The organism is uncultured Bradyrhizobium sp. (assembly GCF_936943645.1).
Taxonomy (GTDB): Bacteria; Pseudomonadota; Alphaproteobacteria; order Rhizobiales; family Xanthobacteraceae; genus Bradyrhizobium.
On record NZ_CAKZJO010000107.1, the window covers coordinates 1 to 55,773 of the forward strand.

The 55,773-nt window shown below is 65.3% G+C and carries 53 protein-coding genes and 1 pseudogene (1 of these 54 only partly in view); 28 read left to right on the forward strand and 26 right to left on the reverse strand.

The window, feature by feature from the left end:
• Nucleotides 1–3: 3 nt before the first annotated feature.
• The gene (locus Q0743_RS31900) at nt 4–399 is read right to left on the reverse strand and encodes a nuclear transport factor 2 family protein (protein WP_298245391.1); all 396 of its coding nucleotides are present in this window, start codon (nt 397–399) and stop codon (nt 4–6) included.
• Nucleotides 400–573: 174 nt separating this feature from the next.
• Nucleotides 574–1,023: a nuclear transport factor 2 family protein gene (locus tag Q0743_RS31905; protein ID WP_298245392.1), complete on the reverse strand. Its 450-nt coding sequence runs from the start codon at nt 1,021–1,023 to the stop codon at nt 574–576.
• A 154-nt stretch (nt 1,024–1,177) separates the two neighbouring features.
• Between Q0743_RS31905 and Q0743_RS31910 the strand changes: the two genes are divergently transcribed.
• Together Q0743_RS31910 and Q0743_RS31915 are read left to right on the forward strand one after the other, a co-directional pair.
• Entirely contained in the window at nt 1,178–1,867 is a 690-nt protein-coding gene (locus Q0743_RS31910; protein ID WP_298245393.1) for an HAD-IA family hydrolase, read from the forward strand.
• A 74-nt stretch (nt 1,868–1,941) separates the two neighbouring features.
• The gene (locus Q0743_RS31915; RefSeq protein WP_298245394.1) at nt 1,942–2,787 is read left to right on the forward strand and encodes a DeoR/GlpR family DNA-binding transcription regulator; all 846 of its coding nucleotides are present in this window, start codon (nt 1,942–1,944) and stop codon (nt 2,785–2,787) included.
• A 3-nt stretch (nt 2,788–2,790) separates the two neighbouring features.
• On the opposite strand, the gene Q0743_RS31920 is transcribed toward Q0743_RS31915, so the two are convergent.
• On the reverse strand, nt 2,791–3,216 hold the full coding sequence (locus Q0743_RS31920; protein WP_298245395.1) for a type II toxin-antitoxin system VapC family toxin: 426 nt from the start codon (nt 3,214–3,216) through the stop codon (nt 2,791–2,793).
• A complete protein-coding gene (locus tag Q0743_RS31925) occupies nt 3,213–3,497 on the reverse strand; it encodes a type II toxin-antitoxin system Phd/YefM family antitoxin (protein WP_298245396.1) in 285 nt (94 codons plus the stop codon). The genes Q0743_RS31920 and Q0743_RS31925 overlap by 4 nt, the downstream gene beginning before the upstream one ends.
• Before the next feature lie 228 nt (nt 3,498–3,725).
• On the opposite strand from Q0743_RS31925, the gene glpD reads away from it, so the two are divergent.
• The 7 genes from glpD (at nt 3,726) to Q0743_RS31960 (ending at nt 11,368) form a co-directional block, all read left to right on the forward strand.
• Nucleotides 3,726–5,276, forward strand: a complete 1,551-nt coding sequence (glpD, locus tag Q0743_RS31930) for a glycerol-3-phosphate dehydrogenase (protein WP_298245397.1) — start codon at nt 3,726–3,728, stop codon at nt 5,274–5,276.
• Nucleotides 5,273–6,349, forward strand: coding sequence for an ABC transporter ATP-binding protein (locus tag Q0743_RS31935; RefSeq protein WP_298245398.1), 1,077 nt, complete (start codon nt 5,273–5,275; stop codon nt 6,347–6,349). Before glpD ends, Q0743_RS31935 begins: the two co-directional genes overlap by 4 nt.
• Nucleotides 6,350–6,361: 12 nt before the next feature.
• Entirely contained in the window at nt 6,362–7,447 is a 1,086-nt protein-coding gene (locus tag Q0743_RS31940; RefSeq protein ID WP_298245399.1) for an ABC transporter ATP-binding protein, read from the forward strand.
• A complete protein-coding gene (locus tag Q0743_RS31945; protein WP_298245400.1) occupies nt 7,447–8,349 on the forward strand; it encodes a carbohydrate ABC transporter permease in 903 nt (300 codons plus the stop codon). The genes Q0743_RS31940 and Q0743_RS31945 overlap by 1 nt, the downstream gene beginning before the upstream one ends.
• Nucleotides 8,349–9,155 (forward strand): carbohydrate ABC transporter permease, encoded by an 807-nt coding sequence (locus Q0743_RS31950; protein WP_018323268.1) that lies wholly within the window; start codon nt 8,349–8,351, stop codon nt 9,153–9,155. Before Q0743_RS31945 ends, Q0743_RS31950 begins: the two co-directional genes overlap by 1 nt.
• A gap of 10 nt (nt 9,156–9,165) precedes the next feature.
• Complete coding sequence (locus tag Q0743_RS31955) at nt 9,166–9,495, forward strand: DUF2160 domain-containing protein (RefSeq protein WP_298245401.1); 330 nt, start codon at nt 9,166–9,168, stop codon at nt 9,493–9,495.
• Nucleotides 9,496–9,625: 130 nt separating this feature from the next.
• On the forward strand, nt 9,626–11,368 hold the full coding sequence (locus Q0743_RS31960) for an ABC transporter substrate-binding protein (protein WP_298245466.1): 1,743 nt from the start codon (nt 9,626–9,628) through the stop codon (nt 11,366–11,368).
• A 210-nt stretch (nt 11,369–11,578) separates the two neighbouring features.
• Here the strand turns inward: Q0743_RS31960 and Q0743_RS31965 are convergent, their stop codons facing one another.
• The 3 genes from Q0743_RS31965 to Q0743_RS31975 all read right to left on the reverse strand — a co-directional run bounded on the left by Q0743_RS31965 (nt 11,579) and on the right by Q0743_RS31975 (nt 14,951).
• Nucleotides 11,579–12,679 carry an alkene reductase gene (locus Q0743_RS31965; protein WP_298245402.1) on the reverse strand — a complete coding sequence of 367 codons (1,101 nt, stop codon included), beginning with the start codon at nt 12,677–12,679 and terminating at the stop codon, nt 11,579–11,581.
• A 178-nt stretch (nt 12,680–12,857) separates the two neighbouring features.
• Nucleotides 12,858–13,361, reverse strand: a complete 504-nt coding sequence (locus Q0743_RS31970; RefSeq protein WP_298245403.1) for a DUF1993 family protein — start codon at nt 13,359–13,361, stop codon at nt 12,858–12,860.
• Nucleotides 13,362–13,649: 288 nt separating this feature from the next.
• The gene (locus Q0743_RS31975) at nt 13,650–14,951 is read right to left on the reverse strand and encodes a lytic murein transglycosylase (protein ID WP_298245404.1); all 1,302 of its coding nucleotides are present in this window, start codon (nt 14,949–14,951) and stop codon (nt 13,650–13,652) included.
• A gap of 186 nt (nt 14,952–15,137) precedes the next feature.
• On the opposite strand from Q0743_RS31975, the gene htpX reads away from it, so the two are divergent.
• Nucleotides 15,138–16,085, forward strand: coding sequence for a zinc metalloprotease HtpX (htpX, locus tag Q0743_RS31980; RefSeq protein WP_298245405.1), 948 nt, complete (start codon nt 15,138–15,140; stop codon nt 16,083–16,085).
• Between the two features lie 137 nt (nt 16,086–16,222).
• Nucleotides 16,223–16,864, forward strand: coding sequence for a tetratricopeptide repeat protein (locus Q0743_RS31985; RefSeq protein ID WP_298245406.1), 642 nt, complete (start codon nt 16,223–16,225; stop codon nt 16,862–16,864).
• A 64-nt stretch (nt 16,865–16,928) separates the two neighbouring features.
• Here the strand turns inward: Q0743_RS31985 and Q0743_RS31990 are convergent, their stop codons facing one another.
• Together Q0743_RS31990 and Q0743_RS31995 are read right to left on the reverse strand one after the other, a co-directional pair.
• Nucleotides 16,929–17,285 carry a hypothetical protein gene (locus Q0743_RS31990; protein ID WP_298245407.1) on the reverse strand — a complete coding sequence of 119 codons (357 nt, stop codon included), beginning with the start codon at nt 17,283–17,285 and terminating at the stop codon, nt 16,929–16,931.
• Nucleotides 17,286–17,448: 163 nt separating this feature from the next.
• On the reverse strand, nt 17,449–18,249 hold the full coding sequence (locus Q0743_RS31995) for a hypothetical protein (protein ID WP_298245408.1): 801 nt from the start codon (nt 18,247–18,249) through the stop codon (nt 17,449–17,451).
• A 360-nt stretch (nt 18,250–18,609) separates the two neighbouring features.
• Here Q0743_RS31995 and Q0743_RS32000 point away from each other — a divergent pair, with 360 nt between their 5' ends.
• A complete protein-coding gene (locus Q0743_RS32000) occupies nt 18,610–18,903 on the forward strand; it encodes an antibiotic biosynthesis monooxygenase (RefSeq protein ID WP_027575542.1) in 294 nt (97 codons plus the stop codon).
• A 180-nt stretch (nt 18,904–19,083) separates the two neighbouring features.
• Here Q0743_RS32000 and Q0743_RS32005 read toward each other — a convergent pair whose 3' ends face one another.
• Complete coding sequence (locus tag Q0743_RS32005; protein WP_298245409.1) at nt 19,084–20,529, reverse strand: short-chain fatty acyl-CoA regulator family protein; 1,446 nt, start codon at nt 20,527–20,529, stop codon at nt 19,084–19,086.
• 229 nt (nt 20,530–20,758) lie between these two features.
• Between Q0743_RS32005 and Q0743_RS32010 the strand changes: the two genes are divergently transcribed.
• The 3 genes from Q0743_RS32010 (at nt 20,759) to Q0743_RS32020 (ending at nt 23,374) form a co-directional block, all read left to right on the forward strand.
• Entirely contained in the window at nt 20,759–22,393 is a 1,635-nt protein-coding gene (locus tag Q0743_RS32010) for an isocitrate lyase (RefSeq protein ID WP_298245410.1), read from the forward strand.
• A 29-nt stretch (nt 22,394–22,422) separates the two neighbouring features.
• Nucleotides 22,423–22,632 carry a hypothetical protein gene (locus tag Q0743_RS32015; RefSeq protein ID WP_028134831.1) on the forward strand — a complete coding sequence of 70 codons (210 nt, stop codon included), beginning with the start codon at nt 22,423–22,425 and terminating at the stop codon, nt 22,630–22,632.
• 184 nt (nt 22,633–22,816) lie between these two features.
• Nucleotides 22,817–23,374: a hypothetical protein gene (locus tag Q0743_RS32020; RefSeq protein ID WP_298245411.1), complete on the forward strand. Its 558-nt coding sequence runs from the start codon at nt 22,817–22,819 to the stop codon at nt 23,372–23,374.
• Between the two features lie 105 nt (nt 23,375–23,479).
• Here Q0743_RS32020 and Q0743_RS32025 read toward each other — a convergent pair whose 3' ends face one another.
• Complete coding sequence (locus Q0743_RS32025) at nt 23,480–24,361, reverse strand: metallophosphoesterase (protein WP_298245467.1); 882 nt, start codon at nt 24,359–24,361, stop codon at nt 23,480–23,482.
• Nucleotides 24,362–24,468: 107 nt separating this feature from the next.
• Here Q0743_RS32025 and Q0743_RS32030 point away from each other — a divergent pair.
• From Q0743_RS32030 to Q0743_RS32040, 3 genes and pseudogenes are all read left to right on the forward strand, one after another.
• A pseudogene (locus tag Q0743_RS32030) lies at nt 24,469–24,939 on the forward strand (NUDIX domain-containing protein); the annotation flags it as partial.
• Nucleotides 24,894–25,847: a glycosyltransferase family 2 protein gene (locus Q0743_RS32035; RefSeq protein ID WP_298245468.1), complete on the forward strand. Its 954-nt coding sequence runs from the start codon at nt 24,894–24,896 to the stop codon at nt 25,845–25,847. The pseudogene Q0743_RS32030 and the gene Q0743_RS32035, both read left to right, overlap by 46 nt.
• Nucleotide 25,848: 1 nt before the next feature.
• On the forward strand, nt 25,849–26,367 hold the full coding sequence (locus tag Q0743_RS32040) for a GNAT family N-acetyltransferase (RefSeq protein ID WP_298245412.1): 519 nt from the start codon (nt 25,849–25,851) through the stop codon (nt 26,365–26,367).
• Nucleotides 26,368–26,540: 173 nt separating this feature from the next.
• Here the strand turns inward: Q0743_RS32040 and Q0743_RS32045 are convergent, their stop codons facing one another.
• The 6 genes from Q0743_RS32045 to Q0743_RS32070 all read right to left on the reverse strand — a co-directional run bounded on the left by Q0743_RS32045 (nt 26,541) and on the right by Q0743_RS32070 (nt 36,446).
• The gene (locus Q0743_RS32045) at nt 26,541–28,910 is read right to left on the reverse strand and encodes a TonB-dependent receptor (protein WP_298245413.1); all 2,370 of its coding nucleotides are present in this window, start codon (nt 28,908–28,910) and stop codon (nt 26,541–26,543) included.
• Nucleotides 28,911–29,054: 144 nt separating this feature from the next.
• The gene (locus Q0743_RS32050; RefSeq protein ID WP_298245414.1) at nt 29,055–29,471 is read right to left on the reverse strand and encodes a DUF2946 domain-containing protein; all 417 of its coding nucleotides are present in this window, start codon (nt 29,469–29,471) and stop codon (nt 29,055–29,057) included.
• A gap of 148 nt (nt 29,472–29,619) precedes the next feature.
• Entirely contained in the window at nt 29,620–31,683 is a 2,064-nt protein-coding gene (locus tag Q0743_RS32055; protein WP_298245415.1) for a hypothetical protein, read from the reverse strand.
• 7 nt (nt 31,684–31,690) lie between these two features.
• Nucleotides 31,691–34,507, reverse strand: a complete 2,817-nt coding sequence (locus Q0743_RS32060) for a DUF4159 domain-containing protein (protein WP_298245416.1) — start codon at nt 34,505–34,507, stop codon at nt 31,691–31,693.
• Nucleotides 34,504–35,448 carry a DUF58 domain-containing protein gene (locus tag Q0743_RS32065; protein WP_298245417.1) on the reverse strand — a complete coding sequence of 315 codons (945 nt, stop codon included), beginning with the start codon at nt 35,446–35,448 and terminating at the stop codon, nt 34,504–34,506. The genes Q0743_RS32060 and Q0743_RS32065 overlap by 4 nt, the downstream gene beginning before the upstream one ends.
• Complete coding sequence (locus tag Q0743_RS32070) at nt 35,448–36,446, reverse strand: MoxR family ATPase (protein WP_298245418.1); 999 nt, start codon at nt 36,444–36,446, stop codon at nt 35,448–35,450. Before Q0743_RS32070 ends, Q0743_RS32065 begins: the two co-directional genes overlap by 1 nt.
• 267 nt (nt 36,447–36,713) lie before the next feature.
• Between Q0743_RS32070 and Q0743_RS32075 the strand changes: the two genes are divergently transcribed.
• The 5 genes from Q0743_RS32075 to Q0743_RS32095 are packed head-to-tail and all read left to right on the forward strand — an operon-like array spanning nt 36,714 to nt 40,287.
• Nucleotides 36,714–37,325, forward strand: coding sequence for a DUF1285 domain-containing protein (locus Q0743_RS32075; protein ID WP_298245419.1), 612 nt, complete (start codon nt 36,714–36,716; stop codon nt 37,323–37,325).
• Nucleotides 37,322–37,993, forward strand: coding sequence for a CoA pyrophosphatase (locus Q0743_RS32080; RefSeq protein WP_298245420.1), 672 nt, complete (start codon nt 37,322–37,324; stop codon nt 37,991–37,993). The genes Q0743_RS32075 and Q0743_RS32080 overlap by 4 nt, the downstream gene beginning before the upstream one ends.
• Complete coding sequence (locus tag Q0743_RS32085) at nt 37,990–38,253, forward strand: DUF6111 family protein (RefSeq protein WP_014497409.1); 264 nt, start codon at nt 37,990–37,992, stop codon at nt 38,251–38,253. Before Q0743_RS32080 ends, Q0743_RS32085 begins: the two co-directional genes overlap by 4 nt.
• Before the next feature lie 10 nt (nt 38,254–38,263).
• Entirely contained in the window at nt 38,264–39,520 is a 1,257-nt protein-coding gene (locus Q0743_RS32090) for a CCA tRNA nucleotidyltransferase (protein WP_298245421.1), read from the forward strand.
• Nucleotides 39,517–40,287: a sulfite exporter TauE/SafE family protein gene (locus Q0743_RS32095; RefSeq protein WP_298245422.1), complete on the forward strand. Its 771-nt coding sequence runs from the start codon at nt 39,517–39,519 to the stop codon at nt 40,285–40,287. Before Q0743_RS32090 ends, Q0743_RS32095 begins: the two co-directional genes overlap by 4 nt.
• On the opposite strand, the gene Q0743_RS32100 is transcribed toward Q0743_RS32095, so the two are convergent.
• The 3 genes from Q0743_RS32100 to Q0743_RS32110 are packed head-to-tail and all read right to left on the reverse strand — an operon-like array spanning nt 40,235 to nt 44,107.
• Nucleotides 40,235–41,395 (reverse strand): hypothetical protein, encoded by a 1,161-nt coding sequence (locus Q0743_RS32100; RefSeq protein ID WP_298245423.1) that lies wholly within the window; start codon nt 41,393–41,395, stop codon nt 40,235–40,237. The genes Q0743_RS32095 and Q0743_RS32100 overlap by 53 nt on opposite strands.
• Nucleotides 41,392–42,468: a glycosyltransferase family 2 protein gene (locus Q0743_RS32105; protein ID WP_298245424.1), complete on the reverse strand. Its 1,077-nt coding sequence runs from the start codon at nt 42,466–42,468 to the stop codon at nt 41,392–41,394. Before Q0743_RS32105 ends, Q0743_RS32100 begins: the two co-directional genes overlap by 4 nt.
• Before the next feature lie 13 nt (nt 42,469–42,481).
• Nucleotides 42,482–44,107 carry a hypothetical protein gene (locus Q0743_RS32110; protein WP_298245425.1) on the reverse strand — a complete coding sequence of 542 codons (1,626 nt, stop codon included), beginning with the start codon at nt 44,105–44,107 and terminating at the stop codon, nt 42,482–42,484.
• A 261-nt stretch (nt 44,108–44,368) separates the two neighbouring features.
• Here Q0743_RS32110 and Q0743_RS32115 point away from each other — a divergent pair, with 261 nt between their 5' ends.
• Nucleotides 44,369–45,223 (forward strand): SDR family NAD(P)-dependent oxidoreductase, encoded by an 855-nt coding sequence (locus tag Q0743_RS32115; RefSeq protein ID WP_298245426.1) that lies wholly within the window; start codon nt 44,369–44,371, stop codon nt 45,221–45,223.
• 108 nt (nt 45,224–45,331) lie between these two features.
• On the opposite strand, the gene Q0743_RS32120 is transcribed toward Q0743_RS32115, so the two are convergent.
• The 6 genes from Q0743_RS32120 to Q0743_RS32145 form a co-directional block, all read right to left on the reverse strand.
• Nucleotides 45,332–45,535 (reverse strand): DUF2158 domain-containing protein, encoded by a 204-nt coding sequence (locus Q0743_RS32120; RefSeq protein ID WP_298245427.1) that lies wholly within the window; start codon nt 45,533–45,535, stop codon nt 45,332–45,334.
• Nucleotides 45,536–45,714: 179 nt separating this feature from the next.
• On the reverse strand, nt 45,715–46,167 hold the full coding sequence (locus Q0743_RS32125) for a GNAT family N-acetyltransferase (protein WP_298245428.1): 453 nt from the start codon (nt 46,165–46,167) through the stop codon (nt 45,715–45,717).
• 484 nt (nt 46,168–46,651) lie between these two features.
• Nucleotides 46,652–47,410 carry an HAD family hydrolase gene (locus Q0743_RS32130; protein ID WP_298245429.1) on the reverse strand — a complete coding sequence of 253 codons (759 nt, stop codon included), beginning with the start codon at nt 47,408–47,410 and terminating at the stop codon, nt 46,652–46,654.
• The gene (gene hemF, locus Q0743_RS32135; RefSeq protein WP_298245469.1) at nt 47,401–48,288 is read right to left on the reverse strand and encodes an oxygen-dependent coproporphyrinogen oxidase; all 888 of its coding nucleotides are present in this window, start codon (nt 48,286–48,288) and stop codon (nt 47,401–47,403) included. Before hemF ends, Q0743_RS32130 begins: the two co-directional genes overlap by 10 nt.
• Nucleotides 48,289–48,308: 20 nt before the next feature.
• Nucleotides 48,309–48,941, reverse strand: coding sequence for a 7-carboxy-7-deazaguanine synthase (gene queE / locus Q0743_RS32140; protein ID WP_298245430.1), 633 nt, complete (start codon nt 48,939–48,941; stop codon nt 48,309–48,311).
• A gap of 18 nt (nt 48,942–48,959) precedes the next feature.
• Nucleotides 48,960–49,418 (reverse strand): tRNA (cytidine(34)-2'-O)-methyltransferase, encoded by a 459-nt coding sequence (locus Q0743_RS32145; RefSeq protein WP_298245431.1) that lies wholly within the window; start codon nt 49,416–49,418, stop codon nt 48,960–48,962.
• Nucleotides 49,419–49,696: 278 nt separating this feature from the next.
• On the opposite strand from Q0743_RS32145, the gene petA reads away from it, so the two are divergent.
• From petA to Q0743_RS32165, 4 genes are all read left to right on the forward strand, one after another.
• On the forward strand, nt 49,697–50,227 hold the full coding sequence (petA, locus tag Q0743_RS32150; RefSeq protein ID WP_298245432.1) for a ubiquinol-cytochrome c reductase iron-sulfur subunit: 531 nt from the start codon (nt 49,697–49,699) through the stop codon (nt 50,225–50,227).
• A 62-nt stretch (nt 50,228–50,289) separates the two neighbouring features.
• A complete protein-coding gene (gene fbcH, locus Q0743_RS32155; RefSeq protein ID WP_298245433.1) occupies nt 50,290–52,353 on the forward strand; it encodes a cytochrome b/c1 in 2,064 nt (687 codons plus the stop codon).
• A 279-nt stretch (nt 52,354–52,632) separates the two neighbouring features.
• Nucleotides 52,633–53,322 (forward strand): dienelactone hydrolase family protein, encoded by a 690-nt coding sequence (locus tag Q0743_RS32160; protein WP_298245434.1) that lies wholly within the window; start codon nt 52,633–52,635, stop codon nt 53,320–53,322.
• A gap of 308 nt (nt 53,323–53,630) precedes the next feature.
• Nucleotides 53,631–55,773, forward strand: the 5' portion of a protein-coding gene (locus Q0743_RS32165; RefSeq protein WP_298245435.1) for an anthranilate synthase component I. It continues 23 nt past the right edge of the window; the window shows 2,143 of its 2,166 coding nt (coding positions 1–2,143); the start codon lies at nt 53,631–53,633; the stop codon falls past the right edge of the window.

Consider the following 55,773-nt stretch of genomic DNA (forward strand, 5'->3'; position numbering starts at 1 on the left):
GCATCACAGCTTCGTCGCGGAACGCGACAGCAGCTTCCACTCGTCGCCCTGCTTCAGCCAGTTCATCAGGATGTGAAGGCTGTTTGCCACTTTCTGTCCGCCGGTCGTCATCTCGGCCTGCCAGTGGAAGCGCACGACCGCGGCGGGACCGACGATCTTGATGGTTGGGTCCTTGTACGCAATCGACAAGAATTCGGTCTTGCCGTCGGTGGCGTTGGCGATGAAGGCCGCCTTGTCCTCGAGGAAGCCGTTGGAATGGCTGTAGCTCAGTTCGTCCGCGCACAAAGCACCGAGTGCCTTCGGATCTGCCGCGATCTGGGCGAGGCGAAATGCTTCGACGTTCTTTGCCACCGCCTCGTAGTCCGTCGTGGCGGCATGATCGCGATTCAATGTCATCATATGCTCCATACCTGATCTTGCGCCCACTTTCCTTCTCCCCTTGCGGGAGAAGGTGGCGCGAAGCGCCGGATGAGGGTATCTATCCCTTCGCACGATCGTTCGTGAGGAGAGATACCCCTCACCCGTCTCGCCGCGAGCCAACCTCTCTCACAGGGGAGAGGGTGAGTAGGTGCATCACAGCTTCGTCGCGGAACGCGACAGCAGCTTCCACTCGTCGCCCTGCTTCTGCCAGTTCATCAGGATGTGAAGATTGGTCGGCACTTTCTTCCCATCGGCCGCCATCTCCTGTTCCGCGACCCAGTGGAAGCGCACGATTGCTGCTGGACCGACGACCTTGATGGTCGGGTCCTTGTAGTCGATCGACAGGAATTTCGACTTGCCGTCGGTGGCGTTGGTGATGAAGGTCGCCTTGTCCTCGACCTTGCCGCTGGAATGACTGTAGCTCAGATCGTCCCAGCACAGCGCGCCGAGCGCCTTGGGATCGGCCGCGATCTGGGCGAGGCGGAAGGCCTCGACCTTTTTCGCCACCGCCTCTTCGTCTGCCGAGGCGGCGAGCGCCGGTGCAGAGAGCGCAAGCGCGGATACCGCGAGAGTCGAAAGAGCCAGGTCGCGTCGGTTGATCATCGTTTCCTCCTTTTTGATCTTGCAAGGAGTGTTGCAGCCGCGCGCGGCTTTGTCGAGTGGCGCATTGTCGTCATGTCGAGGCGTCATTGCGCGCGAGAGGCCGTATTGATACGTCTTTCGCATCGATGCGTCGCGGATTTGGGAAAGTAGGGAAATGATCGAGGCAATCGGCAGGGCATTGTTGTTCGACATCGATGGCACACTCGCCAACACCGACCCGCTGCATCTCAAGGCGTTCAACCAGGTGCTGGGACCTCGAGGCCACGTGTTCGATCACGCGCGCTTCTCCAGGGAGCTGCAGGGCTTCGCCAATGTGTCGATCGGCGAGCGCTTCTTGCCCGACGAAACGCCGGCGCGGCGCGCCGAGATCCTCGCCGAGAAGGAGGAGGTTTTCCGCACGCTCGTGGCCGGGCAGATCGAGCCGTTGCCGGGGCTGATGGCGCTGCTCGACCGCGCGGATGCGGCCGGCGTGCCCATGGTTGCCGTGACCAACGCGCCGCGTCTTAACGCCGAGCTGCTGCTGGCGGGCCTCGGCATCACCGAGCGGTTCAAGGCAATCGTGATCGGCGACGAGCTGCCGTACGGCAAGCCGCATCCGCTGCCCTACCAGGAAGGGCTGCGCTTCGTCGGCGGCAGCGCTGCGGCCTCGGTCGCGTTCGAGGATTCGCGCTCCGGCGTGCAGTCGGCCGCCGCCGCCGGCATTCCGACGATCGGAATCCGGACCAGCCTCAGCCATGCCGATCTGGTTGGCGCCGGCGCCGTCGGCTCCGCAAGCGCGTTCGACGATCCGGACCTGCTCGCGCGCCTAGCCACCGCGATGGCATGGCGAACCCTCATCCGTTAACCGTGATCGGCGTCCGCATTGACCGAGGGCGCGAACCGCCGCACCATGCCGCTTTCTGATTTGAGGCCCTTGCCGTGACCGGACTGACCCATCGCCAAGCCGAAATCCTCAACATCGCGCGGGCCTCGGGCCGGGTCATGGTCGAGGAGCTCGCGCGCCGCTTCGAAGTCTCGGCGCAGACCATTCGCAAGGATCTCAACGACCTCTGCGAGCGGAGGTCGCTGACCCGCATCCATGGCGGCGCCATCATCGCCTCCGGCGTCGAAAACCTCGCCTATGAGGCGCGGCGCTTCGTCGCCGCCGACGAAAAGAAGGCGATCGGAGCCGCCGCCGCGTCCCTGATCCCGAACGGCTGCTCGCTCTTCATCAACATCGGCACCACGACCGAGGAGGTCGCGAGCGCGCTGACCTCGCACGAGGATCTCCTCGTCATCACTAACAATCTCAACGTCGCGATGCTGCTCTACCGCCATCCGCGCATCGAGGTGGTGGTCGCCGGCGGCACGGTCCGGCGCGCCGACGGCGCCGTGGTCGGCTCGACCGCGACGCAACTGATCGGCCAGTTCAAGGTCGATTACGCCATCATCGGCGCCTCCGCGATCGACGAGGAGGGCGCGCTGCTCGACTTCGACTATCGCGAGGTGCAGGTCGCGCAGGCCATCATCGCCAATGCCCGCACCGTCATGCTGGTCGCCGATTCCACAAAGCTGCGCCGCAGCGCGCCGGTGCGCATCGCCCACATCACCCAGATCCAGACCTTCGTCACCGACCAGGAATTGCCCGAACGCCTCGCCACGATCTGCCACAGCAAGGGCATCGAGGTGGTGGAAGCGCTGCCGAAGGGCGCGGACATCGACGATGCGCCGGCCGAGGTGCAGGACGCTGCACCGGAAGCCGCGCCGGTGGTGCGGCTGCGATAGGGCTCAAGCGCCGTCCCATGGATTGAATAGCGTGACACCACACGCCGCAAAATCCTTCACATTGCGTGTGACGAGCGTGAGGCCATGCGCGAGGGCCGTCGCCGCGAAGAAGCCGTCCATCACGGACAATGCAATGCCGCTCCTGCGGCTTTGGGCCATCAGGTCGCCCCAGTGCTCCGCCACCGCGGGGTCTATCGGCAAGACACGTTCGGCAAACCGCGCCGGGAGATCATGCGCAAGCCATGCGGCCAGCGCCGTGCGACGGCGGCCATCTTCCAGCAATGCGATGCCGCGCCGAAGCTCCGCGATGGAGGCAACACTGATGAACGCACGATCTTCGTCGATCGTATGAAGCCAAGCCAAGACTTGCGGCGAGGGTGTCGGCCGCTGGACCTCGGACAGCACATTGGTGTCGAGCAGCAAGTTCACGGCATCTCATTGCGCGCTGCGTCGTGCACCCGTTCGAGCTCGAGCTCAGCGCCGCGCAACGGCGAGGCCAGCAGGAATTCAGCCAACGTGCCTCGGCGTGCGGTCTTGCGCGCCCATTCCTCGGCGGAGACGACAACCGCGTTGGGTTTGCCATGGCGGGTGATCACCTGTGGACCGGCTTGAGCGCGATCAATTACCTCGGATAGCCGCGCCTTCGCGTTGGCCAGCGTCCACGTGTCATCAGCGGAAAGCGCATCAGGTGCAGTATAGCGATCGGCCATGCGAAAAACCAATATGACTACTATGACCATAACCCTGTTAAGCAGGCTAATCAACCGACGTATTGCCTCTCAGATTGTCGGGTGAACTGCTCGTTTCCGCATCGAACTGCTCCCCAAAAAGTTCTGCTTTCGCTTCCTTTCGCCTCTCTTTCATCTTGCTTTCGTTTTTTGGTGTGATCTAATCAAAAACGAAAGTAGCCGCTCGACGGAACGAGCGGTCTTCGGGGGATGCGTCTGTTGGAGCGTATTTTCGACCTCGCCATCATCGGAGGCGGTGTTAACGGTTGCGGTATCGCGCGCGACGCGGTGGGCCGCGGCAATACCGTTTTCCTGTGCGAAATGAACGATCTGGCGAGCGGGACATCGTCCTGGTCGACCAAGCTGGTGCATGGCGGCCTGCGCTATCTCGAATATTACGAGTTTCGGCTGGTCCGCGAGGCGCTGATCGAGCGCGAGATTCTCTGGGGCATCGCACCCCACATCATCCGTCCCCTTCGTTTCGTTCTGCCGCACCATGCTGGCCTGCGGCCCGCCTGGCTGCTGCGGCTCGGCCTCTTCCTCTACGACCATATCGGCGGCCGGCATCTGCTGCCGGCGACCCGCTCGGTCGACCTCAGGCGCGACGAGGTCGGCAAGCCGCTGATCCCGAATCGCTACAGCCGCGCCTTCGAATACTCCGACTGTTTCGTCGACGACGCGCGTCTCGTCGTCCTCAATGCGCGCGATGCCGCCGACAAGGGTGCCGAGATTCGCACCCGCACCCGTGCAACGGATATCAGGCAGTCCGACGGCCTCTGGACCGTGAGCATGGTCAACACGCTGACCGGTGAGCGCTCGCAGATCCAGGCAAAGGCTCTGGTCAATGCGGGCGGACCCTGGGTCGAGGACGTGCTCGGCCGCGGCGCCGGCGTCAATGCGAAAGCCAAGGTGCGCCTGGTGCAGGGCTCGCACATCGTGGTCAGGAAGCTCTACGACCACGACCGCGCCTATATGTTCCAGAACGCGGACGGCCGCATCATTTTCGTGATCCCGTATCAGGACGATTTCACCCTGATCGGCACCACCGATCGCGACTATGACGGCGATCCGGCCAAGGTGAAGGCGACGGCTGAGGAGATCGAATATCTCTGCACGGCAGCGAGCGAATACCTGGCCAAGCCCGTGAAGCCGGACGACGTGGTCTGGACCTATTCCGGCGTACGTCCGCTCTATGACGACGGCGCCAGCGAAGCCAAGGCCGCCACCCGCGATTACGTGTTCGAGCTCGACACGCCCGGCGGCGTGCCGCTGCTGTCGATCTATGGCGGCAAGATCACCACCTATCGCCGTCTCGCCGAAGAGGCGCTGGAACGGCTCGCGCCCTATCTTCGCAGCGCAAAGGCGCGCGAGGGGTGGACCGGCAAGGCCTCGCTGCCGGGCGGCGACATGAGCGTCTCCGACGTCGATGCCCTGATCGCCGAGCTTCAGCGCGGCTATCCCTTCCTCAGCCACGAGCACGCCCGCAGGCTCGCACGGGCCTATGGAACCCGGGCCGCGAAGCTGCTCGGCGATGCGAAATCGGCGGCCGACATGGGCCAGGCCTTCGGTGCCACGTTGACCGAGCGCGAGGTTCGCTACCTCGTGGCCAATGAATGGGCCGTCACTGCGGAAGACGTGGTCTGGCGCCGGTCCAAGCTCGGCCTGCGACTATCTGCCGACGAGATCGCCGTGCTGGACGACTGGATCAGGACCCACGTCGTGCCGCAAAGTCCCCTGCTGGAAGCGGGAGGACGCCCATGACCGTGACACTCGACCACGTGACCCGGACCGTCGAGGGCGTTCCGCACATCCGCGATGTCTCGCTGACGCTTGAGAGCGGCACGTTGAACGTGCTGCTCGGGCCGACGCTGTCCGGCAAGACCTCGATCATGCGGCTGCTCGCCGGCCTCGACAAGCCGACCAGCGGCAAGGTGGTGGTGAACGGCAAGGACGTCACCGGCGCCGACGTGCGCCAGCGTTCGGTGGCGATGGTCTACCAGCAGTTCATCAACTACCCCTCGCTGACGGTCTACGAGAACATCGCTTCGCCCCTGCGCGTGCAGGGCAAGCCGCGTGACGAGATCGAGGCGCGCGTCGCCGAGGCCGCAAAGTTGCTGCGGCTCGAACCGTTCCTGAAGCGAACCCCGCTCCAGCTCTCCGGCGGCCAGCAGCAGCGCACCGCGATCGCGCGCGCGCTGGTCAAGGGCGCCGATCTCGTGCTGCTCGACGAGCCGCTCGCCAATCTCGATTACAAGCTGCGCGAGGAGCTGCGCGCCGAGCTGCCGCGTATCTTCGAGGCCTCAGGCGCGATCTTCGTCTATGCCACCACCGAGCCGACCGAGGCGCTGCTGCTCGGCGGCAACACGGTCTGCATGTGGGAAGGCCAGGCCCTGCAGATGGGCGAGACCGCCAACGTCTACCGCCGGCCGCAGACCTTGCGTGTGGCGCAGGTGTTCTCCGATCCGCCGCTCAACCTCGTCGGCATCGAGAAGAAGAACGGCTCCGTGCAATATGCCGGCGGCACGGCATCGCCAGCCTCCGGCCTTTATTCGGGCCTTGCCGACGGCACCTATCGCGTCGGCTTCCGCGCGCATCAGCTCGCGCTCGCCAATGGCGAGGCCGACCGCCATGCGTTCCACGCCACTGTCACGGTGACCGAGATCACCGGTTCGGAGAGTTTCGTGCATCTGACCCGCGAGGGATCGAACTGGGTGGCGGTGCTGCACGGCGTGCACGAGTTCGAGCCCGGCCAGACGCTCGACGCCGTGCTCGATCCCAATGATGTTTTCGTGTTCGATGCGGCCGACCGTCTGGTCGCCGCTCCCGGATCTTGAGGGGAGCGCGCGATGGCTCGCATTGACCTCGTCGATCTCGCCCATTCCTACGGCGGCAACGATGCGCCGCAGGAAAGCTTTGCGCTGAAGCCTGTCACCATGACCTGGCGGCAGGGCGGCGCGTACGCGCTGCTCGGGCCGAGCGGTTGCGGCAAGACCACGCTGCTCAACGTCATCTCCGGCATCATCACGCCGTCGCGAGGGAAAATCCTGTTCGACGGCGTGGACATCACACCGCTGTCAACCCAGAAGCGCAACATTGCCCAGGTATTCCAGTTTCCGGTGATCTACGACACCATGACGGTCGGACAGAACCTGGCGTTTCCGCTGAAGAATCGCGGCGTGCCGAAGGCCGAGATCGACAAGCGCGTCGCCGAGATCGGCCGCCTGCTCGATCTCGAGCCTTATCTGAACCGCAAGGCGACGCGGCTGACGGCTGACGCCAAGCAGAAAATCTCGCTCGGCCGCGGCCTCGTTCGCTCCGACGTCGCCGCCGTGCTGTTCGACGAGCCGCTGACCGTGATCGACCCCGAGCTGAAATGGCAGCTGCGCTCCAAGCTGAAAGCGCTGCATCGCGAGCTCGACCTCACGATGATCTACGTCACCCACGACCAGACCGAGGCGCTGACCTTCGCCGACACCGTCGTCGTCATGCATGACGGCCGCGTGGTGCAGAGCGGCACGCCGGCCGAGCTGTTCGACAAGCCGGCGCATACCTTTGTCGGCTATTTCATCGGCTCGCCCGGCATGAACATCCTGCCGGCGGAGGTGAGGGGACGTGAGGCGCACATCGGCGGCCACGTCATCGCGCTCAACCGCGCCTACGACAATCTGCCTGCGGGAGCCAAGATCGAGATCGGCGTCCGCCCCGAATTCGTCGAGGTCGTCGCGCCTGCGCCCGGCTTGCTCACAGCCAAAATCGAACGCCTCGACGATCTCGGCCGCATCCGTTTCGCGCGCGCCCGCTTCGGTGAGGCAAAGCTCGCAGCGCGCGCGCCCGCCGGCTTCGTCAGCTCGGACGGTATGGCCGGACTGAAGTTCGACCCGTCCCACGTTCACGTCTATGCCGACAGCCTTCTGGTGGAGGGAGCCGCCTGATGGACAAGACCGTCAACCAAAAAGCCTGGTTCCTGGTGCTGCCGGTGTTCCTGGTCGTCGCCTTCTCGGCGGTGCTGCCGCTGATGACGGTGGTGAACTATTCGATGCAGGACACCTTCGGCAACAACCAGTTCTTCTGGAACGGCGTGGGCTGGTTCAAAGAATTGCTCGATCCCTCGACCGATCTCGGCGGTCGTTTCCTCGCTTCGCTCGGCCGCAACCTGTTCTTCTCGATGGTGATCCTCGCCATCGAAGTGCCGCTCGGCATCGTCGTTGCGCTGTCGATGCCGCGCGAGGGCTGGACGGTGGCGGCCTGCCTCGTCATCCTCGCGCTGCCGCTGCTCATTCCGTGGAACGTGGTCGGCACGATCTGGCAGATTTTCGGCCGGCCCGACATCGGGTTGCTCGGATATGTGCTGAACGCCGCGGGCATCGACTACAATTACGTCTCCAACGACATCGATGCCTGGGTCACCGTCATCGTGATGGACGTCTGGCACTGGACCAGCCTCGTCGCGCTGCTGTGCTATGCCGGCCTGAAGTCGATTCCCGAGGCGTATTACCAGGCCGCGCAGATCGACGGCGCCTCGCGCTGGGCCGTGTTCAAGGCGATCCAGCTGCCGAAGATGAACCGCGTGCTCCTGATCGCGGTGCTGCTGCGCTTCATGGACAGCTTCATGATCTACACCGAGCCGTTCGTCGTCACCGGCGGCGGCCCCGGCAACTCCACCACCTTCGTGTCGATCGAGCTCGTCAAGATCGCGCTCGGCCAGTTCGACCTCGGCAAGGCCGCGGCGCTGTCGCTGGTCTACAACCTCATCATCCTGATCGTCTGCTGGATCTTCTACACCGTCATGACCAATGCGGGCGCCGAGCGGAAGCCCCAGGAAGGAGCCGTGTGATGCACTCGATTCCCGGCCGCCGCCTCATCATGGGGCTGTTCCTGATCTTCCTGCTGCTGCCGATCTACTGGCTCGTCAACATGAGCTTCAAGACCAACAGCGAGATCGTCTCGACGATGACGCTGTGGCCGCACACGCCGACGCTGCAGCATTACAAGCGCATCTTCACCGACGAGAGCTGGTATTCCGGCTACATCAACTCGCTGGAATACGTCGTTCTCAACACCATCATCTCGATCTCGGTGGCGCTGCCGGCGGCCTACGCGTTCTCGCGCTACCGCTTCCTCGGCGACAAGCACCTGTTCTTCTGGCTGCTGTCGAACCGCATGGCGCCGGCCGCGGTCTACGCGCTGCCGTTCTTCAACCTCTATTCGGCGATCGGCCTGTTCGATACGCCCTGGGCCGTCGCGCTCGCGCACTGCATCTTCAACGTGCCACTGGCGGTGTGGATCCTCGAAGGCTTCGTCTCGGGCGTACCGCGCGAGATCGACGAGACCGCCTTCCTGGACGGCTATTCCTTCCCCCGCTTCTTCATCAAGATCCTGGTGCCGCTGATCGCGAGCGGCATCGGCGTCGCCGCCTTCTTCTGCTTCATGTTCTCCTGGGTCGAGCTGCTGCTCGCGCGTACGCTGACCTCGGTGTCGGCCAAACCCATCGCCGCGATCATGACGCGCACGGTGTCGGCGTCGGGCATGGATTGGGGCCTGCTGGCCGCCGCCGGCGTGCTCACTATCATCCCGGGCGCGCTCGTGATCTGGTTCGTCCGTAACTACATCGCGAGCGGTTTCGCGCTCGGTCGCGTCTAGGGAGGCATCAATGGAATCCATCGCATGGATGGCCTGGACGCTGCCGACGGCGATCTTCTTCGCCGCGCTCGCCTGCACGCTCGCCGTGATGACATGGCTTGCGGCTGTCTATCCTGAGGCCGAGCGCGTCGGCGTGCTGCGCATCCCGACCACGCGCGGCGATCGCCTGTTCATCTCGCTGATCACGGCGGCGGTCATCCACCTTCTCTGGATCGGCTTCTTCGGCACCGATGCGATCGCAACGCTGCCGATCGGCGAGGAGGGCGTCGAGATCTCGCGCCTGTGGCTCGCAAGTGGAATTTCGCTGGTGACGGCCGTGCTCATTTTCCGCACGGTCTGAAGCTGGCGAAGGGACGGCCAGATCCGGGGGCAATCCGGGTCTGTATAAAAGTTTGTCGCTGCAACGGAGGAACAACATGCGACAGTTTAGGAGAAGGAAAGGTCCATTGACCAAGAGCAGTTTTCTGACCATGTCCAGCGCCGCCGCCATCATGGCGGTGTCGTTCGCCGTCTCGGCGCCGGTCCGCGCCGCCGACGAGGCCGTGATCCAGAAGTGGATCGCGGAATTCCAGCCCTCGACGCTGTCGAAGGAAGACCAGAAGAAGGAGCTGGAGTGGTTCGCCAAGGCCGCCGAACCCTTCAAGGGCATGGAGATCAACGTCGTCTCCGAGACCATCACCACCCACGAATATGAATCGCAGACGCTGGCCAAGGCGTTCTCCGAGCTCACCGGCATCAAGCTCAAGCACGACCTCATCCAGGAAGGTGACGTCGTCGAGAAGCTGCAGACCCAGATGCAGTCCGGCAAGAACGTCTATGATGGCTGGATCAACGATTCCGACCTGATCGGCACCCACTTCCGCTACGGCCAGACGATCGTGCTGTCGGACTACATGACCGGCGAGGGCAAGGACGTCACCGACCCCATGCTCGACGTCAACGACTTCATCGGCAAGTCGTTCACGACCGGCCCCGACGGCAAGCTCTACCAGCTGCCCGACCAGCAGTTCGCGAACCTCTACTGGTTCCGCTACGACTGGTTCACCAACCCCGACTACAAGGCCAAGTTCAAGGCCAAGTATGGCTATGAGCTCGGCGTGCCCGTGAACTGGTCCGCCTATGAGGACATCGCCGAGTTCTTCACCAACGACATCAAGGAGATCAACGGCGTCAAGGTCTACGGCCATATGGACTATGGCAAGAAGGACCCTTCGCTCGGATGGCGCTTCACCGACGCCTGGCTGTCGATGGCCGGCAACGGCGACAAGGGCATTCCGAACGGTCTGCCGGTCGACGAGTGGGGCATCCGCATGGAAGGCTGCCGCCCGGTCGGCTCCTCGGTCGAGCGTGGTGGCGACACCAACGGTCCGGCCGCGGTCTACTCGATCACCAAGTACCTCGAGTGGCTGAAGAAGTATGCGCCGCCGCAGGCGCAGGGCATGACGTTCTCTGAAGCTGGTCCGGTGCCGGCCCAGGGCAACATCGCCCAGCAGATGTTCTGGTACACCGCCTTCACCGCCGACATGGTGAAGCCGGGCATCGCCGTGATGAACGCGGACGGTACGCCGAAATGGCGTATGGCTCCGTCGCCGCACGGTGCGTACTGGAAGGAAGGCATGAAGCTCGGCTACCAGGACGCCGGCTCCGTGACGCTGCTGAAGTCGACCCCGGCGGATCGCCGCAAGGCGGCTTGGCTCTATCTCCAGTTCATCATCTCCAAGTCGGTGAGCTTGAAGAAGAGCCATGTCGGTCTCACCTTCATCCGTGAATCCGACATCTGGGACAAGTCGTTCACCGAGCGTGCGCCGAAGCTCGGCGGCCTGATCGAGTTCTACCGCTCGCCCGCGCGCGTGCAGTGGACCCCGACCGGCAACAACGTGCCCGACTATCCGAAGCTCGCGCAGCTGTGGTGGCAGAACATCGGCGATGCGTCGTCCGGTGCGAAGACGCCGCAAGCGGCGATGGATGCACTGGCCGCTGCTCAGGACTCCGTCATGGAGCGCCTCGAGAAGTCCGGCGTGCAGGGGGCCTGTGGTCCGAAGCTCCACAAGAAGGAGAAGCCGGAGTACTGGTTCGCGAAGGCCGAGAAGGACGGCACCATCGCGCCCCAGCGCAAGCTCGCCAACGAGAAGCCGAAGGGTGAGACGGTCGACTACGACACGCTGATCAAGTCGTGGCCGGCAACCCCCCCGAAGCGCGCGGAAGCGAAGTGACGTCGTAGACGTCATGGCCGGGCTTGACCCGGCCATCCATCCAAACACGAAAGGCCGGGAGCGATCCCGGCCTTTTTTTGCTTTTTACTGAGCCCGACTGCTTCTGCGTCGTCATTGCGAGCGAAGCGAAGCAATCCAGAATCTTTCCGCGGCGGCAGTCTGGATTGCTTCGTCGCAAGAGCTCCTCGCAATGACGGAGGAGGGAGTGGATTACTCCGCCGGCTCGGCCGCCAGCGTCGGATAGTCCGTGTAGCCCTTGGCACCGCCGCCGTAGAACGTGTTCTTGTCCCAATCGTTCAGCGCCGCGCCCTGCTTCAGCCGCTCGACGAGGTCGGGGTTGGAGATGAACGGCTTGCCGAAGGCGATGAGATCGGCCGCGTTGGCGTCCAGCACCTTGGTGGCGAGATCGAAATCATAGCCGTTGTTGGCGACGTAGGCGCCGGAGAAGCGCTTGCGCAAGGATGCATAGTCGAACGGCGCGATGTCGCGCGGCCCACCCGTGGCGCCTTCGACCACGTGCAGATAGACCAGCTTGAGCGCGCTGAGCCCGTCGACGATGTGATCGTACAGCGCCTGCGGGTTGGAATCCGAGATGTCGTTGGCCGGCGTCACCGGCGAGATGCGGATGCCGGTGCGCTCGGCGCCGGCCTCGGCGACGACGGCCCTGGACACCTCCAGCATCAGCCGCGCGCGGTTCTCGATCGAGCCGCCATAGGCATCCGTGCGCTTGTTGGTGCCGTCCTTGGCGAACTGCTCGAGCAGGTAGCCGTTGGCGCCGTGGATCTCGACGCCGTCGAAGCCGGCCTCCAGCGCGTTCTTGGTGGCGCGCTTGAAATCGTCGATAATCCCCGGAATTTCGGCGAGCTCGAGCGCACGCGGCTCGGAGACGTCGGCAAAGGTGCCGTTCACGAAGGTCTTGCCCTTGGCGCGGATCGCGCTCGGCGCCACCGGCGCTGCGCCACCCGCCTGCAGATCGACATGCGAAATGCGGCCGACATGCCAGAGCTGGATGAAGATCTTGCCGCCGCGCGCATGAACCTTGTCGGTGACCTTGCGCCAGCCGGCGACCTGGTCCTTCGAATAGATGCCGGGGGTGTCCTGGTAGCCCTGGCCTTGTTGCGAGACCTGGCTCGCTTCGGTGATCAGGAGGCCTGCGGAGGCGCGCTGGCCGTAATAGTCGGCCGCGAGCGCACCGGGCACGAACGTGCCGGGCACCGCGCGGTTGCGCGTCAGCGGCGCCATGACGAGGCGGTTGGCCAGCGTGATCGGGCCGAGCTTGTAGGTCTCAAACAATTTGGTCGAACGGCTCATGAGGATGTTCCAGACGGTGAAAGGTCAGGAACACTTGTGCATCGCGACATCGAGCGCAAGAGACGAGCCATACGGAAAGTGCAGGCGAGCTACGCGGCAAGTACCGCGTAGCATAATTCATGTGCAATTTCGGCCGCGGCAGCGAAGTTCGACTACCGCGACCGTGCGATTTCGAAAATCAGTTCGCCCCCAGGAAATCGCGCTTGCCGATCTCGACGCCGTTGTTGCGCAAAATGCCGTGGGCGGTCGTGGCGTGGAAATAGAAGTTCGGCAGCGAGAACGCGCTGAGGAATTCCTGGCCCTTCATCGTGGTGGTCTTGTTGGGGCCGGACGGGAAGGTCACGTCGCGGGTCTCTGCGCCTTCGAACTGCTCGGGCTTGAACGATTTCACGTAGTCGATCGTCTTCGCCAGCCGCTGCTTCAACTCCGCGAAGCTGGTCTCGGTGTCGGGCGTCGAGGGCACCTCGCTGTGGGTCAGCCGCGCGCAGCCCTTGGTGGCGAAATCGCTGACGAGCTGGATCTGGCGCGACAGCGGCAGCATGTCCGGAAACAGGCGGGAGCCGAGCAGGACGCTCGGATCGATCTTCTTCGCCGCGCAATGCGCCTCGGCTTTGGTGAGCAGCCCGGTCACGCTGTTCAACATCTGCAAATAGGCGGGGACGACGGCGTCGTAGAAGGACATGTGATGCTCGCTTGTGAATGGGAAATCTCAGGAGAAAACCTGAGCCACTCACATGGGAGGCTCATGGAAAAATGCAATCGTGCAAAGCGACGTTTGCAGTGCGAAAATTCTACCCGTGCCAAAGCTCCCGTCGTCGTCACCACGCACTCCGCCGTCATCGCCCGGCTTGACCGGGCGATCCGGTATTCCGAGACGGCTGTGACAAAATCGAAAGGCTGCGGCGTACTGGATGCCCCGCCCCCTTGCGCAATTGCGCACTAGGCGGGGCATGACTACGGAGAAACTGTCTTAGCGGACAGCTCCCGCCGGCTGCGCCTGTGCCGTGCCGCCGCGCATGCGGGCGAGCAGCTCGGCGGTCGGCCAGGAATCGGCGGGCAGGCCGAACTTGACCTGCATCGCCTTCACGGCGGCCCGGCTCTGCTGGCCCAGCACACCGTCGACCTTGCCGACATTGAAGCCGGCGCGCACCAGCAGCTGCTGCAATTCCTTGAGCTCGTGGAACGGCAGCTGCGGCACCGGTTGGGCCGGCTTGCGCATCGGAGCTGCGCCCGCGATGCGCGAGGCGAGATAGCCCGCGGTGGTCGAATAGATCAGCGAGTTGTTCCACTCGGTGTAGGCCGCGAAATTCGCATAGGCCATGAAGGCCGGACCAAAGCGTCCCATCGGCAGCAGGACGGAGGCGGCAAGATTGTCGTTCGGCAGCGGCCGTCCGTCGGGATAGGTGACGCCGAGCTGCGCCCAGGTCGAGCGCGGCTCCTTCACCGTGAGGTCGGTCTTCTCCCACGGCAGGTTTGGCGGCACCTTGATCTCTTCCAGCCACGGCTCGCCGCGCCGCCATTTCAAGCCGTTGGCGATGTAGTTCGCGGTCGAGCCGATCACGTCGGCGGGCGAGCGCAGCAGATCGCGCCGTCCATCGCCGTCATAGTCGACGGCGTAGTTGACGTAATGCACCGGCAGGAACTGGGTCTGCCCGAGCTCGCCGGCCCAGGAGCCGATCATCTCGTCGGGATGCAGATCGCCGCGGTCGATGATCTTCAGCGCGGCGATGGTTTCGTTCACGAACATCTCTGAGCGGCGGCAGTCATAGGCCAGCGACACCAGCGATTTCAGCGTCGGCAGATTGCCCATGTTGGCGCCGAAGTCGCTCTCCAGGCCCCAGAATGCCGCGATCACCGCCGGCGGCACGCCATATTCCTTTTCCGCGCGCGCGAACGCCGCGGCGTGCTGCCTGATGTGCTGCTGGCCGTTCTGCATGCGATAGGGCGCCGCCATGCGTCCGGCGAATTCGGTGAAGAGCTGGCCGAACACCCGCTGGCCGCGGTCGCGGTTCACGATGCCCTGGTCGTAGACGAGATAGGGCGAGGTCTCCGCGACCGTCCGCTGCGACACGCCGGCGGCGACCGCCTGTTGCTTCACCTCGGCCAGGAAACGATCGAAGCTTGCGCCATTGTGGCATGAGGCGGCGCGCGGCGAGGGGGCGTTTGCCTTGGGCGCAGCGGTCCTTCCGGGCGGCGGCTGGAGCTGGGCGGAGGCGGGAAAGGACAGCGCAGCGAGAGCAACGGCCGCGATCGCAAGTCGGGTCTGGAGCATGGAGTTTCCGGCGGGGAGGGAACGCTTGGATTCTGGATGAAGTTTAATGGAAGTATGGTGCGCGAACCACTGCCGCGGCTCCGCGACGCACCTCGAAACCTTGCACTCCGGCCGGGGTCATCCCTACCTCATGTTTGCCGGCCTGCGGACGCCTCCAGCGGCCGCGGCGGGCTCCAGGAGACGGCCATGAACTATCTTCGTACCGCAATGCTGCTCGCCGGCCTGACCGCCCTGTTCATGGGCGTCGGCTATCTGATCGGCGGCGCCTCGGGCGCCATGATCGCGCTTGTCATTGCCGCCGCGACGAATGTCTTCACCTACTGGAACTCCGACCGCATGGTGCTGTCGATGTACGGCGCCCACGAGGTCGATCGTTCGACCGCGCCGGAGCTGGTCGGGCTCGTCGCCGAGCTTGCGAGCCGTGCCGGCCTGCCGATGCCGCGCGTGTTCCTGATGGACGAGGTGCAGCCGAACGCGTTCGCGACCGGCCGCAATCCCGAAAATGCCGCGGTCGCCGTCACCACCGGCCTGATGCGCCAGCTCAGCCGCGAGGAGCTCGCCGGCGTGGTCGCGCACGAGCTCGCCCATATCAAGAATCACGACACCCTGCTGATGACGATCACTGCGACCATCGCCGGCGCGATCTCGATGCTGGCGCAGTTCGGCATGTTCTTCGGCGGGAATCGCGAGAACAACAATGGTCTCGGCATCGTCGGCTCGATCCTGATGATGATCCTCGCTCCGATCGGCGCCATGCTGGTGCAGATGGCGATCAGCCGCACCCGCGAATATGCAGCGGACAATCTCGGTGCGCGCATCGCGGGACAGCCGATGTGGTTGGCCTCTGCGCTGGTGAAGATCGAGGGCGCCGCGCATCAAGTGCCAAACTACGAGGCCGAGCGAAACCCCGCGACCGCGCACATGTTCATCATCAATCCGCTGTCGGGCCATGGCGTGGACAATCTGTTCGCCACCCATCCCTCGACGCAGAACCGCATTGCCGCGCTCCAGCAGCTTGCGGCCGAGCTCGGTGCGCGGGCCGCTCCGTCGGTCGGCGCCAACGAGAATTATCCCCCGCGCGGCCCGTGGGGACGCTCGTCCTCACGCGGTCCGTCTCGGGGTCCTTGGGGCTGACGGAACCGGTTAGGACTTGAAAACCGGCTTTTGTGACCTGGCGCACACAGGATGGCCAGAGGCGGTGATAACACGCACGGGAGATGCTTTCTTCGAAAGGGGATGGGTGGCCGGCACAATGTCGGCCGCCGTCGAAGATGACCAGAGCTGCCGTGCCATTGCTGATCGTCCTGTGCGTGCTCGTCGGTTTGTCGACGCACATGGTCGTCAATTGCGGCGACGAGGACGAGCCCGACATCTGCTCGGCCGTCATCGGCTTCTCGCCGCTGCGGGGATCGCTGATCGCCTTTGCCTATGAGGGGCGCGGACGGATCGCGCTGCGCCATGGCGACGTCAAGCGGGCGATCGCCGATTTCGACGAGGCCATCCATCTCAATCCCAACCGTGCTGCGCTCTATCGCGATCGCGCGCTTGCGCGCCGTCTCAACGGCGACTTCGAGCTCGCCATCGCCGACTATGACGAGGCGATCGCGCATAATCCCAGGCTCGCCGCACCCTATCATCAGCGCGGCCTCGCGCTCGCCGCCACCGGCGATCTCGACCGCGCTATCCTGAGCTACAATACGGCGGTTCGCCTCGATCCCCGGGACGCCGAGGCCCGCCTCGACCGCGGCCTGGCGTTCCTCGCCCGTGGCCAGGCCGATGATGCGCGCGCCGATTTCGAGGCGGCGCTGGCGCTGCCATCAGGCAAGGACGACCACGCCCGCGAAGCCGCCCGCGCCAAGCTCGCCGAACTTGCAAGCGCCGAGCCGGCCCCGGTAGCGTTGCCGAGGCGGTGAGGGAAATTCTGAAGCTGCATTCGCGCCACCTTCTCCCGCAAGGGGAGAAGGAAGAGAACAGCGGCTACTTCGCCTTCTTGGCTTTCGCCTTCTTGGCCTTTGCGGCCTTCTTCGGCGCCTTCTCTTCCTTGGCCTTCTTCTCGACCTTCACGGCAATCGGCATGCTGGCCGCGATCCGCATCGACCGCGCGTAGCTGTCGGCGACGTTGTCGGCGGACATCTGCAGGCGCTTGGCGGCGGCGGCGGCCTGCTCCAGCGTGGCCTTGGCCATCATCTTGAAGCGGTCGGCGGTCTCCTTGCTCTTGGCCTTGGCCGCAAGGCCGTTGAAGCGATCCCGCCGCTCCTTGGCGCGGGTCATCAGGCCCGTATGCAGCTGTCTGGCCAGTTGCCGGATCACGACATCCAGGTCGGCGTCCGCCATGTTCTCTTATCCCCTTCGAAAATCGGTATCGATGCGGGCGGGACTATGCAGATCGGGCCCCACCTTGGCAATTCCCGGCTGTGCGTCATCCGCAGCTTCCAACGGCCAAAACTGGAAAAGCCGCGCAGATCGCGCGGCTTTTTGGATGTCTCGGCGGGGCGCCTCACTTCAGCGAGGCAACCGGGCCGTTTGCCGCCGCCGGCTCGGGGTCGAAGCCGAACACGCCGACCAGATATTTGTAATAGTCCGGCATCTTCTCCTTGAGCGCCGCGCGCGACTTCGGATCGTGGAATTCGCTCTTTCCGGACAGGAAGATGCTGGAGGTCACGGCAAAGAACTCCATCGGGTTCTTCATCGCATAGGACTCCTTGGGCAGCATGTCCTTCGACTTGGCCAGGGCGTAATAGCCGATCACGCCCTTGTTCGCATAGCCGTCCGGCAGCAGTCGCGCGTGATAGGCGTGGAGCAGCTCGTGCAGCAGCACGGCCTCCTTCTCGTAGCGCATCATGTCCGGCCGCAGCATGATCACGCCGAGCCCGGAATCGACCGCGAGGTCGACGGCGTTCGGATTGGTCCAGCGCTGCTTGTTCGGATCCCACACCGTCAGCGTCCGCGGAACGGTGCGGCGGATGTCGGGCGTGACCCGGCCGTAGCACGCGGTCGCGGCGCCTTCGTCGAGGCAAGCCAGCTCGCTCGCGACGATCGGCACGGTATGGAAGAAACGCAGCACGCGCGGCGACAGGCCCGCGCCTTCGACGAGATCGATCTGCTGCTTCAGATTGTCGGTGAGCTTGTCGACGTCCTTGCGGTCGGAATTCTCCGACAGGTCGAACATGAAGCCGCGGTAGCTCTGGAAGCCCGGCGGCAGCGGCTGCGCCGCGTCGGCATCGAGCGAGCCGGCACGAGTTGGACCGGCAAAGAGCGCGCCGACGATGGTCGCGGTCAGCAGCAACGCAATGCGCATGATGAACCCCCTGATGTCACTTCGCCCGGCAGAATAGGCCGCCGTTGTTTGCGAAAAGTGAGTGGGGCGAGACTAAGGCGCCGATGTTGAGGCGTGCTTAACCGTTGGTTGCAGATCACGCCGTTGGATTAGGGCGGGGTTAACCAAGGAGGCCGCCATTGCCGGCCTGTCACCGTCACCCTGAGGTGGCCGCTTTTTCAGCGGCCCTCGAAGGGCCACGGCCCGGCTGCATCCAGGCCTTCCATCCTTCGAGGCTCCTCATGGGACGCGATGCGTCCCATGCCTCGCACCTCAGGATGACGGGATTTGCTGTCGGGTGTAAGTTTGCAGCACAAATCTTCAGCCGGAAGGGAGGATGCCATGTATGCCGCCATCCGTCAGGCCAAGGCGAAAAGCGGGAGCGCGGAGGAGCTGGCGCGCCGCATCAAGGACGGCGCCGTGCCGATCATCAGCGACGTCGACGGTTTCCGTGCCTATTACGTCGTCTATGCCGGCGACGACACGGTCACCGCGATCTCCATCTTCGACAAGTTCGAGCAGGCCGAGGAAGCCAACAAGCGCGCCATCGCCTGGATCGAGAAAGATCTCGGCCCGCTGCTGGCGGGGCATGCGAGCGCGGCCGCCGGGCCGGTGATCGTGCATACGCTGGCGTGAGATTCGGGATTGGCGACGGTCTGGTGCCCCGGACGCAGCGCAGCGCCCTTTTGGCGGTGCGCTGCAGAGCCGGGGCCCATGTCGTGCGGGTGCGCGTGGCGTGCTGGGTCCCGGCTCTGCGCAGCAGCGCAAGAGCGCAAGAGCGCTGCAGCGCGTCCGGGACACGAGAGCTGGATCGCCTCACAACTCCCGCGCATTCGAGAACGCAAAACTCGACACGCGCCGCGTCGTCTCGTCCAAAATCAGCGTGCGCGTGATCGGCGGCTCGGCGCGCTGGGAGCAGTTCTCGCGCTCGCAAAGGCGGCAGTTGACGCCGATCGGCGTGCCCTCGGTCTTCTCCAGGTCCATGCCGGCGGCGTAGGTCAGGCGCGCGGCGTGGCGGATTTCGCAGCCGAGGCCGATGGCGAAGCGCGGTTGCGGCAACGGGTGCGGCGCGACCGGGCGGCGCACCATCTGCGCGATCGAGAAATAGCGCGTGCCGTCGGAGAGCTCGATCACCTGCTTGAGCAGGCGATCCGGCGTGTCGAAGGTCGAGTGCACGTTCCAGAGCGGACAAGTGCCGCCGAACTTCGAGAACGGGAAGGTGCCCGATGAGAAGCGCTTGGAGACGTTGCCGGCATTGTCGACGCGCAAGAGGAAGAACGGAATGCCGCGCGCGTTCGGCCGCTGCAGCGTGGTGAGGCGGTGGCAGACCTGCTCGAAGCCGGAATTGAAGCGCTGCGCCAGCACGTGGATGTCGTAGTTCAACGCTTCGGCGGCGGCGAGAAACGTCGGGTAGGGCATCATCACGGCCGCCGCAAAATAGTTGCCGAGCGTGATGCGGAACAGCCGGCGCGGCGCATCGTCGAGCGGGCCGGCGCGGCCGATGATGGTCTCCAGGGCTTGCGCGCATTCCCCCAGGCCCAGCTGGAAGGCGAGCTGGAACGCGCGGCCGGGCGGATCGACCAGCTCGGAAATCAGGAGCTGGCGGCGGTGGCGATCGAAGCGGCGCAGCGTCTCGCGCATCACGTCGACGGGCATGATGCGGGTCTGGATCGAATGCTTTTCCCGCAGCCGCGCTGCGAGTGCCGCGTAAAGCTCCTCGGCCGGCACGTTCAGCTCGTCGCGAAGATTCTCCGCGGCCTGCTCCAGTTCCGGGAAATAATTGCGGTTGGCCTCGATCAGCTCGCGCACGCGCTCGACCGGATTGGCCTCATAGCGCGTGCCGACGTCGCGGTCGGCCATCTGGGCAGCCGCCAGCGTCTCGCCCTGCCGGGCCTCGGTATAGGCCGCATAGAGCCGTTGCAGCGCATGGGTGACGCCCGGGCAGAGCTCGGCGAGGTCGCGCAGCTCCTGCTTGGGCACGTCGATCTGGCGGAACAGCGGATCGGAGAAGATTTCGTTCAGCTCGGCGAAGAAGCGATCCTCGTCGGCGGTGGCGAGATCGCGCAGATCGAGGTCGTAGGTTTCCGCCAGCCGCAGCAGAATCTGCGCCGTCACCGGGCGCTGGTTCCGCTCGATCAGGTTGACATAGCTCGGTGAGATCCCAAGCCCCTCGGCGATCTGGGTCTGCGACAGACCCAATTGCTGCCGGATCCTGCGGAAGCGGGGCCCGACGAAGAGTTTCTTGCCGGATTCGGCCGCCATGTCTCAGATCTCCGCGTGCATGAAGGACAGCTTCACTGACCTATATTTTACAAGCTTTACAAAATAACATCTATTACATGTTCTTATGTTACATGACATCACCAATAAAAAACAAGCCATCTATACGAAGTTTCTGTTTTCGCGTTTAGCTCCTGACACGCATCTCGCAATGCAGTGTCAAGAATGTCGATGGCCAGCCATCGCCATCGTCAGCGAAAGGATCAGGCACATGAACTACCAGCCGCGCGGCATCAGCACCCTCCAGGGCCCGTCGTCCTATCAGGACGAGGTCAAGGCAGCCCAGGCGCTCCTCGAGACCCAGCCGACCTGGAACGGCGTGTCGGCCGAGGCCGTCGCGCGCATGCGCCTGCAGAACCGTTTCAAGACCGGCCTCGACGTCGCCCGTTACACCGCGGCGCTGATGCGGGCCGACATGGCGGCCTATGACAAGGACCCGACCAAGTACACGCAGTCGCTGGGTTGCTGGCATGGCTTCATCGCCCAGCAGAAGCTGATCTCGGTCAAGAAGCATTTCGGCGGCAAGACCGATCGCACCTATCTGTACCTCTCGGGCTGGATGATCGCGGCGCTGCGCTCCGAGTTCGGCCCGCTGCCCGACCAGTCGATGCACGAGAAGACCTCGGTGCCGGCGCTGATCGAAGAACTCTACACCTTCCTGCGTCAGGCGGATTCCCGTGAGCTCAACGACATCTTCCGTCTGCTCGACAAGGCGCGCAAGGAAGGCGACAAGACCCGCGAGCAGGAGCTGATCGCGAAGATCGACAACTTCCAGACCCATGTCGTCCCCGTCATCGCCGACATCGACGCCGGCTTCGGCAACGCGGAAGCGACCTATCTGCTCGCCAAGAAGATGATCGAGGCGGGCGCCTGCGCGCTGCAGATCGAGAACCAGGTCTCGGACGAGAAGCAGTGCGGTCACCAGGACGGCAAGGTCACCGTGCCGCACGAGGTGTTCATCGCGAAGATCCGTGCGTGCCGCCACGCCTTCCTCGAGCTCGGCGTCGAAGACGGCGTCATCGTGACCCGCACCGACTCGCTCGGCGCTGGTCTCACGCAGCAGATCGCCGTCAGCCACAAGCCCGGTGATATCGGCGACCAGTACAACAGCTTCCTCGATTGCGAGGAAATCACCGCTGAGAACGCCCGCAATGGCGACGTCATCATCAACCGCAACGGCAAGATGATGCGTCCGAAGCGGCTGCCCTCGAACCTCTACCAGTTCCGTCCCGGCACTGGCGAAGACCGCTGCGTGCTCGACAGCATCACCTCGCTGCAGAACGGCGCCGACCTGCTGTGGATCGAGACCGAGAAGCCGCATATCGAGCAGATCGCCAAGATGGTCGACCGCATCCGCAAGGTCATCCCGAACGCGAAGCTCGCCTACAACAACTCGCCGTCGTTCAACTGGACCATCAACTTCCGCCAGCAGGTCTACGACGCGATGAAGGAAGCCGGCAAGGATGTCAGCAAGTACAACCGCGCCGAGCTGATGAAGCCGGAATACGATGATACGCCGCTGGCCATCGAGGCCGACGAGCGCATCCGCACCTTCCAGGCGGATTCGGCCAAGCGCGCCGGCATCTTCCACCACCTGATCACGCTGCCGACCTATCATACGGCCGCGCTGTCCACCGACAACCTCGCCAAGGAATATTTCGGCGACCAGGGCATGCTCGGCTACGTCAAGAACGTGCAGCGTCAGGAGATCCGTCAGGGCATCGCCTGCGCCAAGCACCAGAACATGGCCGGCTCCGACATCGGCGACGACCACAAGGAGTACTTCGCCGGCGAGGCTGCCCTGAAGGCGGGCGGCGCTCACAACACGATGAACCAGTTCGGCTAACGAATCTCGACTTCGACAGGAGACTGACAATGACCAAAGGCAGCAATTTCTGGGTGATCGGCGGCGAGTTCGGTTCGATGAACTTCCACAAGCTCGTGGAAGGCTCGGCCCAGGTCAAAGGTCCGTTCAAGACCCGCAAGGAAGCCGAGGACTGCTGGAAGGAGGTCTCGGAAGAGAGCCGCCACAAGGCCGGCGTCCGCTTCTCGATCGTGGAAGAGCCCTCGCGCGTGTCGGCCTGATCGCCTCAATTAAGAAGACGTCCAAGGACGGATGCTCCCATCCAGGCGCTGCCTGGGTGGGATCGTCTGTTTTTGGCACAGGTGAAACGCCTGTGGGTGCCTCTAAGCCTCTGGAATTGTGGGTCTTTGCGGAGAGTGTGGTTGCTGATAGGTTAACGGGGATCAGTCGAGGACGAGGCCGACAATGTCAGAGCCCGAGACCAGCGGGACCCATCCCGGCCAGCCGCGCCCGGTGCGGCTGCGCGATGCGCTGCTGCGCGCGCGGATCGAGGCCGCCGACCGGACCGGCGTTGTCGTCGATCTCAGGGACGCCGAGGTGGCGCGGCTCGAGATACTCAACGACGCTCTCGATCCCCTGTTCGCGCAGGTGCCTGACCGGATCGATCTGTTCGACCGCGGCATCAGCCAGGGCGATACGCCGCGCCTCTGGATCGACGTCGTCGCCCACATCGTGATGGGGCGCGACAAGCGGATGTACCGCTTCGTCCAGGACACCCGGTTCGGCCGCATCGTGCTCGCCGAATCGCACGACACCGCTGTTATCGTCGAAGCCGTGACCGACTATGTCGCGCGCCGCATGATCGAGCGCGAGCGCGCGATGGTGATCCCGCCCGAACCGCAAGCTCCGGCCGTCGAGCCGCCGCCGCGCCGTTCACGCTTCTGGCCGTTCCTCTTCGGCTTCCTGCTCGGTGCCGCCGCGCTGTTCGGGCTTGCCGTGGTGGCAGCCTTGCGGAGCTGGTGAGGCGGCCTCGGTCGTCATTGCGAGGAGCCCTTGCGACGAAGCAATCCATGATCCCCCAGCGGACAGATTTCTGGATTGCTTCGCTTCGCTCGCAATGACGGACAATTAAACCAACCTCACATGCTTGATCTGCCCGATCTGAAATCCCGCGCCGAGCCCCCGCACCGTCTGCTCGCAGCGCCAGCCGGCATTGTCCTTCTCGATCGTGAGCAGATTGTACGCCGCCGCCGGGTAGTGCCCGTGCGCGAGCGCGGAAGCCGAGGGCACGCCGAGCACGGGAATGTTGCCGTTCGGACCTTCGACCCATATCGTCGAATGAATGTGGTCGTGTCCGTGCAGGACCAGCTCCACGCCGTGGCGCTTGAGCAGTGCCAGCAGGGCGGGCGCGTCCGTCATCCGCTTCTGCCGCGCGCCGGATTTCAGCGGATGATGCACCAGCAGCACGCGGAAGATATCCTCGGCCGCGAGGCTTTCGAGAAGCGCTTCGAGGGCTGCGAGCTGGTCATGCCCGAGCGTGCCCGTCGCCATCAGCGGCAGGGTCGGCACCGCTGTCGACAGGCTGATCAGCGCCAGCGGCCCGCGCCGGCGCACCGAGGGAAAGCCGATGCGGCCGTCGTCGCCGGCGAGATAGGGCGCAAACGTCTCGCCGAAGCGATGCGCGGTGGCGCGGACATAGGCGTCGTGATTGCCTGGAATCGTGGTGACGCGGTCGGGCGGGCCGACCTCGTCGAGCCAGGCGCGGGCCGGTGCGAACTCGGCTTCCAGCGCGAGGTTGACGAGATCGCCGGTCACTGCGATGTGGTCCGGCGCCTGCGCCTTTATGTCGGCGACCAGCGCGTCGAGCACCTCGCGGCGCTGGTATTTATGGCGGTTGCGCGTCCAGTTGACGTAGCCGAGCGCGCGCTTGCCCGCGAGCTCGATCAACCGCGGCTTCGGCAAGGGCGCCAGATGCGGATCGGACAGGTGGGCGAGCGTGAAGGGAGCCAACGTGTTGGGAGTCATGGCGCGCGATTGCCTCGCTATTGCTCCGCTGTAATGGCAAGGTCGAAAGGAACGCGCAAGCGGAGCCTGAACCGGGGCGTTGAGGAAGCCTGATGGGAGAACGTCTGAACCGGATCCGACGGAAATGCGAGCCGCTGCTGCGGCGATTCTTCCACGCCTATTTCCTCGTGGTCCGCGGCATGACCCTCGGCGTGCGTGCCGTGGTGCTGGACGACGAGAATCGGGTGTTCCTGGTCAGGCACAGCTATGTCAGCGGCTGGTACCTGCCCGGAGGCGGCGTCGACCACGGTGAGACCATGGAGCAGGCGATGCGGCGCGAGCTCAAGGAGGAGGGCGACATCGACCTCACCGCAGATGCGGCGCTGCACGGCATCTTCCTCAACAGCCACGTCTCCCGCCGCGACCATGTCGCGGTCTACGTGGTCCGGCAGTTCAGGCAGGACCGCCTCCCTGAGCCCAACCGCGAGATCGTCGAATGCGGTTTCTTCGCGATCAATGCGCTGCCGGAGGGGACCACATCCGGTACAAGGCTGCGGATCGCGGAGGTGCTGGACGGCCAGCCCTCCGCAAGGCGCTGCCTGCGGCCGAGATCTACGTCTACGACAACAATTCGCGCGACCGCACCGCAATGCTCGCGCGCGAAGCGGGTGCGATCGTGCGCAGCGAGCGCCGGCAGGGCAAGGGCCATGTGGTGCGTCGCATGTTCGCCGACGTCGAGGCCGACGTCTATGTGCTGGTCGACGGCGACGCCACCTACGACGCACCGAGCGCGCCGCGCATGATCGACAGGCTGCTCGATGATCACCTCGACATGGTCGTCGGCCTTCGCGTCGATCAGGTCCAGGCCGCCTACCGGCTCGGCCACCGCACCGGCAACCGCATGCTGACCGGCTTTCTGGCGTCGACCTTCGGTCACGCCTTCAAGGACATCCTGTCCGGCTACCGGGTGTTCTCGCGCCGCTTCGTCAAGTCCTTTCCGGTTCTCTCCGACGGCTTCGAGATCGAGACCGAGCTGGCCGTCTATGCGCTGGAACTGTCTCTGCCCGTTGCCGAGGTCGAGACGCCCTACTACGCGCGTCCCGAAGGCTCGTTTTCGAAGCTCAACACCTGGCGCGACGGGTTTCGCATCCTCGGCACCATGCTCAAGCTCTATCGCTCGGAGCGACCGCTGCGCTTCTTCGCGGCGATCGGAATCCTGCTGGCGGCGGCCTCGGTGATCCTTGCGATCCCGGTTCTGATCACCTTCATCGAGACGGGCCTCGTGCCGCGCCTGCCGACCGCGGTGCTGGCGATGGGTCTGATGATCATGGCCCTGCTCTCGGTGTCGTCGGGACTCGTTCTCGACACGGTGACGCGTGGGCGGCGGGAGATGAAGATGCTGGCCTATCTGTCCCAACCGGCGTTGAAAAGGAGCGGAGCGGCTTTGCTGCCCGATGGACCGCGCAGCGTTCAGGTGCTATCCCGCGATTGACATGACTGACCTTTCACTCACCATCCTTCCCGAAGCCGCCGGCGACGCTCAGGCGATCGAGCGGCTGCACGAACGTACCTTCGGTCCCGGCCGCTTCGTGCTCAGTGCCTACCGGATCCGCGAGCATGTCGACCATCTGCTCGAACTGTCCTTCACCGCCCGCATCGGTACGCTGCTGGTCGGCTCGGTCAGGCAATTGCCGGTGCTGGTCGGCGAGACGCCGGCGCTGCTGCTCGGGCCGCTCACGGTCGAGCCGCCGTTCCGCGGCCGCGGTGTCGGCCGTCTGTTGATGGAGCGCGCGCTCAAGGACGCGAGGGCGAAAGGCCATCGCCTCGTGCTGCTGGTCGGCGACGAGCCTTATTACAGCCGTGCCGGCTTCAAGCCGGTCCCGAAGGGCCGCGTCACCATGCCGGGCCCGGTGGACGCCGCGCGCATCCTGGTGTTCGAGCTCGTCGACGGCGCCTTCGAGGGTGTGTCGGGGCAGGTCGCGCCGGACTGGAGCAAGGCGCGGGCGGGGTAGCTCGGTTCGGGCTACGAGGCCGTAACGGGACGAGCAGTTGCGCTCAACCACCGTCATTGCGCGCGCAGCGAATCAATCCAGAATTTTTCCGCGGAAAGATTCCGGATTGTTTCGCTACGCTCGCAATGACGGCGTTTGGGCCGGGGCCCGCAGGCCCCGGCTCGATCCGCAGCTCAGAACTTGAAGTTGGCGAACGCCCGCACTCCGATGCCGGGCATCAGCACCTCGTCCTTGGTGTAGGACACCGAGTTGCGAATGTTCTCGTTGAGGAGATTGTTGCCGACGATGCCGGCCATCATCTCGCGCGCGCCGAACCAGTTGCGATCGAGCTTGGTCTTGTAGCTGATTTCGGCCTTCAGCAGATTGTAACCCGCCGTCGGCGTCTCCGCGATCACAGCGACGTTGCTCTGCGCGAACGCATGCAGCAGGTTGACCCGCATCAGCCAGTTGTCGTCGCGCCAGAACACGCCGCCGCCCATTCGCATGGGGGGAATCCGCGGCACGTTGGTGCCGTCGCTGAAGGTGGCGCGGACCATGTCGAACTGGTTCTCGATGCCCCAGATGCCGCCCTGGAATGCGCCGACGTCGAGCTGCGACTGGAATTCGCCGCCGCGGAAATTGGCGTTGCGCTGCGAGTAGACGGCCTGGTTCAGCTCGGCGCCCGGCGTGCCGCAGGAGGCGAAGTCGTCGTCGCAGGACACGCCGGTGAGGCGGCGATAGATGAAATTGTCGAAATGCGTGTAGTACACCGTCGCCTCGAAGCGGAACGGCCCCGTTGCCCGGCGGACGCCGAGCTCGACCGACTTCGCGGTCTCGATGGTGAGATTGGGATTGCCGATGTCGAACGTCGCCGTCGCGTCATGACCGCCGCGCGAGAACAATTCGGCCGCCTTCGGCGCGCGCTCGACATATTGCGCGGTGATGCTGCCGACCATGCCGCCCGGCAGGTCCTGCAGCAGCCCGATGCTGCCGCTCTTCGGCGTGAAGGACGGATTGCGCGAGATCGCCGCCTGCGGCGTACCGTCGGGCAGATAGTCCGCTGGAAAATCCGGCGTCGTGCCGTGCAGCTCGACATGCTCGATGCGGCCGGCGACCTGCGCCCGCGTCGCTTCCGTGAACTTGAACTCGTTGAAGGCGTAGCCGGCAACGCGGTTGCTGTTGTTCGGGTCCCACAACCCGTTGAACAGCGTGCCGGGATTGTCCGGGCTCGGCGCGCTCAATTCCTGATGCCCGACCTGGAAGCCCAGCGCCGTGGTCACCTCGGCGAAGCGCGCGTTGAACGGCATCAGCTGCACCTCGGTGCGGATCTCCTGCTCTTTGTTGGTGAAGGTCTGGCGGATGCCGTCGCTGTTGAGGTCGGTGGGATCGGCAAGGCCGATCTCGTTGTGCCGATAGTCGGTCGCGCCGGCCCAGAAGCGGACCGTGTCGATCGCGGCCGCATCGGGGTGGTATTCGCCCTTGACGTTGATCTTGGTCTGGTGGCCGTCGATCCGCGTCTTGTGGTCGGCGCCGTCGATGCCGGGGATGTGGTAGAGCGAGTCGTTCTGGGTGATCGACGCGCCGATATAGCCGCCCTGGAAGAAGTAGGAGCCGCCGATCGAGGCGCCGTCCGAGCGCGTCGCCGAATTCGGCTGGCGGCCGTTCACGGGGCGCGACTGGTCGTTCAGGTAGGGATAGCTCGGAATGGAATAGTCCGAGGTGGTGCGGCCGTAGGCGTCGGCGTGGAAGGCAAAATTGCCGCCGCCGGTATCGAGCAGCACGCCGCTTTCGACGCCGCGGTCGACCGAAGAGAACGCGGTGCGCGTCTCTGCGGTGACGCAAGGCGAGGTCGCGGCGCCTGCGAGCGGCGCCTTGGTCGGCAGGCCGTAAGCCTGGAACGACGGTGCGCAGGACGGCAGCGCATCCGGAATCCGGCTATTGGTGGCGCTGACGACGCCGCCGATCGAGGTCGAGCCGTAGCGCAATGCGGCCGGCCCGCGCACCACTTCGACCTGGTTGGTCGCCAGCGGATCGATCGGGACGAAATGATCCTCGCCGAGGTCGGAGGCGCCGCCGGAATTGGTGCCGTTCTCGACGATGCCGACGCGGTTGACGTCGAGACCCCTGATGATCGGCCGGCTGGAGGCGCCGGGTGCGAAGCCCGATCCGGTGATGCCGGGCTTGGAAAACAGCAGATCGCCGAGCTGGCCGCCGCCCTCGCGGCGGATCTCCTCGTTCGGCACCACGGTGACCGTCGCGAACTGGTTGGTCACGATGGGCAACTGGCCCTGCTGGGGTGCGGCGGGCGCGGAGCTTGCCGGCGTTGCGTCCGCCGTTTGCTCGCGGTTGCGCGCCCGTGCGGTCCGCGTGCCGCGGCCTGCGTTGCGGGACGGCACCACCGCACTGCGCACGATCGGGCTAGGGGCCGTCACGGTGACGGCGGGGATCTCGGTCGACGATGTGTCCTGCGCAGGTGTTTGGGCGAAAGCGGGCGTGGCGGCGGCGCCGAGCAGGAGCAGGCTTGCTCCGCCAAGACGCTGCGCGCGTCGCGATTGAAATGACATGATCCTGATTCCAGTCAGGCGCCGTCCGCATGTGATGTGCTGATCGGAGGCGGCCTGCCGTCGCGGCGCGACGGAATTCGACTTCAACGGATCCCAGGCCTTCGCCTGAAAGCGGCGAGGCTGGGTGTGATCAAGCGTTGGAGGTCAGGATGCGGGAGGAGCGCGCGGCTGAAATGCCGTGCCGGCCGATTTCAGATGGAGAAACTCGGCATCGGTGGTGCGGTAGAGCAGGTCGATCGCATGCGGAAGCTGCAACAGGGGCGGCGTCGCGAACAGGATCGTGCCTGCCATCGCGACCAATGCGCAGATCGCGCAATTATCCTCGCCCGGATGCTCGTGGTCGGGGCTTGTGGGCGATTGCTTCTGCACCCCGGCCCGATCGACCGCAGCAACGTTCCTGACGCCGTCCTTGGCACTGTTGGTCTGCTGAAGCGCGGCCTGGGCCAGCGGCGCAGCCTGCGCGAACCAATGGCTGTGGCCGAACGTCAGCGCGAACTGCACCAGCATCGCGAACAACGCGAGCCGGGCGCCGTGCCTGATATTCGACCGGAACCACTTCATCGGAAAAAGCTACCCCCACATCGCGAGGCGCCCGCCTTGGCGTCGCGATGTTATAATGTAACATCGCTCGACCCGTTGGCGGATGTCAACGACCCTCAAGCCGGCCAGTGCGGGTGGCGGGCTGATGTGGCGTTCGGGCAACGGAGCGTTACCGCCCCTCGCGCACCCAGGTCGCCGCAAACGCACCCAGCAGCAGCAGAAGGCCGATCAGGCCGGCAAAGATCGGCAACACGCCGACGCCCTTCACCACGCTGGCATCGCGCATCCGCACGCCCATCCAGCCGTCGCCGGCAAAGACGCTGGCCGAACGCACCGGGAGGATGCGCGGCAGCTCGACGCTGGTGCCGCTGGCCACCCGCACGGCGTTGCCGCCGGTCGCCTGGGTGAGCGGCTTCAATGTGTCGGTGGTGGAGGTGACCTCCGAAAACTCCTTCGGATTGGTCGGGCCGACATTGATCAGCGCCTTCAGCGTACCGTCGGTGGCCTGCCACAGCCCGAGCTCGCTCGCCGGCAGGTTGGCCCGCCATTCGCCGGGCTCGCCGGGGCTCAGCGTCAAATCGCGCGACACGCCGGACGGCGAGGTCACGCTCACTGGCTGGACGCTGTCCGCCATGGTCTGGCGCACCACGACGAGATCCTTGCCTTGCACCTGCAGACGCAGCGCTTCCTCGTCCAGATCAGGCTGCTTCATCAGCCAGTGCGACATCCGCCGCAGCAGGTCCAGGTGCGGCCCGCCGCCCTCATAGCCGCGCGCCCACAGCCAGATGTGATCCGACAGCAGCAGCGCGACGCGGCCCTCGCCGAAGCGCGACAGGAACAGAAGCGGCTTGCCGTCCGCCCCCGTCATCACCGGCGGGTTGACGGAATTACGGGTGTCGACCGTGCGGAAGAACCGGCTCCAGCGCGGCGGCTCGGAGGCCGAACCCTCCAGTCCGCGCGTGACGGGATGGCGTCTGCCGACGTCGGACAGATGCGCGTAGAACGGCTTCTCGGTCACGCCGACCGGCTCGGCCGGCAGCACCGAATCCAGCGGCGTACGCCAGATGCTGGTGTTGGAGGCGTAGTCGGGGCCGGCCGAGACCAGCACGGCGCCGCCCGAGCGCACATAGCGCGCGATATTGTCGAAATAGGCAATCGGCAGCACGCCCTGGCGAGCATAGCGGTCGAAGATGATCAGCTGGAATTCATTGATCTTCTGCTGGAACAGCTCGCGGGTCGGAAACGCGATCAGCGACAATTCGTTGATCGGCGTGCCGTCCTGCTTCTCCGGCGGACGCAGAATGGTGAAATGCACGAGATCGACGCTGGCGTCGGACTTCAGGAGATTGCGCCAGGTGCGCTCGCCGGAATGCGGCTCGCCCGAGACCAGCAGGACGCGGAGCTTGTCGCGCACGCCGTCGATGGCGACGACCGCGCGGTTGTTCACCGGCGTCAATTCTCGCTCGAGCGGGGAGGCCTCGATCTCGACGATGTTCGGGCCGGCGTGTTTGATGTCGACGTCGACGCTCGCGCTCTGGCCGCTCGAGAGCGTGCGCTCGTTGATAACCTCGCCGTCCCTGCGGATCGTGACCTTGGCGCGCTCGCCCGTGACGCCCTGGTCGTCGAGGCGGTAGGAGATGGTCTGGGTCTGGCCGACGATGCCGAAGCGCGGCGCGGCCGTGATCGCGATGCGCCGGTCCCGCTCGTCCTTTTGGCCGGTGATCAGCGCATGCACCGGCGCCTGGAAGCCGAGCGCGGCGGCATTCGCCGGAATGTCGTGGACGCGGCCGTCGGTGATCAGGAACGCGCCGGCGACGCGGTCGACCGGAACGTCCGACAAGGCCGAGGCAAGCGCGCCGAACAGTTTTGTGCCGTCGGTCTCGCCGTCGGCCTGCCCGGCATCGACGACACGCACCTCGAGCCCCTTGATCTTCTTCAGGTTGTCGACCAGCGCTTCCTGCGCCTGCGCGGCCTCGCGATTGCGGTTGCCGAAATTCTGGCTCGGGCTCTTGTCGACGACGACGGCTGCGACCGAGGTCAGGGGCTCGCGCTCCTCGCGGGTGAAGGAGGGATTGGCGAGCGCGAGCAGGAACAGCGCCAGCGCGGCCACGCGCACGGCAGCGCCGCGCGCGCGTGCCACCAGCAGCACGAGCGCGATGACGACGATCGCGGCGAGCGCGAGCCACAGCACGATCGCGGGGACAAGCGGCGTGAATGCGATGCCGTAGTTCATATCGATCCTATTGCCCCAGCCGTTCGATCAGGGCCGGTGCGTGCACCTGGTCGGCCTTGTAGTTGCCGGTCAGCGTGTACATCACGATGTTGGCGCCGGCGCGGTAGGCGAATTCGCGCTGGCGGGTGTCGCCGCCGGTCACCGGCAGCATCGCCTGGCCGTCGGGCCGCACGGCCCAGGCGCCGGCAAGATCGTTCGAGGTGATGATGATCGGCGAGACACCGTCGCCGCCGCGCGCCGGCCGCTGTGCGCTGTCCTCGTCCTCGTCTTCGCGCGGCAGGGTCTCGACCCAGGTCTGGCCGGTCACGAAGCGGCCGGGGAAGTCGCGCAGAAGATAGAAGGTCTTGGTCAGCACGTGCTCGCGCGGTACCGGCTCGAGCTCGGGCACGTCGAGCGAGGACAGGATCTCGCGCAGCGTCTGCATGCCCGGGGTCTGCGCCGCGCCGTTCGCGCCGGGCGGTGCCTCGATCGCGTCGCGGGTGTCGAACAGCACGGTGCCGCCCTGCTTCATGTAGGCGTCGATCTTGTTGATGGCGTCCTGCGGCGGCTTCGGCGCGCCCGGCACGATCGGCCAGTAGATCAGCGGGAAGAAGGCGAGCTCGTCGCGCGCGGGGTCGATCCCGACGGGGTCGCCGGCCTCGAGCGCGGTGCGCTGCGCCAGAAACAGCGTCAGTCCGGACATGCCGGCCTTGACGATGGAATCGACGTCGGCATTGCCTGTCACGACATAGGCGAGGCGGGTCTGCGCCGTCGCTCTCATCGCGAAATCGTCCGCGGCGCTGTCGGCGCGTGACGGCGTCGGCGCGAGCGCGACGAGGCCCGCAAACACGAGGCCGAGGACGATCATGGCGGGCGCGGCGCGGCGGCGCAGCAGCGCGGCAATCCCGCCGCCGAGCACCGCGACGATGATGGCGTCGATCAGGAACAGCGCGAGCGCCGTCGACAGCAGCCAGCCGCGCAAGTCCCGCGGCTCGGCATTGGTGTAGGTGGCGTGCCGGGCGCGCAGGCTCGCTGTGTTGAGGGCCGCGATGCGGTCGGCGGCAGCAAGCGTGTTCACGGCGAGCGGTCCTTCGGCGGGACCATAGAAGCCCGGCGGATGATCTGATGTGGCGCGGTCGCGATAGTCCGCAGGGAGGGGCTTGGCGGTCGCCGGCGGCGGGCCGAACGCGCCAAAGCCGTCGAGGATGTGCAGCGGCGCCACCGTCTCGGTGGTCGCTTCGCTGGCGACGCCGGCGCCGGGCTTGGACGTGTAGCCGGACATGTCGACCACCCGCCGCAGCATTTCGACGAAGGTGCCCGACATCGGCAGGTCAGACCAGCGCATGTCGGCGCTGACGTGGAACAGGCTGACCAGGCCCTTGCCGCGATGCTCGCCGGTGACGAGCGGCGTGCCGTCTTCGAGCGAGGCCCAGCTCTTGGTGGCGAGCACGGCATCCGGCTCGGCCAGCACCTGGCGGCTCACGGTGACGTCCTTGGGGACCGCAACGCCGGCGAACGGGCCGTCGCCCGCGAAAGAGGCGAGATGCTGCGGCTTCTCCCAGGTCAGGCTGCCGCCGAGCGTGCGGCCGCCCTTGCGCAGCTTGACCGGCACGAGATCGTCCTCGGCCTGCGCCAGGCGGGGCCCAGCGAACCGCACCAGCACGCCGCCCTGGTCGATCCAGGCATTGAGGCGCTCGCGCAGCTCCGGGGCGATGGTGCCGACATCGGCGAGGATGATCATCGGCAGCTTCTGGTCCAGAAACTGTGTGATGCCCTGCTGCGGCGAGCCCTTGTCGGCAAGCCTGACGTCGGCGAACGGCGCCAGCGCGCGCGTGAGATAGAAGGTCGGCGCCAGCAGCGGCTGCGCGGTCTCGCTGGTCGAGCCCGAGACGATGCCGATGGCGCGGCGGCGCCAGCGCTTGTCGAGCAGCTGCACCGCGCCGGCGGAGCGCTCGCCCGAGATTTCGAGCCGGGTGATGTCGTTGCGCAGCTCGACCGGCAGGTCGAATGCGGCCTCGGTCTCCTTGTCCTGCGGGCCGAACGAGAAACGCGCTTCGCCGATCGGCGAGGCCTTCTGGTCCAGCGCGCGTACGGTGCCCATGGCGATGCCGCTGTCGGTGCGCAGTACCTTCACGGTCATCTTTGCCGCCGCGTTCTCGGCCGCGACCAGCGCCAGCGGCGCGGAGGTGCCGCCTTCGAAGATGGTCAGGCTGCGCTCGCCGATGGTCTTGCCGAGACCGGCCACGAACTCCTCGCCGCGGCCGGTGTCGACGCCGTCGGACAGCCAGGCGATCTCGCAATCGCCGGTCGCCTTGAGAAAGCGGTCGACCGCGGCCAGCGTCTCCACACGATCGATCGAATAGGCCTTCGGCGCGAGCTGGCGCAGCGCGACGCGCGCGGCGCCCGCCGGCATCAGCGTGATGTCGCGGTTCGGCTCGGACAGCGGCACCAGCGCGATGGCGCGGCGGTCGTTGTCGGCATTGGCGATCAGCTCGTCGGCGGCCCTGATCCTGACGTCCCAGTGCGAGGCTGCGCTCCAGCCATCGTCGAGCATGATCATCAGCGGCGCCTTGCTGCCGGCAAGCCCGGTTTGCGGATTCCAGATCGGGCCGGCGGCGGCAAAGATGACGAGGGCTGCGGCGAGTAGGCGGAGCGCGGTCAACCACCACGGCGTTCGCGACGGCGTCTCTTCGCGCGGGGCGATGTCGAACAGCAGGCGTGTCGGCGGAAACTCGATGCGGCGCGGCCGCGGCGGCATCACGCGCAGCAGCCACCACAGCACCGGAAGGCTGACCAGGCCGATCAGGAGCAGCGGTTCGGTGAAGGCGAGCGGCAGTCCCATCATGCGGCCGGCCCCGCCTTGATCGTGGTGATGCGCGTGCCCGACTTGCTCACCTGCATGCCGGCATGCAGGAATAGCAGCAGCTCGGCCGCGGAGCGGTCGGTGGCGTGCGTGGTGAACAGCCAGTCGAGCTTGTTGGTCTCGGCGCGGATCTGGTCGCGGTGCAATGCGAGCCGCGCGGTATAATCCTGCGCCCAGCTCTCGGCGCGGCCGGCGGTGATGACGCCAAAGCCCTCGGGCTCGACGAACTCGACGCGTCCGGAATAGGGGAAGCTCTCTTCGGCGGGATCGACGATTTGCACCAGCGTGCCATGCGCGCCCGAGCCGGAGAGCCCTGCGAGGGTGGTCCTGATCTCGGAGATCGGCGACCAGAAATCCGACAGCACGATGGTTTCGGCCAGCGCCGCGGGGACGAAGGACGGCGGCAGGCTCAGCCTGTCGGCATCGTCATGCAGCATCGCCTGCGCCATCTTGTCGATGACGCTGCCGCTCGCGGTCGGCGCCATCAGTCCGGGAATGCCGACGCGCTCGCCGCCCGACACCAGCAGCTCGGCCAGCGCGAAGGCGACGATCAGCGTGCGCTCCAGCTTGGACTCACGTGCGGTCTTCGAGGCGAACGCCATCGACGGCGAGCGGTCGGGCCAGATCCAGACCGTGTGCGAGGCTTCCCATTCGAGCTCGCGGACATAGAGATGGTCGTCGCGCGCCGAGCGGCGCCAGTCGACGTTCTGCGCCGGCTCGCCCGAGACGAAGCGGCGGTATTGCCAGAAATTCTCCCCGGAGCCGGCGCGGCGCCGGCCGTGCAGGCCGTGGATGACGTTGGCGGCGATGCGGCGGGCCTCGAGCACCAGGCGCGGCAAGGAGGCTGCGAGCGTGCGGCTTTCGCCATCGGCACGTCGGATCGCGATGATCTCCTTCGCTGTGTGCCCGGTCTCTGCGGCCATCAACCGATCCGTGTCTTGAGCTGCTTGATCACGTCCGGAATCGTGCGCCCCTCGGCGCGCGCCTGGAACGTCAGCGCCATACGATGCTTCAGCACGGGCTCGGCGAGGTCGAGCACGTCGTCGACCGAGGGCGCAAGGCGCCCGTCGATCAGCGCACGCGCGCGCACCGCCAGCATGAGGGATTGGCTGGCGCGCGGGCCGGGGCCCCAGGCGATGAACTTGCCGGCTTCGCCGGCGTCCGGACCCGGGCGGGCCGAGCGCACCAGCGACAGGATGGCTTCGACCACGGAATCGCCGACCGGCAGGCGGCGGATTAGCCGCTGCGCGGTGATCAGCGCGTCCGCCGTCATCGCGCCCTTGGCAAGCGTTTCCTCGGCGCCGGTCGTCTCGAACAGGATGCGGCGTTCGGCGTCGCGATCGGGATAGTCGACGTCGATTTCCATCAAGAAGCGGTCGAGCTGCGCTTCGGGCAGCGGGTAGGTGCCTTCCTGCTCAAGCGGATTTTGCGTCGCGAGCACGTGGAAGGGCTTTGGCAGATCGTGGCGCGCGCCGGCGACGGTGATGTGCTGCTCCTGCATCGCCTGCAGCAGCGCCGATTGCGTGCGCGGTGAGGCGCGGTTGATCTCGTCGGCCATCAGCAGCTGCGCGAACACCGGCCCCGAAATGAAGCGGAAGGCGCGCTTGCCCGCGGTGCTCTCGTCCAGCACTTCGGCGCCGAGGATGTCCGACGGCATCAGATCGGGCGTGAACTGGATGCGCTTGGCATCGAGGCCGAGCGTGACGCCGAGCGTCTCGACCAGCTTGGTCTTGGCAAGGCCGGGCACGCCGATCAGCAGCGCGTGGCCGCCGGAGAGGATGGTGACCAGCGTGTTCTCGATCACCCGGTCCTGGCCGAAGATGATGGACGCGATCGCATCCTTCGCGGCGCGAATCTGGCTCGACACCTGCTCGGCCGAACGGACGATCCCGTCCTCGAGTTTCTCGACACTCTCCGCCATCCGTTCGCTCCTTAAGCCCGCCATGCGGCTCGGGCCGTCATGTCACCACATCGCGCAGGTCATCATTTCAGCTCATGGGCCTTATGCTAGACTTGCAGGAAGGCCATGTATTCGTTGAATTAACCTATCCCCACCTTATCGGCTTCGGGTTATGTACGGCATCACGAAGTGGCGACTTCCACACCGGGCCAATCCGGGGTGGAACCGTTGACCCGAGTACAACGTAGACCTGCACCAATCGTGCCAAAGACAAAGTCAGGGCAAACCATGGCGAACCAAGGGCAGAGCGCCGATCGTGGTCTCGAGGGGCTGACGGCCGCTGCCAAAAATGCTGCCAATGCCGAAGGCGGCAAGAAAGGCCTGCCGCCGGTCCATCTGTGGAATCCGCCGTTTTGCGGCGATCTCGACATCCGAATCGCTTCCGATGGTACTTGGTTCTACTTGGGGACGCCAATCGGACGTCCCGCGCTGGTGCGCCTGTTTTCGACCGTCCTCAAGCGCGAAGGTGACAAGCATTTTCTGGTCACGCCGGTGGAGAAGGTCGGCATCCGCGTCGATGACGCGCCCTTCATGGCGGTCGAGATGCAGAAGGACGGCGAGGGGAAGCATCGCGTGCTGCGATTCCGCACCAATGTCGACGACTGGGTCACCTGCGATGCCGCGCACCGGCTGCGTTTCGAGCAGGCCAAGGACGGCGGGCTGACGCCGTATCTGCACGTCCGCGCCGATCTCTGGGCCAAGGTGACAAGGGCGCTGTATTACGACCTGGTTGACATGGGCGAGGAGCGGACGGTCGATGGCCAGCCGATGTTCGGCGTCGAATCATCCGGCGAATTCTTCGCCATGGCCGATGCGGAGCAGGTGAGGGCCGCGCTTTGACCAAGCCTATCCTGAAGAGTGATCCGGCGACTTTGGGTGCGGCGGATTTCTTCGCCCGCTCGAAGGCGAAGCTCGGCTTCGACGTACCGGCCGCCCTCTACGATCCCAACATCGTTCCGGCCTCGGGCGATCCCGGCACCGACAAGATGCTGGAGATCGTCGCGCGCGAGCAGCCGGTGCGCCCCGCGGCGGTCCTGATCGCGGTGGTCGACCATCCGGAGCCGACTATTCTCCTGACGCAGCGCTCGGCGCATCTGAACGACCATGCCGGCCAGATCGCCTTTCCCGGCGGCAAGATCGATGCGACCGATTCCTCGCCGCTCGACGCGGCGCTGCGCGAGGCCGAGGAGGAGGTCGGGCTCTCCAGGGATTACGTCGAGCCGATCGGCTATCTCGATCTCTACGGCACCGCGTTCGGCTTCCGCATCCTGCCGACGGTTGCAAAGGTGCGGCCGGGCTTTTCGCTCACCATCAACCAATCCGAGGTTGATGACGCCTTCGAGGTGCCGCTATCCTTCCTGATGAACCCGGTGAACCATCAGGTGCACAGCAAGGAATTCCGCGGCATGGAGCGGTTCTATTACGCCATGCCGTTCGCGGAACGTTACATCTGGGGCGCGACCGCCGGAATGCTGCGTGTGCTGTATGAGCGGATCTATTCATCATGATCCGGCCGGTTCTGACCGAGATCGGAATCTTCCTCATTCCCTTTGCCGTCTATGCGCTGTTCCTGGCCGCGACGCGCTCCGGCCTGTTCGCGCGCTCGTCCTGGCCGGTCACCGTGGTCGCGCGCCTCGTCCTGGCTGCGCTCGTGCTTGTCATCGCGGGGCTGATCGGCTTTGCGCATTTCTCCGGCGCCGCCCCGGATTCGACCTACGTTCCCGCCCATATCGAGAACGGCAGGCTGGTGCCGGGCGTGGAGAAATAGGGACAGCACGATGAGCGCGGAGCCGATACTCGCTGATGCGCCCTGGCTGACCGCAGGCGGGACCGCGCGTGTCCTTTCGCTGCTCAACGCGGACGGCGAGGAGGCCCGCGTCGTCGGCGGCGCGGTGCGCAACGCGCTGCTCGGTCTTGTGCCCGGCGACATCGACATCGCGACCACGGCGCGGCCCGAGGAGGTGGTGCGGCGCGCCAAGGCCGCCGGCATCAAGGCTGTGCCGACCGGCATCGATCACGGCACCGTCACGCTGGTCATCGACAGCCATCCCTATGAGGTCACGACTCTGCGCGAGGATACCGAGACCTTCGGCCGCAAGGCCAAGGTGGCGTTCGGCCGCGACTGGGTGAAGGATGCCGAGCGGCGCGACTTCACCATGAACGGCCTGTCGGTCGACGCGCGCGGCGTGGTCTATGACCATGTCGGCGGCATCGCCGACGCGAAGGCCCGCCGCGTGCGCTTCATCGGCGATCCCGACCAGCGTATCGCCGAAGACTATCTGCGCATCCTGCGCTTCTTCCGCATCCACGCCGCCTTCGGCGCCGGCGAGCCCGATCGTGACGGCACGCTCGCCTGCATCCGTGGCCGCGCCGGACTTGCCAGCCTGTCGGCCGAGCGCGTGCGGATGGAGATGCTGAAGCTGCTGGTGACATCGGGCGCATCCGCGGCCGCGCTGGCCATGGCCGAGGGCGGCTTGCTGCAGGCGCTGGTCGGTGGCGTCGTCTACACCGGGCCGCTGGCGACGATGATCGCGATCGAGCGCGAGCTCGGCCTCGCCGCCAGCAGCACGCGGCGCCTCGCCGCGCTGACCGTCGCCGTGACCGAGGATGCCAAGCGCGTCGCCGCGCGCCTGCGGCTCTCCAACGCCGAGACCAAGGCGCTGGATTCGATGGGGCACCGGTGGTGGCGCCTCGCCACCAAGGACGAAGCCAATGCGCGGCGACTGCTCTACCGGCTCGGTGCCGAGCGCTATCACGATCGCGTGTTGCTCGGCTGGGCGAGGAGCGGCGGCGACGTCACTTCAACGCATTGGCGCGCGCTCGCCGAGCTGCCGCAGCGCTGGATTGCGCCGAAATTCCCGCTGAAGGCCGCCGACTTCATCGCGCGCGGACTCGCCGAAGGACCTGCGCTTGGACATGTGTTGACGCTCGCCGAGGACGCTTGGCTTGCGGCGGATTTTCCCTTGGAGGAAGCCGCGCTCGCTGCCATCGCCGATCAAGCTGCGGCCCGCGTCAGCCGCGATGAGAGAACGTGACCATCGTCTCAGCCTTCGCCGACATCTCGATCTTTCAGCTCCTGCTGGTCGCGTTGATGGCGTTGTTTGCTTCGATCATCGGTGGTCTCGCCGGTTACGGCACCGGCGCGCTGATGCCGCTGGTGCTGGTGCCGCTGGTCGGCGCCGAGCCCGTGGTGCCGATCATCGCGATCTCGGCCATCTTCACCAATTGCAGTCGCGCGATCGCTTACCTGCGCTACGCCGACCGCCGCCGTGCGCTGATTGTGCTGGCCTGTGCCGCGCTGACGACCGCACTCGGCGCCTACGGCTACACGCGGCTGACCAACGCGGGAGCGGCGCTCGTGATCGGCACCATGCTGATCCTGAGCGTGCCGCTGCGCCGGGTGCTCCGCCGCCGAAGCGTGCGGATCGGCGACGGCGGCCTTGCCGCCGGTTCTGTCGGCTACGGCGTGCTGGTCGGCGGCACCTCCGGCTCCGGCGTGATCCTGCTCTCGCTGTTGATGGCCGCGGGCCTCGAAGGCGCGGCCGTGATCGCGACCGACGCGATGATCTCGCTCGGTACCGGACTCATCAAGATCTCGGTGTTCGGGCTCGCCGGTGCCGTCACCGCGCAGGTGCTCGCCTTCGCGCTGCTGATCGGAGGGATCGCGATCCCCGGCGCCTTCCTCGCAAAGGCTTTTGTCGAGCGGATGCCGGTGCACATCCACACCGCGATCCTCGATGTCGCGGTGATCACGGGCGGGCTGGTGATGATCTCGGCGGCGGCGAGGCAACTCGTCGGGTAGACGCCTCGATCGGCATCAGCTGCGCAAACAAGAGCGTCCAGAGAGTCAGCGCGCAGATCGGGATCACATAGTACTGGGTGTAGATCGGGTGGGTGACGAAGAAGGCCAGATTGATCGCAAGTCCGCTTCCGAGCAGCAGCCCGAGACGGCTCCGACCCCGCCGCCAGATCCATACGGTCCAACCGGCGGAAAGAAGAATCAGGAGCGACTGCGGGTCGCCGAGATAGGATCGAATGGTCTCAGCGTCGAGCGAAGGAGGAACCACATCGCCGGCGCTATAGGTGGTCGCGAAGGGACTGCCGGCGTTGATGGCGTTGGCCGCGAGGGTCGGCATCATGCCGATCACGAGCGCGACGGCGAACAGCGCTCCTTCGAGAAATTGCGGCGTCTTGCGTGCCGCCAGAAAGGCGATCAGCAGGTAGATGCAATAGCCGGCCGACAGCAGCAGGTTCGGCACCCGCATGTTGACCGCGATGCCGATCAAGAAGCCGGTGACCAGAATGAGAAGCATTCTCGGCATTTGCCGTTCTTCGGCGAACAGCCGGGCCGTCAGCCATCCGGCGGCGGCGCAGAGCACCATGGTCGGTGCGATCGAGTAACTCGCCTTGACTGGATTGATCATCACGTAGATGGCGACAAAGCCAAAGGCGGTCGCGATGGCCAGTTGCGCTCTCGATCGCGACAGCCAGATCGCGGCGCCGGCAAACAGGAAGATCACCAGCGTGCAGATGGCATAAAGCGGAACGACCTGATGGCCGGAGGGGAACAGTGCCAGCACGAGGCCGGTGCCGGGAGGGTACTGCAGGACCAGCTTGCCGGTCTCCGGCATTGCCGTGTGGCACACCGGGCCCTGGCCATCGCGCCAGGTCGGCAGCTTCTTCATCTTTGCGACGAAATAACCATCGTCATCCCGCGCGAAGCTCGTATCGAGGCCGTCGAGACCAAAGCGCTGGAACAGATGCGCTTGCCTGAGGTAGCAGATGTCGTCGTTGACGCCGCGATCTTCGGACCATCGCGACATCGAGAACAGGTGGCTGGCAAGGATCGCGGCACAGAGCAGGATGCCGATCGCCTTGCCGAGACGCAGCGAGCCTTCAGATCGGGTCAAGGCCGCTTGTCCTGCGGGGGGACGCTGAGGCCATTCAGGTCTCCATCCCCCCGCGGTGTGCGCGCTTGCGGATTGACGCCAGCGGGCGTGGCCGGCTCCTCGCCGTCATGCCCGCGCCGTTCGATCGCATCGACGACAAACAGCGGCCTCTCCTTGCTGCTCAGATAGATCCTGCCGACATATTCGCCGATGATGCTGAGCGAAACGAGCTGGAAAAGCGAGGCCAAAATCGTCGAGATCATCAGGCTGGTCCAGCCCGGCACGACCTCCAGATACATCCAGGAATAGAGGGAATAGCCGGCGACGACCTGCAGAACCAGAAACATGCCGAGCGCTGCCAGCGACGAGAACCGCAGCAGCACCATGGAATAGCCGAGAAAGGCGTCAGTCGCGAAGGCGAGCATCTTGCGGAGCGGGTATTTGGTCCTCCCGGCGAAGCGTTCCTGCCGGTCATAGACGAACGGCACCTGCCTGAAACCGAGCGAAGCGACCATGCCGCGGATGAACCTGTCCCGCTCCGGCATCCGGGCAACGAGGTCGGCAACGCGACGGGACATCAGGCGGAAGTCGCCGGTATCCCTGGGGATGATGATGTCGGTGGTGCGTTCGAGCAGGCGATAGAACAGGCTGGCGGACTTCTTCTTGAACCAGCCTTCGCCGGCTCGGCTGCGCCTCTGGCCGTAAACCACATCGGCGCGGGTTTCCCGCATGCGCTCCAGCATCGGGCCGACCAGCTCCGGCGGGTCCTGCAGATCGGCGTCGATGACCAGAACCACGCTTCCCTTGACGGCAGCGAGGCCTGCGGTGAGTGCGATCTGATGCCCGAAATTCCGCGACAACCGGATGCCCGTAACCTGGCCGCACTTTGCGATCTCGTCGCGGATCGCGTCCCATGTGTTGTCGGTCGAGCCGTCGTCGATGAGAATGATCTCGTAGTCGTCGCCGAAGATGGCCGCCGCGCTGGCGCGGCAGCGCTCGACGAGATGTGCAATTCCTTCCTGCTCGTTGAAGCAGGGCACCACGATCGACAGGAACGGCGTGTCAGGCGAAGTCGTAAGCGATGCGTGTGTCATGGAACACCGTACCTCAGGGCGACGAACGCAGCGCTGCGGGATCCAAACCGTTGATGATCTGAAACCCCACGCAGGCAGGGTCGGGACGCGTATAGAGTCCGACGCTGAGGCAGCCTCCGGCATGTTTCGCCCATGCCTCTGCCAGCGGTGTGAGGGTGCCGGTCCGCGCCGTCTCCATGTTCATCAACTGCCGTTGCAGGGTTTCGAGAAGGGGGCCGCGTGAAGGTTCGTCCCCGCGGTAGCGGACGGAAATCGTATTGGTCACGCCGAGGGCCGTCAGAAATTGCGGGAGCGAGTGGACGCCTTCATAGGCGAGCGGTCCTCCGGCCTCGATGATGATGGGCTGGTCGGGCGACGCCTTCGCAAGCTGCGCGAGCCTCTGCACTTCCGTGAAGAACCCGTTGGTGGTTTCGATATTGCGTTTGACGGCCGAGGCGAGCGCTGGCGGCTGGCCGAGATGGCTCGTCACCAGGAAGAAGACGACGAAGAAGGCGGCGGCGCACAGTGCATGATCCACGGTTCGCTTGGGGTAACGAGGCCCCACCTTGTGCGCGATCTCGGCGATCAGGATGCATGCCGTGAGCGGGATCAGCAGCATCGCCGGAAAGTCATAGCGGTTGTTGTGCGGAAACAGCATGCGGTAGAGCCCGCACTGGGCGGCGTACATGGCGAGCAGGAAGGCATAGGCCGCGAACGCCGGCGCCGAGTCCCGAACCCGCTCCTTCCAGCTGCGGGCCGGGATGATCTTGAGCAGTTGAAGGACGGCGATCGGCAGGACCCACACCCACCAGGTGCGCGCAACGCCGTCGATCAGGCCGAGCAGCGCGTAACGCACCGTGACGATGGGGCCGGCGGATCGACCGTAATAATCCGCGCCTGCCGAGCGCATCTCCCGAACGACGACAACGCCGATGGCCACAATATAAGCCATCAGCAGCAGCCCGAGCGCAGCGACAAACAACAGGGGCAGGCGGCGGGTCACGACCGCATAGCCAAGGACAAAAGCCGGGAGGCCAGCGGCGACCGGGACGAAGGTTTCCTTGAGACCCGCGAGGATGATGGCAAACAGGATGAGCGCGACGGCTGCGCAGAGCCTCGACCTGCGCCCTTCGGCAAACAGGATGGCGTCGGCTGCGAACAGCATCAGCCCAAGACAGGCCGTGCCGAAGATCTCCGAAGGCCCCAGCCGCGACCAGACATCGGCCCACATGGGCAGGACCGCGATGGCCGCGGTCAGGGCGCCGCTGAGCCACACGCCGATGAACCGCACAAGCCCCCACCAGATCGAAGCGAGGAAGATGGCGAAGCAGGCGCTGTTCACCAGATACCAGAGGTGGACATCCGCGCCGAACAGGGATGTTTCCGTGAGTTTCAGGATGTAGAAGGTCGGACGAAAACGGCCCTGCAACTGGCCGACCTCGGTCTTGGTGATCAGCGTTTGCCATATCTCGCCGAACGGCAGTCGCAGATCGGACCCCAGATAGGTGAAGACCTCGTGGTCGTCGATCAAGCCCCAGTTCGCCTGGGTGATCTGCCTACCCGTCAGCGCGAGAGAAAAGGCGCAAGCCAGCATCGCGACGACGAGGAATTGGTGAATGCGGCCTTTGGGAAAAAGCAGCCGTTCAGCTATCGGTTTCATCTAAATAAGAGTTGGTGCCCCATCAACTTTCGATTGGTCGTACCCTACAGGTTGCACCCTTGCAAGCCGCGCGCCTCCGGAAAAGCACGGCCGCCATTGGACTTTCGAAAGCCGTGGAGCCAGCACTGCGACCCTGCTCGTCGTTATTCAGCCGGTATCCGATGTGGTAGTTTGAGATCAGCGATCTGAACGACGCGGCTCCCGACTCGCCGGCACAGTCGGGCAGGGCGATCGTTCCGTGCAAACGAGGGAGGACAGCGCATGAGGGACTTGGCTGGACGGACCGCATTCGTGACAGGCGCCGCCTCGGGAATCGGACTGGGGATCGCGACCGCGCTGTCACAGGCGGGGGTGAAGGTCATGCTCTGCGATATCGAGGAAGAGGCGCTCAACAGGGCGGTCGCGGACCTGAAGACACGGAGCAACGTCGATGTCGATGGCGTGAGAGCCGACGTCTCGCTCAAAGCCGAGCTTCAGGCGGCAGCGGACGCCACCGTCGCGCGGTATGGCAAGATCCACATCCTGGTCAACAATGCGGGCGTGGGCGGCGGCGGCCCCTATGGCGAGTGGACGGATGCAGGCTGGAACTGGGTGCTCGGCGTCAACCTGATGTCGGTGATCTGGGGCTTCGAGATCTTCGGCCCGCTGATCGAAGCGCATGGCGAAGGAGGACAGGTCGTTTCCACGGCCTCCGTCTCCGGACTGATTGCGGGGCCAAGTCCGGCGTACGATGTGAGCAAATATGGCGTGGTGGCGTTGTCCGAGGGGATGCGCAGCGCGCTCGCGCCGAGGAAGATCGGGGTATCCGTTCTGTGTCCGGGCATCATCCGCACGCAGATCATGAGTTCCCGGCGCAACGTGCCGCAGCGATTTGCCGGGGCTGTCGGCAATCCTCCGCCGAAGGAAGGACCCCGCGCCGAGTTCATCATGGCGTTGCGGCAACGGATCAACAACGGCATTGATCCGCTCTATGTGGGTGAATTGGTTTGCGAGGCCATCGAAAACGACTGGCCCTACATCTTCACCGATACCGAGCACGAACCCTTCATCGACAAGCGCTTCGCAGCGATCAAGCAGGGCTTCGACCGCATCCGCGGACGAACGCCGCGGCACTAGCGCTCGCGTCTGCTCGTGCTCCGCTGCTTCGCTGCGATTGGCAGAGAAGCGGACATCAGCCGCGCGAGTGGGCGCGCCATTCCGACCCGGATGCGGTCTCGGGCGAGCCTATTCCTCGTCCTCGTCGTCTTCCTCGTCTTCATCCTCTTCCTCTTCCACTTGCACCAGCACGGCCAGCGGCAGCGTCTCGCGGAACAGGTCGCCTTCCATGCCCATCCAGACGCAGAGCACCTCGTCCTGCTTCACTTCCGCAACCGTCAGCGGCTGGCCGCCGGATTTCAGCATCACGACGTCGCCGGCTTTCAAGTCCATGGCATGCTCCTTTCGAATGATTGACCCGGAAGGAACCTAGCAAGCGGTCATGACACCCTGATCACGCCGGCCGTGCGAGGAATTCTGTGGTTGGGGCAGATCAGGGGAGATCGTGAGGCATCTCCCGCCGCATTCGCAGCAGCGGATAAGTTCGCCCCTCACGATCGGCCATGATGAAGCTAGCCGTTCGTCAGCCGCAGAAGATGCGGCACGGCCTCGGTGTCGGGGGCCGCGCCCAGGCGCGCGTAGAATTGCATCGCAGAGGTATTGTGCTTCCAGACATCCCAGCCGAGCCTGGTGACGCCGTGATCGGCGGCCCATTCCTTTGCCTTCGTCATCAGAGCGCTGCCGACGCCCTGCCGGCGCGCGTCGGCATGTACCGCAATGTCGCTGATATACATGCCGGCCCGAGCGCTGTAGAGCTCGTGGGTCAGGATCCAGGCGATCATGCCCACGACGCGATCCTCGAGCTGCGCGACGAAGAGGTGCACCGGCGCATGCTCGCGGATATAGAATGCGACATAGCGATCGAGTGTCAGTGGTGGTGGCGGTTCTTCGATATGGGCCGCCAATGCGTCCGCGAGGCTGCGCACAGCGGCATAGTCGCTCTCCAGAGCCCTCCGGATGCTCAATTCTCCACTCACGATGCCGTGCCCTCTCTTTTGCGCCTTGCTTGAAGCTTCCGTGGGCGCTGAAGGCGCCCGCGGGGTGATCTACGTGCAAGGCCGTGGGATCGTTACGTCAGCGTGCGAAAGAATTGGTGGCGCCTGATACCGTAAACGTCGCTCTTGTCCCAAGAGGCCCGCCAAAACGAGCAGGTCGAACGAATGGCGACAATGCGAACTTGCGATGTCGACTTAGTTGCGCTCCCTACGGTCGGCGGTTCGGCAGGCACTGGTTGCTGAAATGGCCGACGGCGCCGCGAACCAGCGGAACATCCGCCGATGGCTTTGGCTCAGGTCAACGCGCGTCCATCGCGAGTTTCGACGATGGCATCATACCCCTGTTTTGCCCGACGGATCCGGATTCGTTTCGAAAAATCCGTAAGTGCTTGATCTTAAAGGGGCCGTCTACTGTGCATGGGGTTGTTTTGCGATATTTGGGGTTGGGCTCGGCTCAGGAGCGGCCCGGCACCAGCTCAGTCAGCGAACGGATGATGCGGTCGGGCTTGATTGTCGAGCCTTCGGGCAGGCCCTCACCATGCACGTCGATCCAGATCGAATAGATGCCGAGCCGCTGCGGCGTCACGACTTCCCATTCCAGATTGTCGCCGATCATCCAGGTGTCCTTCGCGGAGACGCCCAGCGCCTCCATCGCGTGCAGATAGGCGCGCTCCTCGGGCTTGCCGAAGCCGTGCTCGCCCTCGATCTGGATGTGGTCGAAGCGATGCGCCAGCTCGAACCGCTCGACCTTGGCACGCTGCATGTCGGCGGCGCCGTTGGTGACGAGCGCGAGCTTGATGCCGAGCGCCTTGAATTGATCGATCGCCTCATGCGCGCCGGGGAAGACGAACATCTCCTCCTCGCGATAGGCGGTGAAGCGGTCGGCGAGGCGGACGGCGAGATCGTCCGGCAGGGCGCGATGGCCGGCCGCCGCGAGCGCGGCAAAGCCGCCCTTGACCGTGAGGTGCCGCGCTTCGGCGAGCCTCATCCGCCATGCAGCTTCGGCATTCGCCCAGAAGTTTCGCGCGAAAGCCAGGACCGTTGTTGCAACCAGCTCGGGCGGCAGCGGCGCGAGCTCGTCGGCGAACTCCTTCGCGATCGTATTCCAGGCGATCTCGGGCCGGCCATAGGCCGACAGGATGGTGTCGTCCATGTCGATCAGCATGGCGCGGGGAAGGGGCCTCGTGGCGGGCTTCATCGTCGTCACGGCCATTTCACCTCCGGCGGCATCGACGACAGGATCGAATCGACATTGCCGCCGGTCTTGAGCCCGAAAATGGTGCCGCGATCATAGAGCAGGTTGAATTCGACATAGCGTCCGCGTCGGATCAATTGCTCCTCGCGGTCGGCGGCGGTCCAGGCGCTGGCAAAATTGCGCCTGACGATCTCGGGGTAGATCTTCAGGAAGGCGCGGCCGACGTCCTTGGTGAAGGCGAGGTCGGCCTCCCAGTCGCCGCTGTCGTGCCAGTCGTAGAAGATACCGCCGATGCCGCGCGCCTCTTTCCGATGCGGCAGATAGAAATACTCGTCGCACCATTTCTTGTACTTGTCGTAGTCGGCAACGCCGTTCGGGCCGGTGCAGGCCTCCTTCATCGCCGCGTGGAAGGCGATGCTGTCGGAATCCTCCTGCGTGCGCCGCCGGTCGAGCACCGGCGTCAAGTCGGCGCCGCCGCCGAACCAGGCTTTGGTGGTGACGACGAAGCGCGTGTTCATGTGCACGGCGGGCACGTTCGGATTGCGCATATGCGCGATCAGCGAGATGCCGGAGGCCCAGAATTTTGGATCGTCCGCGGCACCGGGAATTTGAGCCCGAAATTCGGGCGCGAACTCGCCGTGCACGGTCGAGCAATGCACGCCGACCTTCTCGAACAGGCGGCCCGACATCATCGACATCACCCCGCCGCCGCCGGGCGCGCCGGTATGATCGGTGCGCTGCCAGGGCGTGCGCTTGAAGCGGCCGGCCTCGCCCGGATAGAGGCTTTGCGGGGCGTCGTCCTCGAGCTTCTCGAAGCTCGCGCAGATATCGTCGCGCAAGGCCTCGAACCAGGTGCGGGCGCGGGTCTTGCGGTCTTCGATCGTCGACAGGTCCATCTGCATTCGAGGGTCGCGTCCTATCTGATGCCGAGCGATTTGTGCGTCTGCACGCTGAGCCGCCACTGCGGATGCTGCAGGCAATAGTCGATCGCGCGCGCGGTGTTCTCGATGATTTCGGGGCCGTCCATCGGCTGCAGCGAGAAGCGCTCGAAGGCGAGGTTCTCGAAGGCTTCGGGCGCGGCGAGGGCCTGCGGATACACCAGCTTCAGCTCGTGGCCCTGGCGCAGCACCAGCTCGCTGCCGCCCTTGGGGCTGACGCAGATCCAGTCGAGCCCCTCGGGCGCGGCGATGGTGCCGTTGGTCTCGACGCCGATCTCGAAGCCGCGGGCGTGCAGCGCCTCGATCAAGGCAGTGTCGACCTGGAGCAGCGGTTCGCCGCCGGTGAGCACCACGTAGCGGTCGGCTTCGGAGGCTTGCCATTGCGCGGCGATGGTGTCGGCGAGCTCGGCGGCGGAGCCGTAGCGGCCACCGAGGGTGCCGTCGGTCCCGACGAAATCCGTGTCGCAGAACTTGCAGGTGGCCTCGAGGCGGTCGGCCTCGCGCCCGCTCCAGAGGTTGCAGCCGGCAAAACGGCAGAACACGGAGGCGCGCCCGGCATGGGCGCCTTCGCCTTGCAGGGTCAGGAAGATTTCCTTGACCGCGTAACTCAATGGTCTCTCCTCAACCTGTCAAACGTGCGGGTTCCGGGTCTGCCGCAGCGCCTCGCCCGCGGCCATCGCCGCCGACATGGCGACATTGAGCGACCGCAGCCCGGCCCTGATCGGGATCACCAGCCGCGCATCCGCGGCCTCGACCACCGCGTCGGTGACACCGGCGCTCTCGCGCCCGAATAGCAGGATGTCCGACGTCTGGTAACGGAAATCGCGATAGTCGGTGGCGGCCTTGGTGGTGAACAGCAGCAGGCGGTAGCCATGCCCGGCGCGCCACTCCTCGAATTTCAGCCAGGAGTCATGCCTGAGGATGCTGACGTGGTCGAGGTAATCCATTCCCGCCCGGCGGAACGCGCGGTCGGAGACCGGGAACCCCGCCGGTTCGATGATATGGGCGGCCAGTCCCAGGCAGGCGCAGAGCCTGAGAATCGTGCCGGTGTTCTGAGGGATGTCGGGCTGGAAAAGCGCTATCTGCATCGGGGCTGGCGGGTTGGTTGCGGGTCGGAAATGTCTCAATAAAACATCGTCTGCCCGGGAATTCGTGCATGGCACGCTCCCGCGCCGATAGCGGGCTTGCGCTCGCCCGGCAAGGGTGCCAATAGAACGATTCTGGACTGCTGTTTCGCCTGTTTAGAGGCGAATGAGCGAAGTTCTGCCGCCGCGGGGGGCCGCGGGCGCCGGCAGCCTTTCCGGGGACCTCATGGGCGCCCCCCGGAGCGGTTCCTCCGGCTGCACAAGAAGAAAGGGTTGGAATCGTGACGACAGCGTCTTCGGCGGACCATCCGACACGCCGTGATTTCTTATTCGTTGCAACCGGGGCAGCTGCAGCAGTAGGGGGCGCGGCCGCGCTCTGGCCCTTCATTTCCCAGATGAATCCGGACGCGTCGACCATCGCCGCCGGCGCGCCGATCGAGGTCGATCTCAGCCCGGTCGCCGAGGGCCAGGACATCAAGGTGTTCTGGCGTGGCAAGCCGATCTACATCAGCCATCGCACCAAGAAGCAGATCGACGAGGCGCGCGGCGTTAACGTGGCGAGCCTGCCCGATCCGGAGACCGATGAGGCCCGCGTGAAGTCGGGCCACGAGCAATGGCTGGTCGTGATCGGCATCTGCACCCATCTCGGCTGCATCCCGATCGCCCACGAAGGCAATTACGACGGGTTCTTCTGCCCCTGCCATGGTTCGCAGTACGATTCGTCCGGCCGCATCCGCCAGGGGCCCGCGCCCGCGAACCTGCCGGTGCCGCCGTACACTTTCGTTTCCGACACCAAAATCCAGATCGGCTGAGCTTCGGACCCGCTTCCGAAGCTTCGCGCCGTCTCGTCGTTTTACTTCTTCAGGATCGCATCATGAGCGGACCATCCGACTTCCAGCCGAGTAATCCGGCCCTGCAATGGCTTGAGCGGCGCCTGCCGATTCTCGGCCTCATGCACTCCTCGTTCGTCGTCTATCCCACCCCGCGCAATCTGAACTATTGGTGGACCTTCGGCGCCATCCTCTCCTTCATGCTCGGGATGCAGATCCTGACCGGCGTGATCCTGGCGATGCACTATACGCCGCATGCCGATCTCGCCTTCAAGTCGGTCGAGCTGATCGTCCGCGACGTGAACTATGGCTGGCTGCTGCGCAACATGCACGCCTGCGGCGCGTCGATGTTCTTCTTCGCGGTCTACGTCCACATGCTGCGCGGCCTCTATTACGGCTCCTACAAGGAGCCGCGCGAGGTGCTGTGGATCCTCGGCGTCATCATCTACCTCCTGATGATGGCGACGGGCTTCATGGGTTACGTGCTGCCGTGGGGCCAGATGAGCTTCTGGGGCGCCACCGTCATCACCAATCTGTTCTCCGCCATTCCCTATTTCGGCGAGAGCATCGTGACGCTGCTCTGGGGCGGCTATTCGGTCGGCAACCCGACGCTGAACCGGTTCTTCTCGCTGCACTATCTGCTGCCGTTCCTGATCGCGGGCGTCGTCGTGCTCCACGTCTGGGCGCTGCACGTCGCCGGCCAGAACAATCCTGACGGCGTCGAGCCGAAGACGGAAAAGGACACGGTGCCGTTCACGCCGCATGCGACCATCAAGGACGGGTTCGGCGTTGCCTGCTTCCTGCTGCTCTACGCCTGGTTCATCTTCTACATGCCGAACTATCTCGGCGACGCCGACAACTACATTCCGGCGAACCCGGGCGTGACGCCGCCGCACATCGTGCCGGAATGGTATTACCTGCCGTTCTACGCCATCCTGCGTTCGATCCCGAACAAGCTCGCGGGCGTCATCGGGATGTTCTCGGCGATCATCGTGCTGTGCTTCCTGCCCTGGCTCGACGCTGCCAGGACCAGGTCGTCGAAGTACCGCCCGCTGGCCAAGCAGTTCTTCTGGATCTTCGTCGTGGTCTGCATCCTGCTCGGCTATCTCGGCGCGCAGCCGCCGGAAGGCATCTACGTGATCGCCGGCCGGGTCCTGACGGTTTGCTACTTCGCCTACTTCCTGATCGTGCTGCCGCTGCTCTCTCGCATCGAGAGACCGCGGCCGGTGCCGAACTCGATCTCGGAGGCGATCCTCGCCAAGGGCGGCAAGGCCGTGGCCTCCATCGCGGTGGTGCTCGTCGCCGCCGGCGCGCTGTTCCTCGGCAGCCTGCAGGATGCCCGTGCCTCCGAAGGCAGCGATAAGCCGCCCGGCAACAAATGGTCGTTCTCCGGTCCGTTCGGCAAGTTCGACCGCGGCGCGCTGCAGCGCGGCCTGAAGGTCTACAAGGAAGTCTGCGCCAGCTGCCACGGCCTGTCCTACGTCGCCTTCCGCAACCTCGCGGAAGCCGGCGGTCCCGGCTATTCGGTGGCGCAGGCCGCGGCCTTCGCGTCCGAGTACAAGGTCAAGGACGGTCCGAACGATGCCGGCGACATGTTCGAGCGTCCGGGTCGCCCGGCGGACTATTTCCCCTCGCCGTTCCCGAACGAGCAGGCCGCCCGTGCGGCGAACGGCGGCGCGGCGCCGCCCGACCTGTCGCTGATCACGAAGGCGCGCTCCTATGGCCGCGGCTTCCCCTGGTTCATCTTCGACTTCTTCACCCAGTACCAGGAGCAGGGCCCGGACTACGTCTCGGCGGTGCTTCAGGGGTTTGACGATCATGTCCCCGAGGGTGTGACCATTCCGGAAGGCTCGTACTACAACAAGTACTTCCCTGGCCACGCCATCAAGATGCCGAAGCCGCTCAGCGACGGCCAGGTGACCTATGACGACGGCTCGCCGACCACGGTCGCGCAGTATGCCAAGGACGTCACCACCTTCCTGATGTGGACGGCCGAGCCCCACATGGAAGCGCGCAAGCGCTTGGGCTTCCAAGTGTTCGTGTTCCTGATCCTGTTCGCGGGCCTGATGTACTTCACCAAGAAGAAGGTCTGGGCCGACTCGCACTGAGCGCAGCCGAACGAAACGAAATGAAAAAGCCCCCGCGAGGGGGCTTTTTTATTGAGCCGGTGTCCCGGACGCGCTGCAGCGTGCAACGCCGCTGCGCAGAGCCGGGACCCAGCGTGCTCGTGGCTGAGCCCCGGATCAGCAACGCACCACGCCGCGAAGGCGTGGCGCATTGCATTGCATCCGGGGCACGAGAGTGTGTTGCTTGGCGCGATTGCGTATCGCCCTCTCACCGGCCAAAATGCCGCCAACCGCTCCCCCAGAAACTCATCGGAGGACACCATGGGAACCGCCATCACCTTCAAGCGTCCGGACGGCAAGGACGCCTCGGGCTATCTCGCCAACGCAGCGCGCGGCAATGCGCCGGGTGTCGTCGTGATCCAGGAATGGTGGGGCCTGTCGGACCAGATCAAGGGCCTGTGCGACCGCTTTGCGCTGGCCGGCTTCGATGTGCTGGCGCCCGATCTCTACAAGGGCAAGGTGGTGCCTTATCACGACACTGACAGCGCCAACAAGGAGATGAACTCGCTCGACTTCATGGACGCCACCACGCAGACCGTGCGCGGCGCCGCGCAATATTTGTCGCGCAATGGCGCCAAGGTCGGCCTGACCGGCTTCTGTCTCGGCGGCGCCGTCACCATCATCGGCGCGGTGCATGTGCCGGAGCTCGCGGCCGGCGTCGTGTTCTACGGCATTCCGCCGGAGCAGGCGGCCAAGCCAGCCGACGTCAAGATCCCGCTCCAGGCCCATTTCGCCAACAAGGACGATTGGTGCACGCCGGAGCTGGTGAGCGGCTTCGAGAAGGCCATGAAGGCCGCCGGCAAGTCGCTGGAGCTGTTCCGCTATGACGCCGAGCACGCCTTCGTCAACGAGCAGCGCCAGGCCGTGCATGACCGCGAAGCCGCCGAGCTCGCCTGGGGTAGGGCGACCAAGTTCTTCGCCAATCATCTCGGCGGTAACAGCGCAGCCTAACCCAGCCTGTAGCCCGGATGGAGCGCAGCGTAATCCGGGACTGTCTCGTCGTGGCATGAACCCCGGATTGCGCTGCGCTCCATCCGGTCTGCGGCACCCCCGCCACCCTTGACGCCGTCCCCCGGCCATGGTGAGTATCCGCCCATGAGCACCGCAGCCTGCCCAGCCCGTCGTTGGTGGCGCACCTCCTAAAGAGGTGGCCGGTGCGATTTTCCTTTCCCAAATCGTCTGAGGTCGCCTGCACAGCGCGGCGGCCTTCTCGTTTGTCCTGTGTGGCGTTCCCTCGGCAAGTTTCGTAAGAGGACGACATGAACAGGACAGTCTTTGCCCTCCCGGCCAGAAGTGAGTACGCGACCCGCGCGGGGCTGGCGATCACGCGCGTGGCGGAGCAGTTTACCGGCGGCGCCAACCGGCTCGACGACCTGATCAACCTGCTCGACCGCCGCCGTGGCGTGGTGCTGTCCTCGGGCACGACCGTGCCGGGCCGCTACGAGAGTTTTGACCTCGGCTTTTCCGATCCGCCGCTCAAGCTCGAGACCACGGGCGTCGATTTCAAGCTCGAAGCGCTCAACGCGCGCGGAGAGGTGCTGATTGCCTTCCTCGGCGACGTCCTGCGCGAGCCCTGCGTCGTGATTTCCGAGAAGACCGTCACGCGCCTTGCCGGCCACATCGTCCGTGGCGAGGCGCCCGTCGAAGAGGATCAGCGCACGCGGCGCGCCAGCGTGATGTCGCTGGTGCGCGACATCATCGCCGCTTTCTCCGCCAATGACGACGGGCTGCTCGGCCTGTTCGGCGCCTTCGCCTATGACCTCGTGTTTCAGATCGAGGACCTCGTGCAGAAGCGCCCGCGTGAGGCCGACCAGCGTGACATCGTGCTGTACGTACCTGATCGCCTGCTGGCCTATGACCGCGCCACCGGTCGCGGCGTCGTGCTCACTTACGATTTCGCATGGAAGGGCAAATCCACCGCCGGCCTGCCGCGCGAGACCGCGGAGAGCCCGTATCTGAAGACGCCGCGCCAGGGCTTTGCCGATCACGCGCCCGGCGAATATCAGGCGACGGTGGAGACGGCGCGCGCCGCGTTCGCCCGCGGCGATCTGTTCGAGGCCGTGCCCGGCCAGCTGTTCGCCGAGCCCTGCGACCGCTCACCGGCCGAAGTGTTCCAGCGCCTCTGCGTCATCAACCCATCGCCCTACGGCGCGCTGATGAATCTCGGCGAGGGCGAGTTTCTCGTCTCGGCCTCTCCGGAAATGTTCGTGCGTTCCGACGGGCGCCGGGTCGAGACCTGCCCGATCTCGGGCACGATCGCGCGCGGCAGCGACGCGATCGGCGATGCCGAGCAGATCCGCCAGCTTCTGAACTCGGAGAAGGACGAGTTCGAGCTCAACATGTGCACCGACGTCGATCGCAACGACAAGGCGCGCGTCTGCGTGCCCGGCACCATCAAGGTGCTGGCGCGTCGGCAGATCGAGACCTACTCAAAACTGTTCCACACCGTCGATCACGTCGAGGGCATGCTGCGCCCCGGCTTCGACGCGCTCGATGCCTTCCTCACCCACGCCTGGGCGGTGACCGTCACCGGCGCGCCAAAGCTCTGGGCGATGCAGTTCGTCGAGGATCACGAGCGCTCGCCGCGGCGCTGGTATGCCGGCGCGATCGGCGCGGTGAACTTCGACGGCAGCATCAACACCGGCCTCACCATCCGCACCATCCGCATGAAGGATGGCCTTGCCGAAGTGCGCGTCGGCGCCACCTGCCTGTTCGATTCCGATCCTGCCGCCGAAGATCGCGAGTGCCAGGTCAAGGCCGCCGCGCTGTTCCAGGCTCTGCGCGGCGATCCGCCGAAGCCGCTCTCGACCTTCGCGCCCGATGCGACCGGCTCGGGCAAGCGGGTGCTGCTGATCGACCACGACGACAGCTTCGTGCACATGCTGGCCGACTATTTCCGCCAGGTCGGCGCCGAGGTCACCGTGGTGCGCTATGTGCATGCGCTGGACATGCTCAAGCAGAGGACATGGGACTTGCTGGTGCTGTCGCCCGGCCCCGGGCGTCCGGAGGACTTCAAGATCAAGACGACGATCGATGCCGCGCTGGAGAAGAAGCTGCCGGTGTTCGGCGTCTGCTTGGGCGTACAGGCCATCGGCGAATATTTCGGCGGCGAGCTCGGCCAGCTCACCCATCCCGCCCACGGCCGCCCCTCGCGGGTGCAGGTGCGGGGTGGGCGCCTGATGCGCAACCTGCCGAACGAGATCGTCATCGGCCGCTATCACTCGCTCTTCGTCGAGCGCGACAGCATGCCGGAGGTTCTGTCCGTCACCGCCAGCACGGAGGACGGCGTCGCCATGGCGCTCGAGCACAAGACCCTGCCGGTCGCTGGCGTGCAATTCCACCCGGAATCGCTGATGTCGCTCGGTAACGAGGTGGGACTACGTATTGTCGAAAATGCGTTCC

What these genes read in the sequence shown, in the direction of transcription:
- Q0743_RS31900 (WP_298245391.1), bottom strand. Translation starts at nt 399, where the DNA reads ATGATGACATTGAATCGCGATCATGCCGCCACGACGGACTACGAGGCG.
- Q0743_RS31905 (WP_298245392.1), bottom strand. Translation starts at nt 1,023, where the DNA reads ATGATCAACCGACGCGACCTGGCTCTTTCGACTCTCGCGGTATCCGCG.
- Q0743_RS31910 (WP_298245393.1), top strand. Translation starts at nt 1,178, where the DNA reads ATGATCGAGGCAATCGGCAGGGCATTGTTGTTCGACATCGATGGCACA.
- Q0743_RS31925 (WP_298245396.1), bottom strand. Translation starts at nt 3,497, where the DNA reads ATGGCCGATCGCTATACTGCACCTGATGCGCTTTCCGCTGATGACACG.
- glpD (WP_298245397.1), top strand. Translation starts at nt 3,726, where the DNA reads ATGCGTCTGTTGGAGCGTATTTTCGACCTCGCCATCATCGGAGGCGGT.
- Q0743_RS31935 (WP_298245398.1), top strand. Translation starts at nt 5,273, where the DNA reads ATGACCGTGACACTCGACCACGTGACCCGGACCGTCGAGGGCGTTCCG.
- Q0743_RS31940 (WP_298245399.1), top strand. Translation starts at nt 6,362, where the DNA reads ATGGCTCGCATTGACCTCGTCGATCTCGCCCATTCCTACGGCGGCAAC.
- Q0743_RS31945 (WP_298245400.1), top strand. Translation starts at nt 7,447, where the DNA reads ATGGACAAGACCGTCAACCAAAAAGCCTGGTTCCTGGTGCTGCCGGTG.
- Q0743_RS31950 (WP_018323268.1), top strand. Translation starts at nt 8,349, where the DNA reads ATGCACTCGATTCCCGGCCGCCGCCTCATCATGGGGCTGTTCCTGATC.
- Q0743_RS31955 (WP_298245401.1), top strand. Translation starts at nt 9,166, where the DNA reads ATGGAATCCATCGCATGGATGGCCTGGACGCTGCCGACGGCGATCTTC.
- Q0743_RS31960 (WP_298245466.1), top strand. Translation starts at nt 9,626, where the DNA reads ATGTCCAGCGCCGCCGCCATCATGGCGGTGTCGTTCGCCGTCTCGGCG.
- Q0743_RS31965 (WP_298245402.1), bottom strand. Translation starts at nt 12,679, where the DNA reads ATGAGCCGTTCGACCAAATTGTTTGAGACCTACAAGCTCGGCCCGATC.
- Q0743_RS31970 (WP_298245403.1), bottom strand. Translation starts at nt 13,361, where the DNA reads ATGTCCTTCTACGACGCCGTCGTCCCCGCCTATTTGCAGATGTTGAAC.
- Q0743_RS31975 (WP_298245404.1), bottom strand. Translation starts at nt 14,951, where the DNA reads ATGCTCCAGACCCGACTTGCGATCGCGGCCGTTGCTCTCGCTGCGCTG.
- htpX (WP_298245405.1), top strand. Translation starts at nt 15,138, where the DNA reads ATGAACTATCTTCGTACCGCAATGCTGCTCGCCGGCCTGACCGCCCTG.
- Q0743_RS31985 (WP_298245406.1), top strand. Translation starts at nt 16,223, where the DNA reads ATGACCAGAGCTGCCGTGCCATTGCTGATCGTCCTGTGCGTGCTCGTC.
- Q0743_RS31990 (WP_298245407.1), bottom strand. Translation starts at nt 17,285, where the DNA reads ATGGCGGACGCCGACCTGGATGTCGTGATCCGGCAACTGGCCAGACAG.
- Q0743_RS31995 (WP_298245408.1), bottom strand. Translation starts at nt 18,249, where the DNA reads ATGCGCATTGCGTTGCTGCTGACCGCGACCATCGTCGGCGCGCTCTTT.
- Q0743_RS32000 (WP_027575542.1), top strand. Translation starts at nt 18,610, where the DNA reads ATGTATGCCGCCATCCGTCAGGCCAAGGCGAAAAGCGGGAGCGCGGAG.
- Q0743_RS32005 (WP_298245409.1), bottom strand. Translation starts at nt 20,529, where the DNA reads ATGGCGGCCGAATCCGGCAAGAAACTCTTCGTCGGGCCCCGCTTCCGC.
- Q0743_RS32010 (WP_298245410.1), top strand. Translation starts at nt 20,759, where the DNA reads ATGAACTACCAGCCGCGCGGCATCAGCACCCTCCAGGGCCCGTCGTCC.
- Q0743_RS32015 (WP_028134831.1), top strand. Translation starts at nt 22,423, where the DNA reads ATGACCAAAGGCAGCAATTTCTGGGTGATCGGCGGCGAGTTCGGTTCG.
- Q0743_RS32020 (WP_298245411.1), top strand. Translation starts at nt 22,817, where the DNA reads ATGTCAGAGCCCGAGACCAGCGGGACCCATCCCGGCCAGCCGCGCCCG.
- Q0743_RS32040 (WP_298245412.1), top strand. Translation starts at nt 25,849, where the DNA reads ATGACTGACCTTTCACTCACCATCCTTCCCGAAGCCGCCGGCGACGCT.
- Q0743_RS32045 (WP_298245413.1), bottom strand. Translation starts at nt 28,910, where the DNA reads ATGTCATTTCAATCGCGACGCGCGCAGCGTCTTGGCGGAGCAAGCCTG.
- Q0743_RS32050 (WP_298245414.1), bottom strand. Translation starts at nt 29,471, where the DNA reads ATGAAGTGGTTCCGGTCGAATATCAGGCACGGCGCCCGGCTCGCGTTG.
- Q0743_RS32055 (WP_298245415.1), bottom strand. Translation starts at nt 31,683, where the DNA reads ATGAACTACGGCATCGCATTCACGCCGCTTGTCCCCGCGATCGTGCTG.
- Q0743_RS32060 (WP_298245416.1), bottom strand. Translation starts at nt 34,507, where the DNA reads ATGATGGGACTGCCGCTCGCCTTCACCGAACCGCTGCTCCTGATCGGC.
- Q0743_RS32065 (WP_298245417.1), bottom strand. Translation starts at nt 35,448, where the DNA reads ATGGCCGCAGAGACCGGGCACACAGCGAAGGAGATCATCGCGATCCGA.
- Q0743_RS32070 (WP_298245418.1), bottom strand. Translation starts at nt 36,446, where the DNA reads ATGGCGGAGAGTGTCGAGAAACTCGAGGACGGGATCGTCCGTTCGGCC.
- Q0743_RS32075 (WP_298245419.1), top strand. Translation starts at nt 36,714, where the DNA reads ATGGCGAACCAAGGGCAGAGCGCCGATCGTGGTCTCGAGGGGCTGACG.
- Q0743_RS32085 (WP_014497409.1), top strand. Translation starts at nt 37,990, where the DNA reads ATGATCCGGCCGGTTCTGACCGAGATCGGAATCTTCCTCATTCCCTTT.
- Q0743_RS32090 (WP_298245421.1), top strand. Translation starts at nt 38,264, where the DNA reads ATGAGCGCGGAGCCGATACTCGCTGATGCGCCCTGGCTGACCGCAGGC.
- Q0743_RS32105 (WP_298245424.1), bottom strand. Translation starts at nt 42,468, where the DNA reads ATGACACACGCATCGCTTACGACTTCGCCTGACACGCCGTTCCTGTCG.
- Q0743_RS32110 (WP_298245425.1), bottom strand. Translation starts at nt 44,107, where the DNA reads ATGAAACCGATAGCTGAACGGCTGCTTTTTCCCAAAGGCCGCATTCAC.
- Q0743_RS32115 (WP_298245426.1), top strand. Translation starts at nt 44,369, where the DNA reads ATGAGGGACTTGGCTGGACGGACCGCATTCGTGACAGGCGCCGCCTCG.
- Q0743_RS32120 (WP_298245427.1), bottom strand. Translation starts at nt 45,535, where the DNA reads ATGGACTTGAAAGCCGGCGACGTCGTGATGCTGAAATCCGGCGGCCAG.
- Q0743_RS32130 (WP_298245429.1), bottom strand. Translation starts at nt 47,410, where the DNA reads ATGGCCGTGACGACGATGAAGCCCGCCACGAGGCCCCTTCCCCGCGCC.
- hemF (WP_298245469.1), bottom strand. Translation starts at nt 48,288, where the DNA reads ATGGACCTGTCGACGATCGAAGACCGCAAGACCCGCGCCCGCACCTGG.
- Q0743_RS32145 (WP_298245431.1), bottom strand. Translation starts at nt 49,418, where the DNA reads ATGCAGATAGCGCTTTTCCAGCCCGACATCCCTCAGAACACCGGCACG.
- fbcH (WP_298245433.1), top strand. Translation starts at nt 50,290, where the DNA reads ATGAGCGGACCATCCGACTTCCAGCCGAGTAATCCGGCCCTGCAATGG.
- Q0743_RS32160 (WP_298245434.1), top strand. Translation starts at nt 52,633, where the DNA reads ATGGGAACCGCCATCACCTTCAAGCGTCCGGACGGCAAGGACGCCTCG.